This window comes from Streptomyces sp. NPDC050161, assembly GCF_044460025.1.
GTDB lineage: Bacteria > Actinomycetota > Actinomycetes > Streptomycetales > Streptomycetaceae > Streptomyces.
Genome location: NZ_JBITJM010000008.1, coordinates 115,343 through 173,013, shown reverse-complemented (window position 1 = coordinate 173,013; position 57,671 = coordinate 115,343). Strand labels below are relative to the sequence as shown.

Annotated in this window: 32 protein-coding genes (2 of these 32 running past the window's edge); 8 read left to right on the top strand and 24 right to left on the bottom strand. The window is 72.3% G+C overall.

The window, feature by feature from the left end; genetic code table 11:
- Both ACIBK8_RS16400 and ACIBK8_RS16395 read left to right on the top strand, forming a co-directional pair.
- A protein-coding gene (locus ACIBK8_RS16400) for a protein-glutamine glutaminase family protein (RefSeq protein ID WP_399042493.1) crosses the window boundary here: on the top strand, window positions 1–25,150 show its 3' portion. It extends 7,256 nt beyond the left edge of the window; only the last 25,150 of its 32,406 coding nucleotides appear in the window; its start codon lies off the left edge, out of view; the stop codon is at window positions 25,148–25,150.
- Between the two features lie 257 nt (window positions 25,151–25,407).
- Window positions 25,408–25,857, top strand: coding sequence for a YbaB/EbfC family nucleoid-associated protein (locus ACIBK8_RS16395; RefSeq protein WP_399042492.1), 450 nt, complete (start codon window positions 25,408–25,410; stop codon window positions 25,855–25,857).
- Between the two features lie 85 nt (window positions 25,858–25,942).
- Here ACIBK8_RS16395 and ACIBK8_RS16390 read toward each other — a convergent pair whose 3' ends face one another.
- A complete protein-coding gene (locus ACIBK8_RS16390; RefSeq protein WP_399042491.1) occupies window positions 25,943–27,163 on the bottom strand; it encodes a glycosyltransferase in 1,221 nt (406 codons plus the stop codon).
- Between the two features lie 29 nt (window positions 27,164–27,192).
- A complete protein-coding gene (locus ACIBK8_RS16385) occupies window positions 27,193–27,861 on the bottom strand; it encodes an HAD family hydrolase (protein WP_399042490.1) in 669 nt (222 codons plus the stop codon).
- 606 nt (window positions 27,862–28,467) lie between these two features.
- Here ACIBK8_RS16385 and dcd point away from each other — a divergent pair.
- A complete protein-coding gene (gene dcd, locus ACIBK8_RS16380; protein WP_399042489.1) occupies window positions 28,468–28,995 on the top strand; it encodes a dCTP deaminase in 528 nt (175 codons plus the stop codon).
- A gap of 235 nt (window positions 28,996–29,230) precedes the next feature.
- On the opposite strand, the gene pcaD is transcribed toward dcd, so the two are convergent.
- The 8 genes from pcaD to ACIBK8_RS16340 all read right to left on the bottom strand — a co-directional run bounded on the left by pcaD (window position 29,231) and on the right by ACIBK8_RS16340 (window position 36,159).
- On the bottom strand, window positions 29,231–30,385 hold the full coding sequence (gene pcaD / locus ACIBK8_RS16375; RefSeq protein ID WP_399042487.1) for a 3-oxoadipate enol-lactonase: 1,155 nt from the start codon (window positions 30,383–30,385) through the stop codon (window positions 29,231–29,233).
- The gene (pcaB, locus tag ACIBK8_RS16370) at window positions 30,382–31,728 is read right to left on the bottom strand and encodes a 3-carboxy-cis,cis-muconate cycloisomerase (RefSeq protein WP_399042486.1); all 1,347 of its coding nucleotides are present in this window, start codon (window positions 31,726–31,728) and stop codon (window positions 30,382–30,384) included. Before pcaB ends, pcaD begins: the two co-directional genes overlap by 4 nt.
- The gene (gene pcaG / locus ACIBK8_RS16365; RefSeq protein ID WP_399042485.1) at window positions 31,725–32,288 is read right to left on the bottom strand and encodes a protocatechuate 3,4-dioxygenase subunit alpha; all 564 of its coding nucleotides are present in this window, start codon (window positions 32,286–32,288) and stop codon (window positions 31,725–31,727) included. The genes pcaB and pcaG overlap by 4 nt, the downstream gene beginning before the upstream one ends.
- A gap of 5 nt (window positions 32,289–32,293) precedes the next feature.
- Window positions 32,294–33,064: a protocatechuate 3,4-dioxygenase subunit beta gene (gene pcaH, locus ACIBK8_RS16360; RefSeq protein WP_399042484.1), complete on the bottom strand. Its 771-nt coding sequence runs from the start codon at window positions 33,062–33,064 to the stop codon at window positions 32,294–32,296.
- A gap of 80 nt (window positions 33,065–33,144) precedes the next feature.
- Entirely contained in the window at window positions 33,145–33,798 is a 654-nt protein-coding gene (locus tag ACIBK8_RS16355) for a 3-oxoacid CoA-transferase subunit B (RefSeq protein ID WP_399042483.1), read from the bottom strand.
- Window positions 33,798–34,580, bottom strand: a complete 783-nt coding sequence (locus ACIBK8_RS16350; protein WP_399042482.1) for a CoA transferase subunit A — start codon at window positions 34,578–34,580, stop codon at window positions 33,798–33,800. Before ACIBK8_RS16350 ends, ACIBK8_RS16355 begins: the two co-directional genes overlap by 1 nt.
- Window positions 34,581–34,901: 321 nt before the next feature.
- Window positions 34,902–35,102, bottom strand: coding sequence for an SCO3870 family protein (locus tag ACIBK8_RS16345; RefSeq protein ID WP_393687279.1), 201 nt, complete (start codon window positions 35,100–35,102; stop codon window positions 34,902–34,904).
- 256 nt (window positions 35,103–35,358) lie between these two features.
- Window positions 35,359–36,159 carry a VOC family protein gene (locus ACIBK8_RS16340; protein WP_399042481.1) on the bottom strand — a complete coding sequence of 267 codons (801 nt, stop codon included), beginning with the start codon at window positions 36,157–36,159 and terminating at the stop codon, window positions 35,359–35,361.
- Between the two features lie 292 nt (window positions 36,160–36,451).
- On the opposite strand from ACIBK8_RS16340, the gene ACIBK8_RS16335 reads away from it, so the two are divergent.
- Complete coding sequence (locus ACIBK8_RS16335) at window positions 36,452–36,901, top strand: hypothetical protein (protein WP_399042480.1); 450 nt, start codon at window positions 36,452–36,454, stop codon at window positions 36,899–36,901.
- 449 nt (window positions 36,902–37,350) lie between these two features.
- Here the strand turns inward: ACIBK8_RS16335 and ACIBK8_RS16330 are convergent, their stop codons facing one another.
- Window positions 37,351–38,115, bottom strand: a complete 765-nt coding sequence (locus ACIBK8_RS16330; RefSeq protein WP_393687275.1) for an HAD family hydrolase — start codon at window positions 38,113–38,115, stop codon at window positions 37,351–37,353.
- 451 nt (window positions 38,116–38,566) lie between these two features.
- Here ACIBK8_RS16330 and ACIBK8_RS16325 point away from each other — a divergent pair, with 451 nt between their 5' ends.
- Window positions 38,567–39,178, top strand: coding sequence for a TetR family transcriptional regulator (locus ACIBK8_RS16325; protein ID WP_393687274.1), 612 nt, complete (start codon window positions 38,567–38,569; stop codon window positions 39,176–39,178).
- Between the two features lie 85 nt (window positions 39,179–39,263).
- A complete protein-coding gene (locus tag ACIBK8_RS16320; RefSeq protein WP_399042479.1) occupies window positions 39,264–39,881 on the top strand; it encodes a ScbR family autoregulator-binding transcription factor in 618 nt (205 codons plus the stop codon).
- Window positions 39,882–39,958: 77 nt separating this feature from the next.
- Here ACIBK8_RS16320 and ACIBK8_RS16315 read toward each other — a convergent pair whose 3' ends face one another.
- Together ACIBK8_RS16315 and ACIBK8_RS16310 are read right to left on the bottom strand one after the other, a co-directional pair.
- Window positions 39,959–41,464, bottom strand: a complete 1,506-nt coding sequence (locus ACIBK8_RS16315) for an amino acid permease (RefSeq protein WP_399042478.1) — start codon at window positions 41,462–41,464, stop codon at window positions 39,959–39,961.
- A gap of 187 nt (window positions 41,465–41,651) precedes the next feature.
- Complete coding sequence (locus ACIBK8_RS16310) at window positions 41,652–42,878, bottom strand: MFS transporter (protein WP_399042477.1); 1,227 nt, start codon at window positions 42,876–42,878, stop codon at window positions 41,652–41,654.
- 64 nt (window positions 42,879–42,942) lie between these two features.
- Between ACIBK8_RS16310 and ACIBK8_RS16305 the strand changes: the two genes are divergently transcribed.
- On the top strand, window positions 42,943–43,332 hold the full coding sequence (locus ACIBK8_RS16305) for a MerR family transcriptional regulator (RefSeq protein WP_399042475.1): 390 nt from the start codon (window positions 42,943–42,945) through the stop codon (window positions 43,330–43,332).
- Here ACIBK8_RS16305 and argF read toward each other — a convergent pair.
- From argF to ACIBK8_RS16260, 9 genes are all read right to left on the bottom strand, one after another.
- Window positions 43,329–44,336 carry an ornithine carbamoyltransferase gene (gene argF, locus ACIBK8_RS16300; RefSeq protein WP_399042473.1) on the bottom strand — a complete coding sequence of 336 codons (1,008 nt, stop codon included), beginning with the start codon at window positions 44,334–44,336 and terminating at the stop codon, window positions 43,329–43,331. The two genes, ACIBK8_RS16305 and argF, sit on opposite strands and share 4 nt — an antisense overlap.
- Before the next feature lie 138 nt (window positions 44,337–44,474).
- Window positions 44,475–45,710, bottom strand: a complete 1,236-nt coding sequence (locus ACIBK8_RS16295) for an arginine deiminase (protein WP_393687268.1) — start codon at window positions 45,708–45,710, stop codon at window positions 44,475–44,477.
- Window positions 45,711–45,833: 123 nt separating this feature from the next.
- A complete protein-coding gene (locus ACIBK8_RS16290; RefSeq protein WP_399042472.1) occupies window positions 45,834–48,512 on the bottom strand; it encodes a polynucleotide kinase-phosphatase in 2,679 nt (892 codons plus the stop codon).
- Window positions 48,509–50,026, bottom strand: coding sequence for a 3' terminal RNA ribose 2'-O-methyltransferase Hen1 (locus tag ACIBK8_RS16285; protein WP_399042471.1), 1,518 nt, complete (start codon window positions 50,024–50,026; stop codon window positions 48,509–48,511). Before ACIBK8_RS16285 ends, ACIBK8_RS16290 begins: the two co-directional genes overlap by 4 nt.
- A gap of 225 nt (window positions 50,027–50,251) precedes the next feature.
- A complete protein-coding gene (locus ACIBK8_RS16280; RefSeq protein ID WP_399042469.1) occupies window positions 50,252–51,175 on the bottom strand; it encodes an LLM class F420-dependent oxidoreductase in 924 nt (307 codons plus the stop codon).
- A gap of 989 nt (window positions 51,176–52,164) precedes the next feature.
- A complete protein-coding gene (locus tag ACIBK8_RS16275; RefSeq protein ID WP_399042468.1) occupies window positions 52,165–52,620 on the bottom strand; it encodes a DUF6099 family protein in 456 nt (151 codons plus the stop codon).
- Window positions 52,621–53,088: 468 nt separating this feature from the next.
- The gene (locus ACIBK8_RS16270; protein WP_399042467.1) at window positions 53,089–53,457 is read right to left on the bottom strand and encodes a nucleotide pyrophosphohydrolase; all 369 of its coding nucleotides are present in this window, start codon (window positions 53,455–53,457) and stop codon (window positions 53,089–53,091) included.
- Between the two features lie 14 nt (window positions 53,458–53,471).
- Window positions 53,472–54,866 carry a biotin transporter BioY gene (locus tag ACIBK8_RS16265; RefSeq protein WP_399042466.1) on the bottom strand — a complete coding sequence of 465 codons (1,395 nt, stop codon included), beginning with the start codon at window positions 54,864–54,866 and terminating at the stop codon, window positions 53,472–53,474.
- A gap of 65 nt (window positions 54,867–54,931) precedes the next feature.
- A complete protein-coding gene (locus ACIBK8_RS16260; RefSeq protein ID WP_393687263.1) occupies window positions 54,932–55,321 on the bottom strand; it encodes a cell division protein SepF in 390 nt (129 codons plus the stop codon).
- A gap of 222 nt (window positions 55,322–55,543) precedes the next feature.
- Between ACIBK8_RS16260 and ACIBK8_RS16255 the strand changes: the two genes are divergently transcribed.
- A complete protein-coding gene (locus ACIBK8_RS16255; protein WP_399042465.1) occupies window positions 55,544–56,698 on the top strand; it encodes a magnesium and cobalt transport protein CorA in 1,155 nt (384 codons plus the stop codon).
- An 81-nt stretch (window positions 56,699–56,779) separates the two neighbouring features.
- Here the strand turns inward: ACIBK8_RS16255 and ACIBK8_RS16250 are convergent, their stop codons facing one another.
- Both ACIBK8_RS16250 and ACIBK8_RS16245 read right to left on the bottom strand, forming a co-directional pair.
- Entirely contained in the window at window positions 56,780–57,406 is a 627-nt protein-coding gene (locus tag ACIBK8_RS16250) for a class I SAM-dependent methyltransferase (RefSeq protein ID WP_399042464.1), read from the bottom strand.
- Between the two features lie 70 nt (window positions 57,407–57,476).
- Window positions 57,477–57,671: the 3' portion of an SDR family NAD(P)-dependent oxidoreductase gene (locus ACIBK8_RS16245; protein ID WP_399042601.1), read on the bottom strand. 603 nt of this gene lie beyond the right edge of the window; only the last 195 of its 798 coding nucleotides appear in the window; its start codon lies off the right edge, out of view — the gene reads right to left on this strand; it ends in the stop codon at window positions 57,477–57,479.

The window sequence follows — 57,671 nt, the reverse complement described above, 5'->3', positions numbered from 1 at the left end:
CGCCTTCGACCGGGGCCGTGCCGCCTTCGACCGCGCCGTGCACTCCTGGAGCCTGTCGCTGCGCGACTCCGGCGCCGCGTCGCCGGCCTTCACACCCGACGCGCAGCTCGTCGCGCAGGTCGCGGCGGAGCAGCGGGAACTGTTCGAGCAGCAGCTCGACGTCCACGTCCGTGCGACGTTCGCGTCGCCCGCCGACGCCCGGGGCACCCGTCTGTCCGCCAACGTACGCACGGGCCTGGCGCAGTTGCAGAAGCTGCTCGCCGCGCTCCCCGACGCCCTGGACCTGCGCGCGTTCCACGTGTCGGAACGCGGGCGCGCGGCCCGGGAGTTCGACGCCGTCGGCGCGGACCTCGCGGCCCACCTGACGGATGAGCAGCAGGCGCTGCTGGAGGAGTCAGGGGCGCAGGACCACACCCTCTCGCAGGCGGGCCGTGACACCGTCCGCGACCGGCAGCTCGCCGCGCTCGACACGGCGCTCGCCGGGCACACGGGGCCCGGCGCTCTCGCTGCGGCGCGCGGGGACGACCCCGAGGCGCTGGCGCGGTGGCACCAGGAGTACGCCGCCGTGCTGGCGGAGCTGCCGTCGCGGCTGGTCGTCCAGACCGTCCGCGAGGCCGCCATGGTGCGCTCGCTCAAGGACGTCGATGACGCCGCCGCGGCGCTGGGCGGGGCGTCGGGTTCCGCTCAGGAATTCCTGCGGTACTTCCCGGCTCTGGCGCCTGACCTGGCGCTGGCCTCGGCCGTGGCGTCGGTCCAGCACGCCACCGCCGCGGCGGTGAACGCCGCGTTCGACCGGGCCGTCGCCGACGCCCCGGCCGGGAAGCTGCTCGCCGGGTGGGACGCCACGTACGCCGAACTGACCGGCGAGGAGCGGATCAGGACGCAGCTGACGGCCACCGCCGCCAAGCTGTCCGCGCTGGCCGATGCCGACCGGGTCGTCGCGCAGCAGCTCGCGGAACGGCAGGCCGCGGGCTCCGGACGCCCCCTGACGGACGAGGCGGCCGGCCGGGTCGCGGCCGGCTTCCGCGAGCGCGTGGCGGCCGGCTTCGACGCGTCCTTCGGCGGGTCACGCTCCGGCACGGACGAGCTGTTCGGTGGTGTCGTGGAGTGGCAGCACCGGTTCGCGCGCCTGGAGAACGCGCTCCCCGGCCACCTCCACTTCGAGGCGGAGGCAGCGGTCGCGCTGGCGGCGGGCGACACGGCGTACGCCGCTCTCGCCGACACCCACGCGGTCGACGACACCGTCCGCGCACGCTTCGGGGCACAGTTCCGCGCCGACCACTTCGCCGTGTACCGCCAGGTATGGGCGCCGCACGACCTCGCTCCGTCCTGGCTGCACGACCACGACGCGGCGGCCCCGCACGCGGACCACGCGGAGCCCGTCACGACGTACCGGGACGCCCCGCCGAAGACGGAGCAGGAGGCCGAGGCGCTGCGGACCGACGCGCCGGACACCAGGCTGCGGGGCTCGTGGTTGATCCCGCTCGGCGCCGAGCCGGTCGCGCAGGGCACGCCGTCCCCCGGCGCGGTGGACACCGCGCTGGCGCACGCGGAGGACCACGTCACCGCGGCGTTCCTGGCCGCCGACGGGTACGAGCAGGCGCAGTCGGACGTCCAGGCGCGGCTGCGGGAGTACGACGCACTCGTCCGGGCCGACCGGCGGGCCCGGCGCGGGACGGACGTCCTGGACGAGGCGGGCCTGGAGAAGCTGGGCCGGGCGCTCATCGAGGCACGCGCGCAGCTCGACGCGGCGGCTGCGGTCCTGCGGGAGGCCCGGGTGTGGCGGGAGCGGACGCAGCAGGCCGCGTTCGACCGGATCGCCGCGGTGCCGGGGATGATCCCGGTCGGCGTCCCGGCGGCGCAGGCCGTGGACCCGATCTACGCCGAGATCTTCGGCACCGACGACGACACCACCGCCCAGCCCCAGCCACCGGTCTCCCAGCCGCCCCACACCGTCGATCCCATCTACGCCGAGCTCTTCGGCACCGAGGACACCACTCCCCACCACGACGAGCAGTTCGTCCGTGACCTCGACCGGACGCTGGCCCTGCCGATCATCGACTTCGGCCAACTGGCCGGGCTGCTGAACGGGCATGTCCGCCCGGTCGGCAGCTTCGCCCTCGACGACTTCGACCGCGAGTACCACCGGCAGACGCAGACCACGCTCCCCACCGCCGTCGCCCGTGCCATGGCGGGCAACAGGCTGGACCCGACGGACGCCATGTGGGTCCTGGAGCACTTCTACGGCCCTCAGGCGCCGCAGACCGCCTGGGACATCGATCTGCGGTACGTCGCGGAGGGGGTGCCGTTCGAGCGGCTGCCGCAGGTGCAGGCGTTCGCGCTGCGGCTCTACTTCCAGGTGGCCCACGGCCGCCACGACCAGGCCAGGACCGAGGTCGGCGGCCTCGGCCGCGACCTGCGCAAGATCTGGGCCGTCGAGGACGCGTTCCAGCAGCTCATCGGTACGAGCCTGCGGGCCTCCCTCGCATCCCCCGCCCAGGCACCGGGACACCAGGGGCTGATCGCCCACGCGCTCGGCGACGTCACCCGCTCGACGCCCGTCTCCGCGCAGGAAGTCCAGTCCTGGTACGAGCAGTTGACGGTGCTTGAGTACCAGCACCCCGAGTACGGCCGGCTGCCGTTGCCGAACCAGCATCCGGAGGACGGGTGCTTCCTGCGGGCTCACATGATCGCGATGAAGCTCCAGCAGTGGAACGCGCCGGTCCGTAAGGTCATCGTCTCCCGCACCGGCCCCCAGCTGACCACGTACTCACGCAACGGCGAGGGCGCCGCCAACCTGCTGACCACCGTGCCCATTCAGTGGGACTACCACATCGCCGCGGCCGTCACCGTCCGGACGCCGGCCGGCGCGGACGACCTCATGGTGCTCGACCCCGCCCTGGAGCTCGGGCCGTTGTCCGTCGCGCAGTGGCTGGAAGCGATCGGCGTGCGCCCCCAGGACCCGCGGGTGCAGTTCGACGGGACGCTCGCCGATGTCTCCCGGCAGATCGGCGAGAGCATCGTGTCGCACCCCGACAAGTGGGAGGCGATCGGGAGCGTGTACTTCCCCTCCGGGGACAACACGGTGGTGATCCGCACCGATCCGTTCGTCTACAGCTTCCCCAACCCCGGGTTCGAGCAGTTCACCTCCCTGCGCGAGGCGGACGCACACCACCGGGCGATCGGTCTGCCCCTCCTCAGCGAGCAGACGGGGCTGCACCTGACCCGCTCGCGGCTGCGCGCGGCCAGGGAGGGTGTGGAGAGCCGCCTGGGGCAGGTCGACGCCGCGGCGCGGCAGTGGGCCGCCCACACCTACGACAGCCTGGCGCAGGAGGGACTGCTGACGCACGACAGTCCGCTGTCCTTGGCGCTGCGCGGGATGCTGCCTGCCGGGCACCCGGCCGGTGTGCAGCAGCAGTCCGCCGTCGACGTCTTCGCGAACCCGCTCGGCGGCGGTCAGCTGCCGCAGGGCGTCGCCGCGCAGCCGCAGCCGTTCTTCGACCCCCTCGACCCCTTCGCGCACGACCCCGAGTTCGCACAGCTGCTGGCCGCGCAGACCGTTCAGCTGCCGGATGACATGGTCCTGGACTTCCCGCCGCCGGACGCGCAGGGCGGCGTGCTGTCCCTGCCGGTCCCTGACGACCTGCCGCGGACGGTCGGGGCGTGGCTGCGGAACACCGGCGCGGGCGACCGCGAGGCGGAGCTGACCCGCCGGTTCGGCACGACCATCGGTGCCGGGGAGAGCAGCGCCGGGTACCACTTCAGCCACTCGATGCTCGACAAGATCGAGCAGGTGCTCGACGCCCTGCCCCGGCGGGACGTGGAGGACAACCCGCTGCTGGAGGCGATCACCCACGACGAGACGGGCACGGCCGTCAGCTCGTACCGGCCGGGCGACCGGTCCCTGCACATCGCCCGCCCGTTCCGTATGCCCTTCTGGATGTACACGTGGCTCGGCCGTGACGGCGCCGCGCTCCAGTGGGTGATGGACCTGGTGGCGCTGAACGGCTACTCGGGCCTGAAGGTCGCCGACGTTCTCGGGATCACGGAGCCGCGCCGCCATGTGATGGCCGGTGTCTCCGATGTCCTGGCGCACGGCAACCTCGCCGAGTGGACGCTGCGGCACGAGGTGGGACACTCCGTCGACGCGCGGGCACAGTGGTCCCAGGACCACGCCCACAAGCCGGAGTTCGGCGGCTGGCGGGCCCATGACCTCGACCGGGAGGTCGTCGAGGTCGCGGAGGCTTTCCTCGCGGGCGCGGGCATCACCGCCGAAAGTCACGTCCCGGCCGCCCCGGGCGCCGACACGTTCGAGACGCTGGTCACGAAGGTGACGTTCCGCATCAAGCGCGTGCCGCGGCTCCGGGGGCCCGACCCCCAGAAGATCGAGCTGATCCCCTCCCAGCTCGCCGGCGGCGACGAGGATCTGTCCGAGAAGCTGACGACGATGGTCAGCCACCTTCGGGCCGCCCTGGCGCAGCCGTGGACGCGCGACGACGGCGGCGCCGGGCAGCTGGCGCACAACGGGCGCATCTACCAGGTCGGCAAGGACACCGGTGGCTGGATCAGCTACGCCGCCGCGGCCCGCGCCCACGCCGTCTCCAACTACCAGTTCTCCACACCGGCCGAATGGTTCGCGGAGGCGTACGCGGCCTATCACGACCCGCGGCAGGTCAACCCGCCCCGGGACCGGCTGCACCCGGACGTACGGGAGTGGTTCCGGGACCGGTCCGAGCTGCGGGACCTGGAACTCCAGCAGGAGAACGCCGGTTACGAGGACCTGGAGCTGACGACGTCGGACGGGGTGACCGTCAAGGCCGCCGACATCGACAACCTGCTGATCGTCGCCCCCGGCTCCCTGCGGCCGGCCGGCCGGTCCTTCCACACCGCGGGCGACGTGCGGGAGCGGCTGCTCACCCACACCGATCTCGACCTCACCAAGCGGCACTTCGCGCACTACGACCCGAACCGTCAGGTGAGCACCCAGGACGGTGCGCCCGTACGGCACACGGTGTCAGGGGCCGACCTCGACACCGTGCCCTGGCAGCCGGGAGACCAGCTGTACCTGGCCCTGCTGCACGGCGAGAAGGGCTGGCTGACCGTTCCGGTGAACGGCAGACCGGTCCGGATGTCGGGAACGTCCTTCGGCCGGGCGCTCGGGCGGCGGGCCAGCGTCATCGAGCTGAGGGAGCGTGCCGGGAATCGCGCCTGGATCGTCCTGGGGGCCTGCGAGGCAGCCGCCACGGACCCGGACGGCCACTCGATCGCGCAGCAGATCGCGGACGCGACCGGCATGAACGTCGTGGCGCCCACCACCAAACTGGCCGCCACGCCGCACGTGAAGGAATTCAGCTTCCTCCTCTACCACGACGCCCAGGGCAACCGCGGTGCGTGGCGGACGTTCTCCCCGCAGATCGCGGCGGCCACCTCGTCGGTGCAGGCGGGCGGCAGCGGCGTGCGGCCGGCGGCCGGGGCCGAGGTGCCGCCCGGCACGATCGACGTACCGCGGCCGGTGCCGCAGTCCGATGAGCAACTGCCGCAGGACGAGCAGGAACTGACGGAGATTCAGTCCGCTGAGCCGTTCAGCCCGGCCGCGCTCCAGCACGAACTCGACGCACGGGTCGCGGAGGGCAACTGGGGTGCCCTGCAGTCCCTCACGTTCCAGCGGATGCCCAAGACCCTGACGGTCGGCGGCACCGACGGCACGCTGGCCACCGTCCCACGCCACCTGCATTTCGTGTGGCTGGGCGGCCGGATGGCGGACGGCGCCCTGGACAACCTGCGCTCCTGGGTGCGCAACGCCGAAGGCTCCGGCTGGGCGGTGAACCTCTGGCTCGACGACAGTGCCCGCACGGCCAACGAGCCGCTGCTCACCGGCGGCCTCGCCGGCGTCACCGTCCAGCACATCGACGACGCGAACCTCTACGACCGGCTCCCGGAAGAGGTCCGCGACAAGGCCCGTGACCTCGTCGGCTTCGCCCTGTCCCGCGGTGCCTTCGCCGCCGCGAGTGACGTCGTCCGGTACGGCGTGCTGTGGCAGCGCGGCGGCGTGTACCTGGACGTCGACCTCGCACCGGGCGCGTTCACGCTGCCCACGGACGACCTCAGGCTCGCCGTGGACGGCCCCAACCTCCCGCTGCTGGCACCGCTGCTCCGTGACAACGCCTCGTTCCAGCGGATCCGCGACGCCCTGCGGGACGAGAACATCGGCATCGGGACCACCCCCGAGCAGCAGCTGGAGAGCGTCGCGCGCTACCGGTACGCCCGGGGCGACCACGGCAACAACCTCATCGTCACGCCGCCGGAGTCCGCCTTCCTGCGCGCGCTGCTGACCGGACTGCCCGTCGTCGAGATCCCCGCCCTGACGTCGCGCAAGGACCACGCGGCCTGGGGAATGACGCACTACGGCGCCCTGACCAAATACCAGCACTTCATCGACGCCAGCTCCGCGATGACAGGACCCGAGTACGTCGTCAACGTCGCCCGCGCGTACGCGAGGACGGCCCAGCGGCCACCGGGCGAGGCATCGGTACCGCTCGACACCGCGCTGCGGGACCAGTGGCTGCCGCTCCGGTGGATCACCGACGCCAGCGACGTCAGCGCCGCCGGGACCACCCCGGCGGCCACCCCGCGTCCCCTGCTGTCCCCCGCGCAGCAGACGGACCTGGCGTACCGCCTCCGGCCGCGCGGCGAACTGCGCACCGTGGGACGGCTGGTGGGCCGGGCCGCACCGCCGATGGAGCTGGCGGAATACCTGCGGGCCGGCGACGTGGTGGACGTCCACGACGCGCTCTATCCGGTGGCGGAGTTCGGGACCGGCCGGGACACGGCCGTGCTCGTGACCCTGCGCCGGCTGGCCGAACTGGCCGAGCGGGAACACCTCAGCGGCCCCGGCCGACCGACACCCTCGTCGCTCGACGGGCTCGTCCGGCACGCCTTCGGCACCGCACCGGGTACCCACGAGAGCCGCAGGCTGCTCGTCACGGCCGCGCAGGACGCCAAGCGGCGGGGGCAGGCCCTCACTCCTGAGGGGCTGCGCAAGGCCGCCGCCCGCCACACGGTCACCATCGACGTCGGCGTGCCGCTGGCCCAGTCGGCGGCCGACAGCCACGCGCCGGGCGGGCGGACGGCCGACGCGGACCAGCCGTCGGACCTCCTGGACCAGTGGAACACGCTGCGGTACGCCATGGCCTCCGTGGTCCGCAGCGACGTCCCGCTGTCGGCGGCCCTGGAGATCACCTCGCTGCTCCTGGAGGCCGGTCCCGGCGCGGCTTCCCTCCTGCTCTTCCACACCCCGCGCCCCTCGCTGCGCGCCGTCAACCTCGACGGCCGGGTGCTGTGGTCCGAGTCCGGTCACTCCATGTGGCGCCAGGACCCGGCTTTGCTGCTCCCCGTCGAGCAGGGGACGATCGTCTCCGTCGACGTGGCCGCCGACGGCAGGCTGCTCACGGCGCCGCACGAGCTGCACACCCTGGGCGAGGGCGCGGACACCTTCCCCGAACTGCTGCCCGACCTCGACGCACTCCGCGCACGCTTCGCCTCGGCCGAACAGACCGACGACATCCTGGAGGACACCCGGCGCCTCCTCCCCGAAACACCCGAGGAGGAGGACGAGGAGGACGAGGAGACCGACGAGGTCTACGAGGTCTACGAGACCTACGAGTTGACCCGGAACACCCCGCAGTCCCCCGAGACCGAGACCGAGACCGACCGGGTCCGCACGGTCCAGCACCTCCACACGGTCCAGGAGATCCACGAAACGACCTACACGCCCGTCCGGACCACGCAGCGGCGTTCCCCGGCGCCCGTGCCGCCGGTCGGGTTCGGCGCGGTGCACGTCCCCGGCCGGGCGCCGCAGTTCCCGCTCGGGGTGTTCGGCTCCGTGGTCTCCTTCGGCGGGGTCCGCTTCGACGGCGCCGATCTGCCCGGCGCCCGGCAGGCCCGCGACCTCGGCGACCTGGTCACCGCGCTGCTGCCGACCGCCGAGCGCATCGACGCCGGTCTCCGCGGACGCCTTGAGTCCTCGGTACGCGCCCAACTCGGCGCGCACCTCGACCGGTTGGGCGCGCACAACCTCGCACGCCGCCTGGTCGACGGCGGCCTGACGCTCACCGTCCCCCGCGGCTCCGGGCACGCCGCGCACACCGTCCACATCCGGCTGACCGACATCCACCGCCACCGGGCCACCCACACCGAGGCGCCGTACCGGCCGTACGGCGAGGTGAACATCGGCCCGCAGGAGGCGACGACCGACCGCTCGACGGGCAGCGCGGAGAGCGCCGGCGCCTCCCGTGGCGTCAACGCCGCCTTCAAGGTGCCGTTGACGGCCGGCGGCGCCACGGTCACCCCCAAGGCGGGCATCGGCCTGTCGTCGTCCCGCTCGTACGACCAGAGCCGGAGCACCAACGCGTACACCAACCCGTCGCTGGGATACAGCGGCGAGCTGGAGCACTTCTCCTTCGCCGGCACCCGGTTGGCGGTCACCACGTCAGGACCCGGCGTGGGCGCGCAGGGCAGGACCCGCTCGACGGCAGGTGACCTTCTCGTCGCCTTCCCCGCCGAGCTGGTGGAGCCGGCCGCGAACCTGACCCGCGCGCCGTGGCAGGTCCAGCTGCCCGACACCGCGGGCGACGCGCTGCGCCGCAGGTTCACGCAGGAGGCCCTGCGGTTCTTCTCCGTCGCGCAGCAGATCGGCGGCCTCGGGCACCTCCGCGACCAGCTGGTCCTTGACCACCCGGCGGACGCCGGGCCGGGCACCGCGCTGCACGAGTTCCTGCACCACCGGCTCGGTGAGCTGAGTGTGCTCAACGACCTCGCCCGGATCCTGAACGGCGGCATGTCGCTGCCGCCGGTGCCGCTGAGCGGCGGCGGTACGCTGCACGGCGGCCTGTCGGGCCAGGTCACCGGTGTCGAGCGGATCGGGGACGCGAGCGACCTGCCCGCCGTGCTCAACCTCCGCTGGCTGGAGCTGCAGGGCGCGTCCACCAGCACCGGCGGCGGCTTCTCCGTCAACGCCGGTGCGACCACCGCCCTGGGCTCCGTCCTGCCGTCCTTCCAGTTCCCGGTGAAGCTCGACCTCGGCACGTCGACGTCGTTCGGCTCCGCGGGCGACACCGGGGGCGGTCGCTGGCACAGCGTCCGCTTCAACGGACGGAGCGTGCCGTTCCTGATGACCGTCCGCCTGGAGGCCGGTGCGCGGCCCCTCGGCGACACCATCGGCCGGGAGCACACCGCGAACGTCTCGGTCGTCGTGCGGGTGCCCGAGGAGCTGGCCGACGCGTTCCAGGACGCGCTGCGCCACATCGTGGACGAGGTGCGCATCGGCCGCGTGCCCGGCGGCCCCCTGCCGCTGACGTACGCGCCGCAGGACGGCGCCCCGGAGGCGGTGATCCCGGCCGACCTGGCGCAGCCGACCGGAAGTTCGGGCCTGTACGGGCCGGTCGGGCTGTCCGGTCTGACCTCGCGCGGCCACGCCACCGACGTCAGGGAACAGCTGCGGGAGCAGTTCCTGCACGCCAGGGCGTCCACCCGCGCTCCGGCGTGGACGGCGGCCGAGCTGGCGTCCCTGGACACGTTCCTCGACACGCACTTCCACACGCAGTCGCTGGGTGCCCGCTTCACGGAGCTGTTCGGCGAGCGGGACGCCGCATCGGCCGCCGACGAGCAGGGGCTGCACCGGACCTTCGTACGGCCGCTGGCCGACGGGGGGACGGAGACGGTCCGCTTCCGGGTGCGCGCCGAGCGGGTGCCCGTGCGGCAGGGCGCGGGCATCGCGCCACAGTCCGCCGTGTACCTGGAGAAGGCCGGGTTCGACCTGTGGCCCAGTGCCATGCGGGACTTCACCAACTCCGAGTCGCACGGCTCCAGCGCGGCCCTGACCGTGGGGGTGGCGACGGGCTGGGGTGACCACGCCGGCCACGAGAGCGGCCTGAAGCTGTTCTCCCGCGGCCACACCGCCAAGAACGGCCTCACCTCCTACGCGTACCTCCTGTCAGGGCTCAACTACTCCGGTGCGGCACACCAGTTGACCTACCGGGTCCGCCTGCACACATCCGTCACGGTGCGGCGGGTACCGGCGCCGGGACCGGTCGGCACGGTGCACCGGATCGCCCGCGCGCTGACGCAGACGGCGCCCGGCGCGGCGGCCAACGAGACCACCACCCGCCCGCGGGTGATCGAGGCCGAGGCGCGCTGGCTGGTGCCGGTCCCCGCACCGGCCGCGGCGGCACAGACGCCGCACACCGACGCGCTGACGACGTCCGGCGGCCCGGTCACCCTCACCCAGCACGACCGGGTGCTCGGCGTGGCCGGTACCGCCGCGGTCCGCCGGCGCGCCCTGGAGCTGCTGACGGCGTACGGCGTCCCGGACCACCAGGCGCGTACCCACCTCGAAACGGCGCTCACCCACGACCAGTTGGTGGCGGCGCTGCACACCGGTGCCGGTTCGGCCGCCACGCAGGTGGTCCTGGACGGCCTCCTCAGCAACCGCAGGGTCCGGCTGATCTTCCGGGCGGAGATCACCGACGTGGTGGAATCCGAGGAGACGATCGCGCTGTCCACCATGGACCTCGCCGAGTACTCGGCGGGCTTCTCCGGCGTCGACAGCGTCACCACCCACCACCTCAACCACACCCACTCCGCCACCTTCAGCGGCGGCTCGGGTGAGCTGACGGGCGGGGCGGGGTACGAGCGGTCGTACTCCCCGGGCAAGGGCCGCAGCGTCGCGGAGATCACCAACGTCTCCCCCGGCAGGTTCGTCCTGCGCGACGCGCTCCCGCACCGTTCCCGGGTGGGCCGGGTGGTGTGGCATCTGACGGTCCAGGCCAAGAACGTCAACCAGCTCGGCGACTGGTCGCCCGCCGAGCGCACGGTGCAGGTGAACGTCCCGCAGGGCCTCACCTTCCTGAGCCCGCAGTGGCCCGAACTCGCCCCCGCGCAGGCGGCGGAGGTCCCCGCCACGCTCCCGGTCGCCACGCTGCCCCACACGTCGGTCAGCGAGCGCTTCCTGCCGCCGTCCGACGCGGCGGCAGCGGCGGCCGGGCACAACCCGGAGAGCCCGGCCACCCTCACCGAAATGATCATGACCGAGGTCGGGAACCTCCTCGGCACCCACGCCAGGGGCGCCCTGGACTCCCAGTGGACGGCGCACACCCCCGGCACGGCCCTGCCGGGCACCCTGGACACCGTCCTCACCCCGCGCACCCTGCACGCGATGGCCGATGCGATGACCGGCGCCGGCATGGTGCTGCACACCACCGTGCCCGGCCCCGGCCACACCACCCATCTCCAGCTGGTGTTCCGCCTCGACCGCGACCCGGAAGGCCACGGCGCGCGGTTCACCCGGCGGCTCACACCGGGCACCGTCAGCCGGTACACCCAGTGGAACACCCGCAAGGAGTCCGGGGTCAGCCGCTCCACGGCGACGGGCGACGCGTTCACCGGCCTGTTCTCCGGCGGCTCGGCGGGGTACAGCCGCTCGACGAGCAGCTCGCAGAGCCTCAGCGAGAGCGTGCTGACCCGCCGTCACGACGGGTACACCCTCTCGGGCACGCTGGCCACCTTCCGGCTGGACGGAGTGCTGGAGATCAGCCTCCGCCAATCCGTGGTGCCGTCCCGGGGCGTCAACACCGTCAGCCTCGACCTGGCCCGGCAGGCCACCCGCGTCTTCCAGGCCATGAGCCGGGGCACCACTCCCAGGCGGCGGATCCCGCTGCGCGAAGAGATCACCGTCCCGCTGTCCGAACTCCAGGGCCGCAGGCCCGCGCAGCGGACCCGCCCGCTCACCGTGGAACGGCTGTCCGCGGCGCGCGCGAACCCCGCGCTCGAAGACGCCGGACGGTTCTCGATCGCCGCGTCCGAACTGGCCCGCAAGGCCGTGAGCGTGGTCTTCAACCCGGCTGCGGTACGGCAGCTGTTCGAGCAGGTGGTCACGGCGCTGAAGGGCTACGGCGCCGAGCCCGGCGATCTGGTCCGCGACGGCCAGTTCTCGCAGGACGGCTTCCACCGCTACTTCGACCCGCACGTCCTCACCCGCCATGTGCTGCTCCACGGGCTCGGCACCGCACCGGCCGCCGTCGGCCCGGTCCTGCGGAGCCTCGGCGGCCCCCTCACCGACACCACAGGCGTGCTCGGCGTCGCCGTGCTCCCCGCCGCTGAGGCCCGGTCGCTCGGCTGGCGCCCCGGCACGTCGGAGCGCAGCGACTACGGCTCCCAGAACAACGGGATGACGCTCGGCACGGGCCAGGGGCAGGGCGTATCGGCGGGCTGGGGCCGCAAGGCCCCGGTCGGCACCGTGAACGGCGGGGTGTCGTTCGACCGTTCCGCCGGCCAGTCCCTCAGCAGCTCGGGCTGGGCGATGAGCCGGGTCGACGGCGCGGCACAGACCACGCTCTGGCACGCCCACGACTTCACGGACGCCTACGTCAAGGTGGAGGTCAGGGGCGCCAACGCGCGCGGCGGGGCCCGCTACGGCGGCGCGACGCTGAGCACCGTCTTCCGCGTGGCGGACCTGCTGGCCGTCCGGTACTCGCCGGAGGCCGCCCTGCTGGGCCTCGGCGGCGCACCGGCCACCGCCATCCACACACCGTCCGGCCGCTTCGTCCCGCCGAGGACGGCGGAGGGGCGCCACGACCCGCTGCTCACCGACCTGGCACGCGCCCAGCGGATCCCGGCCACGGATGGCGTCCTCCTGTGGCGCGTCCTGGCCGGCGCCGATGGCACCGTCATCGCCTACGGCGACGAGCTGACGCACGAGCGGTTCGAAGCGCGCTATGTCCGCGCCGAACTCGCCGGGAACCCGACCACCGCGGCGTACACCCTGACCTGGGGCCGGCCCGACGCGGACGGCTATGTGCACCTCACCGCACAGGCCCCGGCGGCCGTCGAGGTGACGGCCGTCACCGAGCACGGGCAGCAACTCGGCCAAGGGGAGAGCTCTGCCTCGATCCCGAAGCCCCCGGAGACGCAGGAGACCGGGGAGGACCAGGAGACCCGGGAGGACCGGGAGGACCGGGAGGACCGGGAGAACCGGGAGGACCGGGAGAACCAGGAGGACCGGGAACAGCGGTCGCACGTCAACGGCGCGGGCGCGACCGGCGAAACCACGGTCCTGCGCCTGGTCGGTAACGACGACGGCACCGCCTCCACGACCGACGTCCTCGACGGGCCCAAGGAGACCGAAGAGACCGAAGAGACCGAAGAGACCACTGAGGTCCAGGAGACCGAGGAGGCCATCGAGGTCCAGGAGATCGAGGAGACCATCGACGTCCTCACCTCGGTGTCCGCCCCGCACCCGCGGGTGCCGAACGGCTTCGCCGAGACGGCGCGTTCCTTCCCGCTGGGCACGTTCGGGACCGTGGTCTCGCTCGGCGGCGTCCGCTTCGACGGCCTGGAGCTGCCGGAGGTCCCGGCGCACACGGACGCCGGACGGGGCGACCGCACCGGCGCCTCCCGGCACACCGAGGAAGCGGCGCCCGGGACCATCGACCCGGACAGCGGCATCGCCGACGTCATCGCCGGTCTTGTGCCGGAGAACCTCCGGGACGCCACCCGCGCGGAGGTCGGCCGCCTGCTGACCGCGCTGAGCCCCGGCGTCTTCGCGCGGCGACTGCTCGACGGCGGGCTGACACTGCGCGAGGCCGGCACGTCCCGGGCGTCCACCGTCCGGATCCAGCTCACCGGCGTCGACCGGGACCGGGCGACGGCGCTCGCACCGCAGTACCGGCCGCACGGCGAACGGAACATCGGCCTCCAGGAAGCCGGTTCCAGCCGCGGCACCTCCGCCGCCACCGGCCTGACCGCCACGCGCGGCCTCAGCGCCGGTGACGCGGGCTCGCTCGGCTCCCTCGCAGGGGGCGCCCTCGCCCTCGGCCCCAAGGCCAGCGTCGGCGCGACGTCGACCCGCAGTGCGGGCAGCAGCCGGACCGACCTGGTGTACGCCAACCCGTCACTGGGCCTCGACGGCCGGCTGACGCACTTCTCGTTCCCCGACGTCCGGCTCACCGTCACCACCACACCGCGGCACGGCACGGCGGCGCCCCGCACGGCGCGCGGCGACCTCGTCGTGGCCTTCCCGAGCGAACTGGTCACCCTGGCGGCGAACACCCCCGCCGTCCCCTGGAGCACCGCGCCGCTGCCCGCCGGGGTGCCGGATTCCGCGTACGCCCTGCTCACCGAGCAGGCCCTGCGCTTCCCGATGGTGCCCCAGCAGGTCGGTGACCTCGGAGTGCTCCACCGCCGGCTTTTCGACGCCCACTTGGACGCCCGCGCCGGCTCCGCCCTGCACGAGTATCTGCACAGCCGCCTGGGCGAGCTGAACGTCATGACGGACTTCACCCGGATCCTCGGCGGGGAGACGCAGCTGCCGCCGGTCCGCACGGGCGACGGCGCGGTCCTGCTCTTCTCGCTCCGGGGCCTGATCGTCGCGGCCCGGCAGGCGGGCGACCCCACGGCCGTCCCCACGAACCACAACACCCGCAGGCTCGGCCTGCACGGCGCCAACACCGGTGTCGGCAGCGGACGTTCGCTGAGCGTCGGAATGTCCCTGGCGCCCGGCGCCGACCTGGCGCCGTTCTCGGGGAAGGCGTCGCCGCTCACCGTCAGCGCGAGCACCGCCACGGGCTCAGGCTCCGCCTACGAGATCGGCGGCGGCCGGTGGCAGACGCTGCGCTTCGCCGACACCAGCGTGCCGTTCCTGCTCACCGTCCGCCTCGACGTCAGCTCCCGCCGCCTCGGCCACCCCGCCCCCGCGCCGCACAGCGGGCACGTCTCCGTCGTGGTCCGGGTGCCCGCCGCACACGCCGACGCCTTCCGCACGGCGCTCGCATGGGCGGTCCGCGAGGCGACGGAGCGTCAGGACAACCCCGCGCACACCCCGGCGGCCGACCCGTTCGCGCGGCAGCACGACACCGTCGCGCAGGAGGAGCCGGCCGCCGTTCCCGCGCCGCCGCGGGAACTGTCGACGCCGACCGGGCCCACCGGCCTGTTCGCCCCCGCCGGGCTCTCCGGCGCCGCGGCCGTGCGCGCCGAGCTGGTCCAGGCGCTGAACCAGGCCGAGCGGCAGACGGGTATCGGCGCCTGGAGCCCCGTCGAGCTGGTGGCCAGGTCCGGTTTCCTGGATGCCCACTTCCACCCCGAGTCGCTGAGCTACCAGATGGCGGAGCTGTTCTCGCCGGTCGGCGTCTCGCACACGATGACCCGGCAACTCCCGGACAACGTACGGGAGGTGATCGTCTTCACGGTGCACGCCGAGCGGGCGCCCGTGGCGCGGTCCACCGGGCGGGTCACGCCGGTGGCCGCCCGGGTGCTGCCGCACACCGGGTTCGACCACTGGCCGGCCGCCATGCGCGACACCGCCAACTCCGATACGTACAGCGCCACCTTCGGGCTGAGCAGCAGCGTCTCCGCGGGCCTCGGCACCACCGCAGCCATCGGGTACACACCGGGCTTCTCGATGGCGCGCACCGGCGGCCGGCAGCACACGAACGCGTACTACACGTACCAGGTCCACGGCTACGCGCGACCCGCGTCCGCGGAGAACGAGAACGTGCTCTACACCTACCGGGTGCGGCTGCGACCGTCCGTCACCGTCCACCGCCTCGCGCCGCAGGGCGTGATCGGCAAGGCCGAGAAGGCGCTGCTCGACACCTGGACCGCGTGGCACGGCGCGCAGCCCCCGGTGACGGCGGTGCGGCACACCTCCCCGGGCCGGCAACTGGACGGTGAGGCACGGTGGCTGGCGCCCGTCTGGCCGCAGGAGGAGCAGGGGCAGGCACCCGCGCCGGTGCCGAACGCCGACGGCGCGCTCACCCAGCGGGACCGGGTGATCGACGTGCAGGGGATCACGCAGGTACGGGAGCGCGTGGTCGAGGTGCTGACGGAGCTGGGCGTCCCGGAGGCGGTCGCCGTACTCCAGGCGCAGGCGATGGTCACCTTCGACCAGCTCATCGCGGCGCTGCACAGCGCGTCCGACGCGGCGCCCGGACAGCTCGCCCTCGACGGGACGTTCACCGACCGGCGGATCCGTCTGGTCCTCCAGGCGCGGATCGACGAGGTCGGGCTCAGCCGCCCCGGCACCCTCCCGCTCAACACGATGGACCTCAACGAGTACTCGGCCGGATTCACCGGCAACCGGTCCGTCACCACCGGCAACTTCTTCCGCAACCACAGCAACTCCGTTGGCCTCAGCGGCGGTTCGGGCATCGAGCAGGGCGGCGGATCCCTCACCCACGCGGCGTCGGACAGCCGAGGTCGCAGCGTCTCGCGGATCCTGAACGTCAATCCGGGCAGCTTCAGCGTCCGCACCGACGTGCCGCACTCCCTGCACACCGGGCGCATCACCTGGACGGTCACCGCGCTCGGCGAGGACGTCAACCAGCTGGGCACCTGGACGCGGAAGAAGCCCGCGCCGCGGTCCGCCGTGATCGAGGACGGCGTCCGCTTCCTGCGCCCGCAGCCCGTGGCCGCCACCACCCTGACCGGCGCCCCCGCGGTCACCGTTCCGCAGCAACTGCCGGTGCACGCACTGCCGTTGACCACCGTCACCGAGCGGCTGCTGCCGGCCGACGGCACCGACGGCACGCTGTCCCGGCAGATCATGCGGGCCGTCAACACCCTGCTGGGCCGTGACGCGCGCGGCAGCGGCGACGCCCTGTGGCGTCTTGAGGTTCCCGGCACCGCCCTGACCGGCACGCTGGACATGCTGCTCGCGCCCGGCTCCCTGGTGGCCATGACCGACGCCCTGCGGGGAGCCGGTGTGGTCCTGCACGCGCTGTCGTCCGGCGGGCCCGGGTTCCGCTCGCACACCCGGATCGTGCTCCGCCTGAACCGCGGACACCGCCCGGAACACCCCGGCACCCGCACGGCCGCCGAGCACACCGGCGAGATCACCGACGGCGTCCTCAGCAAGTACACCCAGTCCAACTTCCGTACGGAGGAAGGGCGGACGAAGAAGAAGGGCACCGGCACCACATTCGGCGCCACCGCATCCACGGCGTCGCCGTCCTTCACCCGCTCCCGTTCGCAGGCACAGTCCGCGGCGGACAGCTCGATGGCCCGCCGCCACGACGGCTTCACCCTCAGCGGACCGCTGGCCGGCTTCGCCGTGCGGGGCACGCTGGAGATCTCCGTCCAGCAGACCGTGCGGATCTCGCCGGCCGGGGCGGTCCTCAGCCTCGGTCTGGGCCGGCCGGTGGCCAGGGCGCTCCAGCCCGAGCGCCGCACCCCGGCGCCCGTGCACGTTCCGCTGACCGAAGAGGTGCTGGTCGCGGTCTCGGAGCTGGCGGGCGGCGCCGACGAGGCGTCGGCCGCGCAGCAGGACGGCAGGACCGAGGCCGCGGAACTCCGCGTGGCGAGGCGCGTGCCCGGCATGCCCGCGCTCCGGACCGATCACGGCATCGACGCCGATGACCTGGCCAGGAAGGCGGCGCTTGTCCAGCTCAGCCCGGAGGCCGTCCGCGCGCTGTTCGATGCGCTGCACGACGATCTGCTGCGGTTCGGCGGCGCGATGAACGACCTCGCCGGACGCGGCCGGCTCGCGCAGGACACCCTGCGCAAGCTGATCGACCCTCACGTCCTGGCCCGGCACCTGATCCAGCACGGCCTCACCGATGCCCTCGGCGAGCTGCAAACCGACCTCCTGACGGTGGATCAGGTCGTGGCGGACACGCACGGCACGGTGCACCTCGCGATCGTCCCGGCCGGGCCAGGCCCCTTCCTGGCCGCCCGGCCCGGCACCGGCGAACGCAGCGACTACGGCTCACAGAACACCAGCTTCTCCACCACCGACGGCCGCAGCAACACCACGGACACCGCCGCCGCCCACGCCCACCCCCTGGCCGGCTCCGCGACGGGCTCGGCGAGCGGCGGACTCTCCGCCGGCCAGTCCACGAGCCTGACCCACGGCACCAGCGGCTGGGCCATGAACCGTGTCGATGGCACGGCGACGGACACCTTCTGGAACGTGCACGGCCTCACCGACGCGTACGTCCGGGTCGTGGTCCGCACCCGAAGCGTCACGAGCGGCATCAGCTGGAGCAGCGACGTCTTCGACGCCACCTTCCTCGTCCGCGACCTGCTGGCCGTGAGCCTGTCCCCCGAGGGAACGCTGCTCGACCTCGGCAACGCCGGTGCGCGGGCGATCCGTACGCCGTCCGGCTGGTACGTGCCGCCGCGCCCCGCGCGCGACCGGCGCGATCCGCTCCTCCTCGACCTGCGGCGCGCACAGCAGGTCGCAGCGCCGGAGAGCGGGCTGATCTGGCAGGTCACAGCGGGCCCCGATGGCACCGTCACGGCCTTCGGCGAACACCTGACCCGCGCGGAGTTCACGGACCGCTACATCCGCCCGGAGCTGGACCGCAGCCCGGCCACCCGCGGACACCGGCTCACCTGGGCCCCGGCCGCCGACGGCCTCGTGCGGATCACGGCGGCCCCGGAGACGGCGGAAGGACGGGAGGAACGGGAGGAACAGGAAGAGCGGGAAGAGCGGGACACCTCCACGCGGGAGCGGCAGCAGCAGGCCGCCGCTGCGGAGCGGGACGCCCGGCGCCTCGCGTGGGCCGCGCTCCGGGTGGACGGGGAGCAGACGGCCACCCTGGAGCGGTCCGGTCTTGAGCCCCGGCGCATCAACGCCGACGGCGACTGCTTCTTCCACGCCGTGGTCGGGACGCTCCGCGCCCACGGGCAGGACCCCCACCTGCTCGGCATCGAATCGCCTGACGACATACGGGCCCTGCGCGCCACCCTGGTGCCCAGGCTCCGCACGCTGCTCAACGGCACGGACCCGGATTTCTGGTACCAGGTCCTGCCGCCGCTGGCCGAAGCCTTCCGGATCGGGGAAGGGGACTCCCCGCAGTACCTCGCCCACGCGGGTCAGGTCCGGCGGATCCGGGCGCACGTCGCGGAGCGGTCGGAGCCGGTGGCACGGCTGCTGGCGGAGCCTCTCGACATCGCCGCCTGGCGCGAGGTGCTGAACGCCACCGGGATCGCCGAGCAGATCGTCGCGGACGTCGCGACGCCGGGCCGCTACAACGGCATCGGCGGCGACCTCGTCCCGTTGCTGTTCTCCCAGGTGTACCCGGGAATCCGGCTGTCGGTGCTGAACCTGCGCAGCACCACGTGGCAGACGCTCACCGACCACGGCCACCCGGTCCGCCTGGTACGGGTCCTGACCGCGGCCGGGCAGGAGCACTACCACGCCACCGCCCCGGCCGCCGCGACGACCACCTCGACGACCACCACCGACGGGGCGGCCCCGAAGACCGCCCACGCGCCGCGCCACGTTCCCGAGAAGACGGACGCGACGACGGAGACGGACGCGCGGACGGAGACCACGTCCGCTCCGCGGCTGCCGGTCCCGCCCGCCCGGCTGGCCGACGGCCGGATCGGCGCGAGCGACCACGTACACGTCCTCGGGGACCACGAGGAAGCCCTCGTCGACCAGTTGATGCCCGCCCTGCGCCGGACGCTCGGCAGCGAGGCGGCCGAGGCGGCGCGCCTGCAGTTCCTCGACCACCTGGGCACGGAGGAGATCAAGCCGTGGCTGTCCGGCCTGAGCCGTGGCGGCACGCGCTGGGTGCCGGTCGATGTGCCGGGCTGGGCCGGTGAGGTCGAGGTCGGTGCGCTGCTGCGCGACGCGGTGACGGCCGAGGTCCTGCCCAAGGTCGAGTTCGAGAGCGGCGCGGAGTCCGCCGCGGGCACCGGACACATGGCGGAGCGGACCCGCCACCTCACCTACGGTGCCGCGCTGCGCGTGACGTTCCCCTACGGGCGGGCCGACCTTTCGGCGACCGCACAGCACCAGAAGTCCGGCGGCGGCGGCACCGAGCAACTGGACCGGATGACCGCGCGGGCCAAGACCGCGTCCGAGGCGCTGCGGATACGGGCCGTCGCCGATTTCACGCTCGACTTCTCCGGCGTGATCGCCACCACAGGCAAGGGCGGCCGGGCGCTGCCCCTCCAGGATCCGCGGCCGGGTGTCTCCTCGTCCGGCCCGCACCGGCTCACCGTCTCCCTGCCCGCGGAGCTGCTGATCCCCGCCTGGGAGTCGGCCGACCACACCGGCGGCCCCGACGTCCACCGGCTGCCCCCCGCCCGCGTACGGGAACTGCTCGCCGTCGGCTCCACCGACGTCGTCCTGGACGTCTACGCCACCGACCTCGAAGGAAAGCGGCTCCGGGGTGTGGCGGACCTGCTCACGCAGCGGCTCGCCGGTGGCCGGTCGGTCGACGACCTCGGCCGCGCGGAGTTCGGCGACGCCTGGCCGCAGGTACGCAGGCAGCTGCTCGCCCGGATCGACTTCGGGCTGCTGCACGAGCAGTTCACCGCGACGATGAACGGAGAGCCGCTGGAGATCGACCTGCCGGACGGCCTGGGCTCGGTGCTGTTCTCCACCGAGGTCGCGTCGATGCGGCACGTGCACGACACCGCGGTGACGGAGTTCACCGTCGGTACCGACGTGACCCGCACGGTCAACCAGGTGGCATCGGCGGGCTTCAGCACCTCGTACACGGGCGGCGGCCAGATCGCGCCGTTCGGCGTGCTGCCGCTCAAGGGCGCGGCCCAGCGCCGGGAGCAGTACGGCAGCGACGGCGTCACCATCGAGTCGCGCTCCGCCCGTACCGGCACGGCCGTCAAGAACAAGGCGCCGGGTTCGGTCTTCGACGGTGTGGCCCTCGTACGCGTCGCCTTCGTCCGTCCTGACAGCGAGCGGACGGCGCTGCCCACGGCCTGTACCACCGTCGGGTTCCGTTCGCTGTCCGAGACCGCGGAGACCGAACGGGCCGACGAGGCCACGGTCTTCACGGCGCCCTGGGTGCGGGAGCTGACGGAAGCCGCCGGGAGGGGGCAGGAGGCGCCGGCCCCTGAGCGGCTGCCTCGGCGCCTTGCGCCGCCGGAATTCTCCGGTGCCGAGACCCGCTACCGGCCGCCGTTCTCGGTGTGGAACGTCACGCCTGGCCGCGGCGGCCTGCCGGACGCGTCCGTCGTCCTCGACGTGTTCCCCGGCGGCGGCTTCGACCTCTTCCCCGAGCACACCCGCCCCGGCGAGAGCCCCGGCACGCAGGCGACGTGGATCCGTCAGCGGATCGACGCCATCGGCGCCTCGGTCTTCACGAAGGAGGAGTGGCAGCGCCTCGGCGCGCACTACCGCAGCAGCTTCCGCCGCGAGCACTTCGCGGCGGGGATCGGCGGCCTGACCCGCGGCGGCAGGCTGACCAGCGCGCCGCTGGGCAGCGCCGCCGGCAAGGAACTCACCACGTTCTCGGCACGGGCCACCCTCCAGTCGCTGCGGTACCTGAGGACGATCGACACCGCCGACCTGAACGTCATCGGCGAGACCGGCAGCGGCAACGCGCTGCGCAACCTGGTCTGGCGCGAGGGCGGTTGGCAGGCGCTCGGCGGCGTCGACGCCACCCTGCCGAAGGACGGCTACCTCCAGCCGACGGGCGGCCTCGGCAGGAGCACCCGCACCCGCACCGGCACCCGCGCCGCCGAACAGGCCAAGAGCCTCGCCAACGCCAGGTACCGGGAGCCGATGGTGGTGTTCGCCGCCGAGGCGACCATCGGTTTCGACGTCACCGACGAGAACGGGCGGCGGATCCCGACACCGGCCACGGCGCAGACCGCCGTCCTCCCCTTCGTCGTGGCGATCCCCAAGTCGCTGTGCACGCCGCACACCGACGGCGCCCACGTCTTCACCCGTCAACGGCAGCACGCGGCGGGCGAACTCCGGGCCCGGAAGACCGCCCGGGAGACCGCGCCGCAGACCCCGGCGGTACGGCCGCCGCTCCGCATCACCGGACAGCGCCGCCTCACGCCGGACGACCACGTGCTGAGTCTCGGCAACGGCCGGTGGCCGCTGACGGCGCTCCGCGACGAGCTGGCGGCGCTCTTCGGGGCGCACTGGCCGGCGGCCGAGTCCCAGCTGGCGGTCTTCCTTGACCCGCAGGCACTGCGGCCCCGCATCCCTCAACTCAGCCGGAATCCGGAGGCGTTGGGTACGGTCACGGTCCAGGCCGGCGGCATCGTCGCCGAGGTCTCGCTGAACCGGCTCACGGTCCACGGCATGCGGCACCTGCGGACCGTGCCCGGGTTCGAGTCGGAGACCGGCACCGAGCGGACCGGCACCACCGGTGCGATGCGGGACCGGCGCGAGCGCACCCAGCTCATCGGTGACGTGGCCGGCAAACTCCCGGCCGTGGCCACACTGCGGTACACCCACACCCGCAACTCCGACACCACCACGGGGCACGCCGTGGACACCGGCGGCGCCTCGGTGGCCAAGGGCAAGACCGTCGAGTCGTACGAACTGTTCGACGGGACGCTCTCGTTCCGCTTCGACCTCACGGTGACGCGGCCCGAGCCGTCCGTACCGGAACAGCTGCCGCCCGGACTCCTGACGGCCGGTCCCGTGGCACCCGGCACCCGGTCCACGACGACGCTGACGGCAGGCGCCGACGTCTCCGCGGTCTTCGCCTTCCCGTCCCGCGAGGCCCTCACCGGCGACGGGCACTCCCCCGTCCCCCACAGCGAGGTGCCCGAACGGATCCTCCGTACCCGCCGCCTCGGGGACAGCGACATCGTCCGGCACGTCACGCTGCCGGACTCCGCGACGGACATGTACACACTGCTCGGCGCCCTGGACGACCGGGGCCGGCGGGTCTTCGGCTCGTCGCGGCGCTGGCAGCGCGCCAAGGCGGACCTGGCAGCCGCGCTGCCCACCGACCGGATCACACAGAACCTGCGCGACATGTCGGCGGACCAGCCGCTGATCATCGACGTCCGCGGCGGCATCGTGCTCGTCACCGCCGCCGTGGAGGAGATGGCGCCCGGCGTACGGGCCGGTGTCACGGAGTTCACCGTCGGCGCCGAGCGGACCTTCGGCGAGGGCGGCACGGACGGGGTGTCCGCGCTCGCCGGCGGTTCGTCCACGGGCCACAACCTGGCGTTCACCGGCAGCGGCCGGATCGCGCCCGGCGTCAACCTGGTGGGCGGCGTCAACGTCACCACGGTGACCGGCGACGACACGGTGTCGATCACCGGGACCACCGGCAAGACCGCCAGGACCACCAAGAGCAAGGTCGCTTCGGCGCTGCACCACGGCCGGATCCTGCTCCGCTTCGACATGCAGGCGACGGACAACGGCACCCACCACGCGGTGCTCCGCGCGCTGTACCGCAGCGGGGCCCGCACGGTGCAGGAGGCGCTCGGCAACCTCCAGACCAGGCGTGACCGGCTGTCGGCGGGCCGAGCGGCAACCACCGGCGCCGCGACGCGGCCTGCGGGGGTCGCGGGCGTCCTGCGGCAGTGGCGCGAGAACGAGCGGTCCCGGCTGCTGAGGGCCGCCGAGGAGTGGCGCACCCGGCTGACGCCCCTTCAGGCGTCGCTGACCCGGAAGGGCGCAGGCCGCTCGATCGGCACCGTGCCCGTCGGCTTCGCCGTACTGGTGGAGGACGTCGCACCGGACACGGACCGGCGGCCCGCGCCGACGCGGCCCACCGACGCATGGGTGATCCGCAGCCTCGACTCCATCGGCGGACTGCACCAGATGCTGTCGGCGGGCGCCGTCGAGCACCTCGGCACGGCGCGGTGGAACACCAGGCCGGGGAGCAGCAGCCGGACCTGGAAACAGCAGGCGGAGTACGCCTTCAACCGCGAAACGCTCAAGGCGTGGCTGGTGCACATGGCGACCGTGCGGGTACCGGAGAACGGCTACCTGCCGCCCGGCACCTCGCTCGGCTTCGACCTGTGGACGGAACCCGGCGGGCAACTGCGGGTCACGGCCACCGTCGACCTGCCGGACGAGCTGGAACCGGTCCGGGTCGACAACGCGGCCGAGGCGACACGGACCGGCGAGGCCGGGCACCGCTACGGCGCCGCCCAGCACGACACCGAGCAGCGTTCCGGCCGGGTGCAGTTGGGTGTCGAGGGCGGCGTGACGGGCACGTCCAAGGCGCGGGGCACCGTCTCCGTAGGCGGCGGCAGCCAGTCACGTGACGGCGGCACCCTGATCGAGAGCGGCCGCGTGGTCACCGGCACCAAGACACCCAGGCCGCACGAGATCCGCACCGGCCAGGTACGGGTGACGTTCCGGTACTACCGCGGCCAGGAACTCCTGGGCAGGGTCCAGGGCATGACACCGGTGACGGTCGGCATCCCGGTGCAGCCGTCCACCGAACCGGTCACCGAACCGGTCACCGAGCCGTCCGTCGAACGCTCCACCGGACCGGCGCGGCCGAAGGACACGTCGACGACGGACGACGCGTCGGCGCAGCGAGAGACACAACGGGAGACGCAACAGGAGACACATCGGGAGACACAACGAGAGACGCAGCGGGATGCGCCCGCCTCACAGGACCAGCCGCGGACCGTCACGGTGCAGCAGCCGTCGGCGCTCACCACGCCGCCCGTGGACACGTTCCTGAAGAGCCTGCCGACGGCCACCACGGCGGCACCGTCGCAGGTGGCCCCGGCGCAGCCGTCACGACCGGCCCCCGTGCAGCAACCGTCACAGTCGGCTCCGGTGCCACAGCCGTCACGGTCGGCTTCCCTGCCCCAGGCCCCGCTGCCGCTCGCCAACCTGGGCACCGCGCCGCAGCACACGGCCACCGCCTCCCGGGCGGTCACCGAGCCGGCCGCCCCCGCTCCCCTCGTCCCGCTCGTCGTCGACCAGGAGCTGGTCAGGGGACGCCTCCAGGTGACCCGGTGGGAGCCATCCGCCGCGCCGGAGCGGTCCGGTGCGGCCATCGGCCAGATCCGCTACCGGATGGGCACCCTGGATTCCGGCAGTCTCCCTGCTCAGGACCCCGTTCTGGCGCTGGCAGGGGCGGCGGGCGGCGGGCAGCCGCCGCGGGTGCTGCACCTGAGCGGGGCGATGTTCCGGGACGACCCCGACGACGCCCGGCAGATCGTCGCGGCACTGCTGCGGCGGGCCGCGACGCTCGCCGAGGGCGGCCGTATCGACCCGGGGGCCGAGCTGGTGCTCGTGGAGACCAACGGGGCCGTACTGACGCCCGAGATGCTCGGCGTCTTCGGCTTCGAGCGGCTGGGTGACGGCGGGCTGTGGCACCTCGGGACCGACGGTTTGATCGCGGGGATGAGCAGTCGGCCCAAGCCGGACGGCCTGATCGTCGACAACTGCGAGTCGACGCGGTAGCCGACGGACCGGGGCGCTCCGGATCGAGCGCCCCGGTATCGGCCGATGGCTTCGCCACGCCCAGGGGCGAGATCCCCGAAGAGGGACATGCGCGCGCGCCGGGCCCGGCAGGAGGATGGCCGTGGACCGGTGCCGCGCCCGCTCTCGATGCCCCGCGGCCGTCGGCACGCCGCCCACCGGAGCGCCCGCGGGTCCGTCAGGTCAGTCGTGCGCCGCCCGGCCCGCGCCCACCCCACACCGCACGAGGAGCACCACCCATGTCCGACAGCCCGTCATTCGACATCAACGCCCTCACCGCGCGCATGCACGACCTTCAGGGGCGCCTGGCCGGCCTGGGCGGGATGAAGGACAGCGAGATGACCGGCCACGCGGGCGGCGGTCTGGTCACCGCGAAGGTGAACCCCGACGGGGTCCTGACCTCGCTGCGCGTGGATCCGTCGGTCATCGACCCGGACGACCCGCAGACGCTGGAGGACCTGGTCATCGCGGCCGTCAGCTCGGCGCAGTCGACCCTCCGGGAGATGCGGGCGAAGCAGGTCGGCGACTTCACCGAAAGCATGCTGGGCCTGACGGAGGGCCTGCGCGAGGAGAACAAGCAGCAGCGGAACGCCCGGACCACCGACCCCCTCGGCGCCCTCAAAACCCTCGCCGACCACGGCGTCACCCCTCCCCCCTCCTCCACCAAGGACGGCCCGGCACCGCGCTGACCGTGCCGGGCTGTTGGTTACGGAAATCGCCTCTCCGCGTGCACGGCAGCCCCCTCCCCGCCCGATGCTCCAACACCCTGTGGCGCTAAGCCCGGCCGCTGTATTTCTGCAGGTCCCCGATTTCGGAGTCGCACGGCCAGCTGCAGAAACTGATGTCCTGGAAGAACGGGGTGCCGTCGTCGGCACGGTAGGGCGAGCGGGGGTGGTTGAGGTGGACGATCGGATCCGTGTGGCGGTCCAGGGCCCCGTAGCGGTCCACCCGCCATTCGAAGTCCTGGTCCTCGCCGCCCCACCCTTCGAATCTCTCGTCCATGCCGCCTATACGGCGGAAAAGGCCGTTGCGCAGCCAGATGCAGCCGCCGGGCGGGCGGCGCATGTACACCCCGCGCATCAGTGCGTGGTTCACCGATGAGCCGTGCTCGATGCTGCGGGCGTGTATCGCCATCTCGCTGCTCTTCTCGTCCAGGAAAAGCATGTCCTGGAACGGCCAGTGCGCCTGGGTACCCGGAACGTCGAACCGTTCCAGGGCCCGTGCCACGAAATCGGTGTCCACCAGGATGTCGGCGTCGAGCACGCAGATGGCTTCCGCTTCGGCGGCGCCTTGTACCACGCCGACGTTCACGGCCCACGCCTTGTTGAACCGGTCGGCAGCGGGGGCGAAAACATAGGTGTCGCAGGCGGGGGCGACCACGCTCTTCCAGCGTGGTTCACTGTCGGCTTCCACCACGATGGTCCGGTACCGGTGGCGGGCACAGGTCTGTAAGTCGAGGGCACGCAATACCGCCAGGAGATTCCGTATCCGGGCCGACTGCGGATCGCGCCCGCGGAAAGGGATGACGACTGCCGCTTCGAAAGGTCCGGTCGCCGGCTGCCGGGTCCGCTGCATTCCCCTCAGCTCGTCCAGCGCCGCGCCCTTCGAGTGGGTCTGCCAGTCGGAGCCGACATGAACTCTGAGTCTCGACACGCGTTCCGCGGCCCAGGCAGCTTCGGCGAGCCGGGCGGGCAGGGAATTCGGCTCGACGGTCAGGGATTCTTGGACGCAGCGTTGCAAGTGGTGGTGGTACGCACCGTTTTCGGGGTGCTCCAGCAGTTGAACGGTGGCTTCGCTCAGCGGCGTGCCCTGCGGGCTCAGCAGGGCGTCGACCACCGCACGGTGCGCGGATTCGGACCAGTTCCAGTAATCCGGCGCGGTCGTCTGGGCGAACGGATCGACGGAAAGCACCACGCTGCTGGCCACGGCGGCGGCGAAATCCTCGCGGTCACGGGCGATCGGATACATCCGGCAGAAATCCTGATACGACGTCAAGGTGCGAACTCCCAGTTCTCCTCGCGTGTTCACGCGGTGCTGATCGCGCGGTCGGGTACGCGTTCCGTGGTGATCGGCCAGGGAACGTCGACCAGGTCGGCCAGAATCAGGTCCGCGGCGGCCAGGTCACCGGCCGACTGCGTGGTGGTCAGCCCGACGCAGAAGGCACCCGCGCGTTTCGCCGCGAGAATTCCGGCCGGCGCGTCCTCGAACACCACCGTCCGCCCGGGTGCCGTGCGCAGGGCCGAGCAGGCGGCCAAGTAGCCCTCCGGATCGGGTTTTCCGCGGGTGACGTCGTCAGCGGTGACGAGGACGTCCAGGAACGGCAGCGCTCCCATGGCCGCCAACTCCCCCTCCGCGTAGCCGCGGGGCCCCGAGGTCACCACCCCGAGTGCCACGCCTTGTCGGCGCAGCGCGATCAGCAGTTCCTTCGCGCCGGCCACCGGGGCGACCGCCGGCATGTCGGGCAGCGCCGTGTAGGCCATCGCCTCCGCGCACAGTTCCTCGACGGTGTGGCCGGGGAACAGGGCGAGGTGTTCGGCGACGGCTTCCTTTGCCGGGCGGCCGGCGAAAGCCCGTAATACGGCGTCGTCATGAGGAACGTCGTGGGAGCGGAAAAGGCGGGCCCAGGCTTCGCGACTGCGGGGCTCGGTATCGATCAAGGTGCCGTCTAAATCGAAAAGTACCGCCGTATGCATCGATGAGTTACCTCTTCTGGTGATGGGCTCATCCGTTGCCCCGATACCGCGCGATGGGGCGTGCTGAATGCTGTTCCCCGCGCTTTCGCCTATCTTTTTCGGGCAGCCGTCATCGCCGTGGCGGAGCGGTGTCCGGAGGGTTCGATTGCCGCGGATGCCCGGGTCCGCGGTAAAGCGACCGGCTGCGCCGCCGGACGGCCCGTCCCCCCACAGTCGCGATTCCTCCGGGCGCCGAGCGCAACTCGCCGTCCGATCATTCCTCGCCGTTCCGCAGGTCAGGCGCCGACGTGATCATTTCTGGCGCCTCACCGGTTCCTTCTTTCCCACCCGTTGCACTTTCAAAACAAGGTGATCGCCAGCAGGCCGCGGAAGAAATAGACCCATTTGTTCATTTTTGCGCCACTCGGAATTGCGGGCGGCACAGCCTCGTCGAGCCGTCGGCTCACCCTCAACTGAAGCCCCCCCTCTTCACCCTCTTCACGCGGGTCTCTTGACATCACAAAGCGATTGCGGTGATCGTGATCCGGTGGACTCAGACGTAACGGCACTGCCCGGATACGGCGACACCTGTGCACTTCCCCGTTGCGAAGCCCTTGGGGGGCAACGGTGATACTTACCGGACCCGAGATCACCCAGGCGGCCATGGACGGCCGAATACAGATTTCGCCGTTCAGCAAAGAGCAAGTCAACCCCAACAGCTACAACGTTCAGCTGGGCGACTCCCTGCTCGTCTACACGGACGAAATCGTCGACGCCTACGCGGACAACCCCACCCGCACCGTCAAAGTCCCGGAAGAGGGATTCGTTCTCCAGCCCGGCCAGTTGTACCTCGGCCACACCATGGAACTCGTCGGCTCCGACACGTACGTACCGCTGCTCTTCGGGCGTTCGTCGGTCGGCCGGCTCGGTCTTTTCGTGGAGATCACCGCGCCCATCGGAGACATCGGATTCCATGGGCAGTGGACCCTCATGCTCTCTTCGGTACGCCCGTTACGCGTCTACCCGTCGATGAAGATCGGGCAGATCATGTTCTTCGTCTCCAAGGGGGCAATCGACCTCTACGCAGGGAAGTACCAGGCGGCCATGGGCCCGCAGGTGTCACGGTATTGGCGGGACCGGGTGCCGACCGCATGATCCTCACTCGTCGGGCCATCGGCAGGGCCGTCACCGAAGGGGATATCGTCATCGCCCCTTCGGCCCCGAACGGCTTTATGTGCTGAAGCCGGGGCGGCTCTTTCTGGGGTCGCCCACGAACGAACGACATCGGAACGCTTCGCCCAACTGATCAACGGGGACAGGACAGTTGGCGGTCTCGGCATTTAGCGTTCGGGGCCACCCCGGCTCTCCTGCGCGGATAACGCGGCGCGGCTCACGTGGTCTCCTCCGCCAGCACGCGCTGGGCCACGGCAAACGCGGAGTTGGCCGCCGGTACCCCGCAGTAGACGCCGGTCTGCAACAGCACCGCGCCGATCTCCTCGGGCGTCAGGCCGTTGCGCCGCGCCGCCCGGATGTGCAGGGCAAGTTCGTCGTGGTGGCCGTCCGCCACCAGCGCCGTCATGGTGATCATGCTGCGTTCGCGGCGGGACAGCGTGTCGTCGGTCCAGATCTCGCCCCACGCGTAGCGGGAAATGAAGTCCTGGAACGGCGCGGTGAAAGGGGTCTGCCGCTGCTGCGCGCGGTCCACGTGCGCGTCCCCGAGCACTTCGCGGCGCACCGCCGTGCCGCGCCGCGCGCCGCCCGTGAAGTGGGCGCGGAGCGCGGTCAGTACGGCCTCGGGACGTTCGGCCGGAGCGAGGTGGGAGGCGCCCGGGATCTCGGTGAGCGAGGCGCCCGGTACCGCGTCGGCGATCTCCCGCAGGTGCGCGGGCGGCGTCACGGGGTCGTCGCGGCCCGCGACGAGCAGCGTGGGAACGGTGAGGGACGGCAGGTGGTCCCGGATGTCGAAAGCGGCCAGCGCGTCGCAGCACGCCGCGTAGGCGGCCGGGTCGGCGGCGCGGTGGTCGGCCACCAGGCGGGGCACCGTGAATCCCGGTGTGAACCAGCGTGATGCCGCGGTGCCTGCCGGTGCGGACAGGCCCTCGCGGCGTACCAGGGCGGCCCGCTCCTGCCACGTCGCGAGGCCGCCGAAGTGCGCGGACGAGCAGAGGACGGCGAGGCTGCGCACGCGTTCCGGGTGATGCACGGCGAGGTGCAGGCCGACGGCGCCGCCGAGCGAGACCCCGGCGTAGGCGAAGGCGCCGATGCCGAGCGCGTCGGCGAGGGCGAGCACCAGGCCGGCCAGTTCGCCGACCGTCGCTCCCGGGCCGATCAGGTCCGCGGGTGAGCCGCCGTGGCCGGGGAGGTCCCAGCGCACGACCCGGTGGGAGGCGGACAGTTCGGGCGCGACGGCGTCCCAGAGGGCGGTGGAGGTGCCGAGCGATGGGCCGAGGAGCAGCGGCGGGGCGGTGGCCGGGCCTTCGGCGCGGTGGTGCAGGAGGCCGGGGTGCCGGGCTGCGTCCCGGCCGGTGTGCGGTGTGCCGGTCAACGTCGCTCCAGGGCGCGGTCGGTGAGGGTTCCGGCGGAGCCGGTGTAGCGGGCGGGGTCGGTGAGGTCCGCGAGGTCGAGGCCGCTTGTGGTGAACTCGGGCTGTTCGGCTAGGAGTTCGGCGAGTGTCCTGCCCTCGGCGTGGGTGCGTCGCGCGAGGTCCGTGAGGAGTGCCTTGGCCCGCGCGCGTCCCAGGTGCGGGGCCAGTGCGGCGGCCGTCCGCTCGGCGACGATCAGCCCGTGGGTGCGTCCCAGGTTCGTGCGCATGGCGTCCGGGTGCACCCGCAGGCCGTCGGCCAGTTCGGCGGCGTCGCGGGCGGCGCCGCCGGTCAGGCGCAGCAGATCGCGCAGCGGCTCCCACTCGGCGTGCCAGGCTCCGGCGGGCCGCTCGTCCTCGGCGGCCATCGAGCCGTACAGACCGGCGGCGAGGCCGGGGGCGCGGCGGGCCGCCGCGGCGATGAGCGTGGCGCGGACCGGGTTGCGCTTGTGCGGCATGGCGGACGAGCCGCCGCCGGTGCCCTCGGTGACTTCGGCGATTTCGGTGCGGGACAGGACGAGGACGTCGGCCGCGGTCTTGCCGAGCGCTCCCGCGGTGAACGCGAGGGCGCCGGCCAGGTCGGCGACGGGGGTGCGGAGGGTGTGCCAGGGCAGCGCCGGTTCCGCGAGGCCCGTCTCGCGGGCGTAGGCGGCGGTGAGCCGGTCCGGCGCGCCCTGCCCGTGGCCCGCGTAGCAGGCGAAGGCCGCCAACGTGCCTGCCGCGCCGCCGAGTTGTACCGGCAGCGCGGCGCGTACCGTCCGCAGCCGGTCCCTGGCGTCGAGGACCAGCGACCGCCAGCCCGCGGCCTTGAGGCCGAAGGTCGTCGGTACCGCGTGCTGGGTCAGGGTGCGGCCTGGCATGACGGTGTCCCGGTGGCCGGCGGCCAGGCGGCGCAGCGCCCGCTCGGTGCGGTGCAGGTCGTCCAGGATCAGGTCGAGGGTGCGCGCCGCGACCAGCATGGCGGCGGTGTCCAGGATGTCCTGGCTCGTCGCGCCCCGGTGCACGTACGGGGCGAACTCCTCGGGTACCGCGGCCGTCAGGTCGCTCACCAGGGGGACGACCGGGTTGCCGCTCTCCCGGGCACGGTGCGCGAGGGAGGCGGGTGTGCAGCACGCCGTGCCCGCCGCGTCCGTGACCGCCCTGGCGGCGTCGGCCGGGGCCTGGCCGACGGCTGCCTGGGCGCGGGTGAGCGCCGCCTCGGCGTCCAGCATGGCCCGCAGGAACGCGGTGTCGGCGGTCGCGGCATCGGCGGGGGAACCGGCCCGTCCGGGGGCGAGCAGGCCCAGGTCGGCGGCCGGGCAGGTCACGGGAACTCCAGGAAGACCGTTTCGCGTTCGCCTTGCAGGCGGATGTCGAATCGGTACGTGCGGTGCGCGTCCGGCCGTGCGATCAGCGTGGGCCTGCGCTCCTTGGGCAGCGCGTCGAGCAGCGGGTCGGCGCCGTCCGCCAGGTAGGCGCGGGTGAACAGGTGGTGCAACAGTCCGCGGGCGAAGACGCACACGCTGAGGTACGGCAGTCCCGCGTTGCCCGGCGGCAGGGTGCGCACGGCGTAGTGGCCGTCGGCGTCCGTGGCCACCCTGCCGAAGCCCGTGAAGCCGGTGCCGTTGCGGCCGAGGAAGCCGCCGGTCACCGGGTCGCGGCGGAGCGATCCCGAGGCGCGCGGGAGGGAACCGTCGGGGGCCGCCTGCCACCACTCCAGGAGGGCGTCGGGCACCGGATCGCCCTCGCCGTCGCGTACGTGCCCGTGCAGGACGATCGTGTCGGGGTGGCCCTTCGGCGCGATCTGCTCGCCCTCGGGGAAGGGGAGCGCGTAGCCGTAGAACGGGCCGACGGTGTGGGACGGGGTGGGCAGAAACGTGTCGGTCATCGCGGTCAGCGGCCTTCTTCGGTCCAGGTGGCGGAGGGACCGTCCAGAACGATGTCCCACTCGTAGCCGAGCGAGAACCCGGGCCGGGACAGGCCGTGGCGGTAGGTGGCGACCAGACGGTCCCTGGCCGCCGCGTCCGGCACCGACCGCAGGATCGGGTCATGGCGGAACAGCGGGTCGTTCGGGAAGTACATCTGCGTCACCAGCCGCTGGGCGAACGCCGTTCCGAAGACGGAGAAGTGGAGGTGGGCGGGGCGCCAGGCGTTGCTGTGGTTGCGCCACGGGTAGGCGCCCGGCTTGATCGTGGTGAACGCGTACCGGCCGTCGTCGTCCGTCAGGGTGCGGCCGACGCCGGTGAAGTGGGGGTCGAGCGGCGCCGGGTGCCGGTCGCGCCGGTGCGCGTACCGCCCGGCGGCGTTGGCCTGCCATATCTCGATGAGCTGGCCGCGCACCGGGCGTCCGGCGCGGTCGAGCAGCCGCCCGGAGACGGTGATGCGCTCGCCGAGCGGCTCGCCAGAGTGCTGGACGGTGAGGTCGTTGTCCGTCTCGGTGAGGTCGGTCGGGCCGAACACAGGACCGGACAGCTCCACCGCCTCGGGGCCCGCGCCGTGCACGGCGACGAGCGGCTGCCGGGGGTGACGCAGCCGTGAGCTGCGGTAGGGGGCGTAGTCGCGCGGCGGGTGGTGACGCACGGGCGCGCCGGCCGCCAACGCCCTGTCGTAGGCGTGCTGAAGGGCGTCGATCTGAGCGTCGATGTCCGACTGGGAGAGAGTCATGGGATTCCCGGGGTACGTCCGAAGTCCTGCTGCGCCGGCCGGGGTCCGGACGGCGTCCACGGTGCGGATCTCGCGCGGGCTCACGGTGCGGTCCCGAAGCCGGCGGCGGTACGGATCCCGGCGGCGGTCTTCGCCGCGATCTCGTCGGCGGACACGCCGGGCGCGGTTTCGACCAGTTCCAGGCCGGTCGCGGTGACGTCGAGCACCCCGAGGTCGGTGACGATCCGGTCGACGCAGGCCCGGCCGGTCAGCGGCAGGGAACACGTCTCGACGATCTTCGCGGAGCCGTCCTTCGCGGTGTGCGTCATGAGCACCACGACCGTCCGCACGCCGTGCACCAGGTCCATGGCCCCGCCGATCCCGGTGATCATCTTGCCGGGCACGGCCCAGTTGGCGAGGTCACCGCGTGCGGACACCTGCATCGCGCCGAGCACCGCGACGTCGATGTGGCCGCCCCTGATCATCCCGAAGGAGAGCGCCGAGTCGAAGCAGGAGGCGCCGGGCAGCACCGTGACCGTCTCCTTGCCGGCGTTGATGAGGTCCGGATCGACCTCGTCATCGGCCGGATACGGCCCCACGCCGAGGATGCCGTTCTCCGACTCCAGCACCACCTCGACCCCGTCCGGCAGGTGTTCGGGGATCAGCGTCGGCAGGCCGATGCCGAGATTGACGTACTGCCCGTCCGTCAGCTCACGCGCGGCCCGCGCGGCCATCTGCGCACGCGTCCAGGCCATCAGCCGCGCCCCTCCGCCCGCGCCGACCGCGCGGAGACCGTGCGCCGTTCCACGCCCTTCGCCGCGGCCTGCTCCGGCGTGAGCGCGACCACCCGCTGCACGAAGACGCCGGGCAGCTGTACCTCGTCCGGGTCGATCCCGCCGGGCTCCACCAACTCCTCCACCTCGGCGACCGTCACCTTCCCCGCCATCGCCGCCAGGGGGTTGAAGTTCCGGCCGGCCTTGTTGAAGACCAGGTTCCCGTGCCGGTCGCCCCTGGCCGCGCGCACCAGCGCGAAGTCGGTACGGATTCCGCGTTCGAGTACGTACTCCCGGCCGTCGAAGACGCGCACCTCCTTGGGCGGTGACGCCACCACGACGGCGCCCTGACCGTCGTAACGCCGGGGCAGACCACCGTCAGCGACCTGGGTGCCGACTCCGGCCGGGGTGTAGAACGCCGGAATCCCGCAGCCGCCGGCCCGCAGCCGTTCGGCCAGCGTGCCCTGCGGGATCATCTCCACCTCCAACTCGCCGCCCAGGTACCGGCGGGCGAACTCCTTGTTCGCGCCGATGTAGGACCCGGTCACCCGGGATATGCGGCCGGCCGACAGCAGCACCGCAAGCCCGGAGCCGTTCGCCCCGCAGTTGTTGGACACCACGCTCAGACCCGAGACCCCCAGGCCGTACAGCGCCTCGATCAGCACCTGCGGAACGCCGCTCAGACCGAAGCCGCCCACCGCGAGCGTCGCCCCGTCCCGTACGTCGCCCACCGCCTCGGCGGCGCAGGCCACCACCTTGTCCATGCGCGCAGCCTCCGCTCTCCGGGGGGGCACATCTCTCCGCCGGTCAATCACCGCACGAGCCCTACACATTGCTCAGTGCACTGACTTTCACTTCGTGCGGCCATGCTGGCACTCGGCGGTTTCACCGTCAACGACTTCGTTGATTCCAGGGGGAATTGATCACGCGTGGCACGAGCGAGACCCGTCGGCGACGACAAGCGGGCGAGGGGCGGATACCCTCAGCGCACGCACAAAAGATCGGAAGGTGCGGAGGGGCCGGCCCCAGGACGTCGACGGGGGCCAGGAGTTGTCACCCCTGGCCCCCCTCGACGTCCCGAGAACTCAGTCCACCTTCTGCTGGCGGTAGCGGACCCAGGTCACGACCGTCAGGCACGCGGTGGTCCACATCACGACGCTGGCGGTGGCAACGGACTCGACGTACTGCTCGTAGCCGCTCGCGCGCAACTGCATCGCGAGGAAGCCGAGCACCGTCCCGAGCGCCGCAATGGCGGCGGACAGGGCGGCGAAGGGAGGCTGCCTCATTCCTTCTCCTTTGAATGTGAGCCGGCACGGTGATCATCAAGTCTAAGACGCACCACATCACCCAGCCACAGCCTGCCGCGGGCCCACCCCCTCACCGCGACGAGCTGACCACGCGACAACTCGCCGCATTTTCCCGCCGTTTCAGTGCACGCCGCCACTGCCCGCCAACTGCGTCTTGCCCCCCGGCGGACCGGTACCCCCACGGCCACGGTCACGGTCACGCCCCAGTGTGCGCACCCCGCTTCCGGTGCGCCGCTCAGGCCGCGGAAGGGGTGAGGACGACGAACTCGGCGCCGCCCGGGTCGGCGCACACCGCGAGGCGGCCGACGCCTTCGGCGTCCTCGGGGCCCATCCGCAGGGTGCCGCCGTGGGAGGTGATGGCGGCGATGGTCGCGTCGCAGTCGCCCGAGCCGAACACCGGGTGCCAGTACGCCTGTCCGTCGGACCGGGTCAGTGAGGTGGCCGGTATCTCCATGATGCCGCCGTGCATCCGCTCCTCACCGCTGTCGCGCGGCGTCAGCAGGGTGTAGGCACCGTCGCCGCCGGGCAGCGGCACGTCCTGCGTGGTCCAGCCGAACACCGTGCCGTAGAAGCGCTGCGCGGCGGCCGAGTCGGGGGTGAACAGCTCGATCCAGCCCAGGCTTCCCGGCCCGTCCGCCACCTCGAATCCGGAGTAGGCCGCGGGCTCCCAGACGGCGAATTTCCCGCCCTGCGGGTCGGTGAGCTGCGCGTGCCTGCCGTCGTTGTCGCCGACCGCCGCGGGCGCGCTGCGGACCGCGCCGCCGGCCTGCTCGGCGGCCCTGGCCGTGGAGTCCGCGTCGGTGGTGTGGAAGTAGACGGTCCAGGCCGGTCTGGCGCCGTCCTCGGCGAGCGGGCCGATCGCGCCGACGATCTTCCCGTCGAGGCGGCAGACGGTGTAGCCGCCGGGAGGCTGCTCGCCGAACGGCTCGGCGCGCCAGCCGAACACCTTGCCGTAGAAGGCCGCCGCGGCCTCGACGTCGGGGGCGCCCAGGTCGAGCCAGCAGGGCGAGCCGGGGATGAAATCGGTAGTGATCATGGCTATTCCCTTCACGGAACCCCTCTGGAATCAGCCTGACACCCACCACTGACAATCGCCCGTCGGCTCCGCGCCCACGCACCGCGCCCCGCGTGCCCGCGACGGGGCGGGCCCCGCTTCCCGTTCGGCGTCCGCGCCGCCACTTGCTAGCCTGACGCGTGCTCGTCAAGTGCCCGCGGTGCGTCATTTCACGCACCGTTCGCCACCACCGGGCCTCATCAACGGATCGCCACCATCGGGGGAAAACGGCGTGAATCGTCGTCATGTTCGTGCCATTGCCACAGCCGGGCTCGTGATCGTCACGCTGACCGGCGCCCGCCATTCGCACGGCGGGGGCTGTGGCCACCACGACTCCAGCAGCAGCACCAGCGGCGGCTACAGCAGCTCGGGAAGCACCACCAGCAGCGGCACCGGCGGCAGTTCGCCGACGGCCGCCGCGACCACCTCACCGGAGTCGGACATCTCCGTCAGCGACTGCAAGGTCGACGTCGCGGGCGGCAAGCTGAGCGCGAAGCTCCGGGTGACCAACGGCAATTCCACCAGCCCGGCGACGTACAACGGCACCGTGGAGTTCACCGACCAGACCGGATCCGCCTTCGGCTCCGCGCCGATCTCACAACTCCGGCTCGGCGCGCACGAGACGCGTTCCACACAGGTCTCTGGCACCTTCATCACCGGCGGCAGCAACCAGCCGCAGTCCGGCCGGTGCAAGCTCGGCCGCGTCTGGAAGTCGAACATCTGAGAAGCGCCCCAGGGTCTCCCCGGCGGTCCTGACGCCGCCGTGTGCGGGGCCCCGGCCCGCCCTCTCCCCTCCTCATGGAGGGCCGGCCAGGGCCCACGCGGCGGTCTCCGCCCGCAGGGTCAGCTGCGGGCGGCGGGCGCCCGGTCCTGCCGGGAATCCGCTGCCCTGCCGCTCGTTGGACGGCGCGCGGAGATGCGGGCCTGCCGCTCTCCGCGCGGCAGCGGATCCGGATCCCCCCGGAACGCCCCTCGTACACCCGCCCCCCGGCGGGCCCCCCTTCACACACCCGCCCCCTGCGGGTGCTTCCCCCGGGGCCGCCCCCCGGCAGCCCCTCTTTCCCCACGGCGACGGCACCTCAAGTACCGCCGCCAGGCAGGCGCCCCCCGGCGCCGATGCCCCGTCAGGGCCCGGAACACACGTCCGGCGGCCCCTCAGGTCCCGTTCCGCCGTCAGCGGCGCCGCCGCTGCGCCGCCACCCCGGCGGTGTGGCGGGGACGGCAGGCGGCGATGACCGACACCACGTCCTTGAAGGAGCTGCACATCCGGGTACCGGCGACCGCGGCCAACTCGCCGAAGGTACCGGCGCCGTAGGTGACGGCCACCGCCTCCATCCGCGCGGTCACCGCCATCCGCATGTCCCCCACGGTGTCGCCCACGTACGCGCTCTCCCCCGCGGCGACGCCCAGCCGGCCGGCCGCCCGCAGCACCATCTCGGGGTGCGGCTTGCCGCGCCGCACCATGTCCTGTCCGATGACCGGGCCGACCAGCTCGCGGATGCCCATGACATCCAGGAGCGCCTCGGCGCCGCGGGTGGTCTTGGACGTGGCGACGGCGAGTTCGACGCCGTGGGCACGCAGTGCCGACAGCCCGGCCGTTACACCCGGGAACAGCAACTGCGGGCCCTGGCACAGGACGTCGTAGCCGAACAGCTCGCGGTAACGGCCGATGGCGGCGAGTACCCGGCCGTCGTCCTCCGGCTTGCCGAGCAGCCTGCCGAACGCCTGCCCAGGAGGCTTGCCGACGGCCGCGGCGGCCTGCCGCGGGGTCACCGTGCAGCCCTGTTCCGCCGCCACCTTGACCAGAAGTTTGCTGATCGCCGGACGCGTATTGGCCAAGGTGCCGTCCAGATCGAAGACGGCCGCCTTGATGGTCTCGCTGCCGGCGCCCCGTGCGCCTCTCACAGGACGTTCGCCGACTTCCGCTGATACGCGCATGGCTGGAGACCTTTCCGGATTCCGATGGGTGCAGTGGCTGGAGAACGGTGCACACCCGGCTGGTTCGGGTGGCCCGCGGTCGACGACAGCTGACGGCAGAGGCGGTCTCTCCGTGGCGCATCGCTGTCCAAAGGCGGTGCGCGACCGTCGCGGCGGCTGCAACGGAAGGGGAACATCCCGTTTACCGCCTTCGCAGATTTAAAAACCGCCTGCGCTGTTTGTCAATGCACCCCCTCCCCAACAGGCGTTCTCCCGCACCCGACCCGCCAGTAGGCCCTTCGGTGGGTGCGCCCGCCACGTACGCGACAAGCCGAACGGGCAGGCGATCGAACAGTATGCGACGTGACGCATCGCTTACCAGCCATTCCCGACGGCCATACAGAACCGCATGGTTGGTTTTCTCTGTAGACTGCACACAGCTTGCAGCCGTACTAGAGACGGGACGGACACCGTGCCCACGCAGCATCGCGCCATCCAGAGCCGCCAGGCGCTCATCCGCTCGGCCGCAGAGACCTTTCTGGAGAAGGGAGTGCCCGCGGCCGGCATGGTCGAGATCAGCCGGCGGGCCCGGCTGAGCAAGGGCGCGCTCTACTTCCACTTCACGTCGAAGGACGACCTGACCCTCGCGGTGCGCGACTCCGCCGTCGCCACGCTGCAACAGGTCGAGGAGGGCTTCATCCGGTCACCGCTGCCGCTCGGCGCCGCGGTACGGGAGTTCGCCGCCGACCTGTTCCGCCGGGTGGGCTCCGACCCCGTGCTGCGGGCCGGGCTGCGGCTGCGCGCCGAGACGGCGCCCGGCCTCGACATCACCGCCCTGGAGCGGCGCTGGTACGCGCTCTTCCTCGACAAGGCGATGACCGGCGGAGTGGCCGGCGCTTCGCGTTCGGAAACCGAACCGCGGCGCACGGCACAGCTGTTGACCTCGGTCGTGGTGGGCCTGCTGCATCTCGGCTGCGAGGATCAGGCGTGGTGGGAGGAGGCCGCGCTGGCCGACGTATGGTCACTGCTGCCGGCCACCCCGGTCGGCGTTCCCGCCCCGGCCGGCGCACCGGCCGGCGGCTGACCGTACCGGCGGGCTGCCCGTACGGACCGTCCGGCGGGCCGCGCCGGGACGCGGACGCCCCACGAGAGCATGCGGAGGACCATCGGTGGTCACACAGGAACGCGCGGTACGCACGCGGCAGGCCGTTCTCATGGCCGCGGCAGAAGTCATCAAGGCGCGCGGGTACGCCGCCGCGACGATGGCGGAGATCATCCGGCGCGCGGGGGTCACCAAGGGGGCGCTGTATTTCCACTTCACCTCCAAGCACGCGCTGGCCCGCGCGGTGATCGAGGAACAGACCACCTCGTTCCTCCTGAAGGTCACCACGTCCCGCTTGCAGGACGCCATCGACTTCACCCACCAAGTGGCGCTGGCGCTGCGCGATGACGCGCTGTTACAGGCCGGTGCCCGCATCGCGGTCGAGACGACGTTCAGCGAGGATCCGCTGGTGCCCTATCAGGCGTGGACCGACATCCTCACGGGGATGTTCGTCGACGCCAAGGAGAACGGCGAGCTGCTGCCCGGCGTATCGCCCGATGCGGCGGCCGAGTTACTGGTCGCCGCGTACATGGGCGTGCAGATGCTCTCGCAGTCGGAGACCGACCGTGCCGATCTGCCGGACCGGGTCACCCAGCTGTGGCGGCACGCGCTGCCGGGGCTCGCCACGGCGGACGAACTGAGTCATCTCGACCCGCGGGGGCGCCCGTTGGAGATCGTCGCCTGAGGTTCACGCGCCACACACGGCGCGGTGGAGGCACGGCCCGAAGGCGCCGGGGCACGGATGCCCCGGCCCCCGCCCGCTCACGCCTGCCGCGCCGCCACCGGCTCGTCCGTGGGCGCGTCCGCCGGCTGCGCCGCGGCCGTCAGACGCGAGTGGCGCCGTCCGTAGCCCGCGTAGATCAGCGCCCCGACGATCAGGAAACCGGCGAACTGGAGCCACGTCGCGGGGCCGGTTCCGTAGATGAGGTAGAGGCAGAAGCCGATGCCGAGGACCGGGCTGAGCGGGAAGAGCGGCACCCGGAAGCGGCGCTGCAGGTCGGGGCGGGTGCGGCGGAGCACCATCACGCTGACGTTGACCACTGCCATGATCGCCAGCGTGCCGATGGTCGTCAGGTTCATCACCACGTCCAGCGGGACGACGGCCGCCGGGACGGCGAAGACGACTGCCACGATCCAGGTGTTGGCGACGGGGGTGGACGTACGGGGCGAGATCCGCTCGAAGACCCGCGGGATCAGCCCGTCCCGCGACATCGACATCAGGATCCGGGTCTGCCCGTACATGACGGCGAGGACGACGGAGGCGATGGCGACGACGGCGCCGAAGGCGATCACGCCGCCGCCGAAGGCCGATTCGGTGACGCGGTTGACGATCAGCGAGAGCGCGGCGGGCCGGTCGGCGACCTGGTCGGACGAGAGCGCGCCGATGGCGCTGACCGCGACCAGGCAGTACAGGACCGTGACCACACCGATGCAGATCATGATCGCGACGGGGATGTTGCGGCGCGGATTCTTGACCTCTTCGCCCGCCGTGGTGATCGCGTCGAATCCGATGTACGAGAAGAAGGCGACCGAGGCGCCCGAGGTGATGCCGGCGACGCCTTCCGGGGCGAAGGGGGCGAGGTTGCCGTCGCGGAACGCGGTGAGGGCGATCACGCAGAACAGGATCAGGATCCCGATCTTCAGCACGGCCATGGCGGCGGTGGCGCGGGCGCTCTCGCGGACGCCGCGGACCAGCAGCAGCGCGGCGAGCAGCAGGACGACCACGGCCGGGATGTTGACGATGCCGCCGTCACCGGGCGGGCTGGACAGGGCGGCGGGCAGCTCCCAGCCGATCAGGCTGCCCAGGAGTTCGTTGAGGTACTGGCCCCAGCCGACGGCGACCGCCGACACCGAGACGCCGTATTCGAGCAGCAGGCACCAGCCGACGAGGAAGGCGGTGCGCTCGCCGAGCGTGGCGTACGCGTAGGAGTACGAGCTGCCCGACACCGGTATCGCGCCGCCGAGTTCCGCGAAGGAGAAGGCGGTGAAGACGCAGGTGAGGGCGGCGAGCACGAAGGAGACGATGACGGCGGGGCCGGCCTCGGCGACGGTGTCGGAGAGGCCGACGAAGATGCCGGTGCCGACGATGGCGCCGATGCCGAAACAGACGAGCTGGAAGAGGCCCATGCTGCGCTTGAGGCCGTGCCCCGCGAGGTCGGCGCCGGATTCGGCGACCAGCACGTCGGGCGATTTGATCCGCAGCCCGGACGGGCCGGCGAGAGGTGCGCGCGGCGCCTCGGTGCGGTGGCGGGAGAGGGGCGGGCGCATGGGGTGGATCTCTTCTCTGGTGGTGCGGGGGCGTGCGACGGGGTGGGCCGCACGCAGTGCGGGGTCCGGACCGGTGGGCCCGAACCCCGTGAGCGGGTCGATGGTAACCGCATTGGCTGCATGATCGCCCATTTGTGCGTATGAGTATGCGGTGCGGGCTCCGGGGCCGCCGGTCACGGAGCCGCGGTCACGGCGTCCGGTGCGCGCGGCGGGAGGGGAAGCCGTGGCCGCGGGCGGCGAGCACCACGAGCAGCACCGGGACCAGGAGCACCAGCACGCTCCAGGGGAAGGAGGCGGCGCCGAGCGCGCCGAGGAGGATGCCGCCGACGACCCCGCCGCCGGCCATCGCCACGTTCCACAGTGTGACGAGCATCGCCTGGGCCGCGTCCGCCGACTCCCCCGCCGCGTCGCCCGCGGCCGTCTGCAGCAGGGTGGGGGCGCCGCCCCAGCCCAGGCCCCACAGCACCACCGCGAGGTACACCGCGGCGGGACTGCCGGATGCCACCGCCAGCAGTCCTGCCGCCGCCGCGAACAGCAGCGTGGCGGCCACGGCCAGGGTCCGCAGCCGGCGGTGGATGTGCGCGCCGGTGAACCAGATGCTCACCAGCGAGGCGGCGCCGAAGACCAGCAGGACGCGGTCGGTGGCGTCGCCCATGCCGAGCCGCTGGAGGAAGGTGGCGATGAAGGTGTAGAGGACCGTGTGGGCCAGGACGAAGACCAGGGTGACGAACAGGACGGGCGCGACGCCGGGGATGCGCGCGGTCCGCAGGACCGGGATCCGGCCGCCGCGCGGCTGCCCGGGGAAGTCCGGGACCGTGGCGGCGATCCAGCCGAGCAGGACGACGGTGAGCGCGGTCATGACGAGGAAGGCCGCCTGCCAGCCGAACGCCGTACTGAGGAAGGTTCCTGCGGGCACGCCGAGCGACAGGGCGAGCGGGATGCCCGCCATGGCGATGGCGAGGGCCTTGCCCTGGAGGTGGACGGGCGCCATCCGCCGGGCGTATCCGGCCAGCAGCGCCCAGGCCAGGCCCGCCGCGACCCCGGCGGCGAACCGTGCGGTCATGGTCAGGAGGTAGTCGGACGAGAGGGCGGTGACCGTGTTGGCGGCGCCGAATCCCGCCATCGCGGCGAGCAGCAGGTGCTTGCGCCGCCGCCCGGCGGTGGCCGCGGTGAGCGGGATGGCGGTGAGGGCGGTCCCCAGGGCGTAGAGGGTCACGGTCTGGCCCGCGGCGGACTCGCTGACGTGCAGTCCTGCGCTCATCGCCGGGAGCAGCCCGGCGGGCAGCGTCTCGGTCAGGCTGGTGAGGAAGACCGCGGCGGACAGCGCGAGGAGCGCCAACAGCGGGAGTTTTTGGCCCTGTCGGGCTTCGGTGACGACGGGGGAAGCGGGGTTGTGCGTGAGTGCGTTCGGCATGCCCGTATGCTCGAACCCTCACATTGATGTGAAGGTCAACGCGAGGGAACGTGAGGGCGGTCACATGCGCATCGGAGAACTGGCGGAACGCACCGGCACACCCCGGCGGCTGCTGCGCTACTACGAGGAGCAGGGGCTGATCATCGCCGCCCGCACCCCGAACGGCTACCGTACGTACGACGCGGCGACCGTCGACCGCGTCGTACAGATCAGAGGCCTGCTCGACGCCGGACTGCCCACCCGGCTGATCAAGCAGATCCTCCCCTGCCTCGACAAGCCGCGGGCCATCCACTTCGCGGACGCGACACCGGAGATGCTCGCCACGCTGGAGTGCGAACTCGACCGGATGAGCAGCCGCATCCAGTGCCTGACCCGCAACCGGGACGCCATCGGCGCCTATCTGGACGCGGTGCGCGACAACCGCGGCCCGCAGACCGTCGGCGCCGCGCCCTAGCTGCCCGCCATCGTGGCGACCAGCACCGCCTTGATGGTGTGCATGCGGTTCTCCGCCTCGTCGAAGACGACGGAGTGGGCGGATTCGAAGACCTCGTCGGTGACTTCGAGCGAGGTCAGGCCGTGCCGTTCGTGGATCTCCCGGCCGACCGCGGTACCCAGGTCGTGGTAGGCGGGCAGGCAGTGCAGGAACTTCACGTCCGGCCTGCCCGTGGCGCGCAGCACGTCCATGGTCACGGCGTACGGGGCGAGCAGCGCGATCCGTTCGTCCCAGACCTCCTTGGGTTCGCCCATCGAGACCCACACGTCGGTGGTGACGAAGTCGGCGCCGCGCACCCCTTCGGCGACGTCGTCGGTGAGGGTGATCCGCGCGCCGCTCGCCTCGGCGAGCGCACGGGCGCGGGTGACGACCTCCTCGTGTGGCCACAGCTGCCGCGGTGCCGCGATCCGGACGTCCATGCCGAGGAGTGCGCCCGTGACGAGGTAGGAGTTGCCCATGTTGTTGCGGGCGTCGCCGAGGTAGGCGAAGGCGGTCTCCGTCAGCGGGCGGCCGTTGCCGTGCTCGACCATGGTCAGCACGTCGGCCAGCATCTGGGTGGGGTGCCAGTCGTCGGTGAGCCCGTTGAAGACGGGGACGCCGGCGTGCGCGGCCAGTTCCTCGACGTCCGACTGCCGGCTGCCGCGGAACTCGATGCCGTCGAACATCCGGCCCAGGACGCGGGCGGTGTCCTTGACCGACTCCTTGTGCCCGATCTGCGAGCCGGACGGGTCGAGGTAGGTGGTCGACGCACCCTGGTCGGCGGCGGCGACCTCGAAGGAGCAGCGGGTGCGGGTCGAGGTCTTCTCGAAGATCAGGGCGATGTTGCGGCCCCGCAGGCGCGCGATTTCGGTACCGGCGCGCTTCGCGGCCTTCAGTTCGGCCGCCAGGTCGATCAGCCGGCGGAACTCCTCGGCGCTGAAGTCCAGCTCCTTGAGGAAGTGGCGGCCGGTGAGGTCTATCGCCATGGGTGGGCTCCTGGTTCGCGGCGTACGGGGACTCGGATCCTGGAAGTATATACGAACAGATGTATCTCTATTCAGGCTGGTGTGCGGAGCCGTTCCGACGGCATCCTCCCGGGCCGCTCCGCCGGCGCCGCGGCCGGGTCACCCCGCGCCCGGCACGGCGTCCCGCACCACCGGACAGCTCATGCAGCGCGGCCCGCCCCTGCCCCGCCCCAGCTCGCTGCCCGGGATCGTGATGACCTCGATCCCCCGCTTGCGCAGGAACGTGTTGGTGGTGACGTTCCGCTCGTACGCCACCACCACCCCGGGCTCCACCGCCAGCACGTTGCAGCCGTCGTCCCACTGCTCCCGCTCCGCCGCGTGCACGTCCTGGGTGGCGGTCAGCACGCGGATGTCGTCCAGGCCCAGCGCAGCCGCTATGGCGCGGTGCATGTGCTCCGGCGGGTGGTCGGTGACCTTGAGGTCCTGCGTGCCCGAGCCCGGTTCGATGGTGTACGAGCGCAGCATGCCGAGACCGGCGTACTGCGTGAAGGTGTCGCCGTCGATCATCGTCATGACCGTGTCCAGGTGCATGAAGGCACGGCGCTTGGGCATGTCGAGCGCCACGATGGTGCGCGCCGACCCGGCGGCGAACAGCCCGCGCGCCAGCATCTCGACGGCCTGCGGGGTGGTCCGTTCGCTCATCCCGATCAGCACCGCGCCGTTGCCGAGCACCAGCACGTCGCCGCCCTCGATCGTCGACGGGTAGTCCGCCTGCCCCTCCGACCAGACGTGGAACTCCTCGTCCTGGAACAGCGGATGGTGCCGGTAGATCGCCTCGTAGTGCACCGTCTCGCGCTGTCTGGCCGGCCAGCGCATGGCGTTGATCGACACCCCGTCGTAGACCCAGGCGGACGTGTCCCGCGTGAAGAGGTGGTTCGGCAGCGGTCCCAGCAGGAAGTCGTCCAGATCCATCACGTGGAAGCGGACCGACGTGGGCTCGGGGTACCGCTCCAGGAACTCCCGCTTGGTCATCCCGCCGACCAGCGCCTCGACCAGCTCGGGCACCGGCAGCTCGTCGAACGCCGCCCGCAGGTGCCCGGTGGCCAGCGGCCCGTACTCCTTCTCGTCGAAGACCCGGTCCAGGACGAGCGCCCGCGCCGCCGGGATCTCCAGGCTCTCCGCGAGCAGGTCCCCGAAGAGGTGGACGTCCACCCCACGGTCCCTGAGCACGTCGGCGAACCCGTCGTGCTCCGCCCGCGCCCTGCGGACCCACAGCACGTCGTCGAAGAGCAGCGCGTCCTTGTTCGTCGGCGTCAGCCGCTTCAGCTCCAGATCGGGGCGGTGCAGGATGACGCGGCGCAGCCGCCCGGCCTCGGAATCGACATGGAATCCCATCTCCCCATCTTGGCCTTTTCCGCCCAGCGGCGAACGCCGTCCGACGATGTCGGCCACCCCTGGGCGGGAAAGCGCACCCGGACGCCCGGTGGGCGGCGCGCGCCGCCCACCGGGCGTCCGGCCCTACAACCGCGGATCCACCGGCTCCGATTCCAGCGCGAGCACGGCGAACACCGCTTCGTGCACCCGCCACAGCGGCTCGCCGTCCGCCAGCCGGTCCAGCGCCTCCAGGCCGAGCGCGTACTCGCGCAGCGCCAGGGAGCGCTTGTGGCCCAGGTGACGGGCGCGCAGCCGGCTCAGGTTCTCCGGGCGGGTGTACTCGGGACCGTAGACGATCCGCAGGTACTCGCGACCACGGCACTTGACGCCCGGCTGCACGAGGCGGCCGTCGGCGCCCCGCAGCCGCGCCTGCACGGGCTTGACGACCATGCCCTCGCCGCCGTCCGCGGTGAGCCCGAGCCACCAGTCGGTACCCGCCGCGACGGACGCCGCGTCCTCGGTGTCGACGAGAAGCCTGCGGGTGGCGGTGAGCAGCCCGGAGCCGCCCTCAGGGGCTGCGTCCGCCGCGACGAGGCGGTCGAGCCACGCGAGCTGTGCGGTGTGCGGGACGTCCGTGAGGCTGCGGCCCCGGACGGCGAGGATCTGGAACGGGGCCAGCCGGATGCCGGACGGGCCCTGGGCCACGGCACCTGACGGGTCCTGGGCGCCGGGCCCGGCCGTGCCGTCCACCCGCCAGCAGTACCGGCGGTAGGCCGCGGTGAAGGCCGCCGCGTCCGCCGCCCTGCCCTGCTGACGCGCCAGCAGGGCCGTCACGTCGACCCCACGGCCGGCCGCCGCCTCCAGGGCGCCGAGCGCGCCGGGGAACACCCCCGCCGATGCCGCGCCCACCGCCGCGTACTGCTTGCGCAGCAGCCCGGTGGCCTTGAGGGACCACGGCATCAGCTCGGCGTCCAGCAGCAGCCAGTCGGTGTCGAGCTCCGCCCACAGACCGGCCTTCTCCACGGCGTCGCGGAGCCTGCCGACGAGGGCGTCCGTGGTGCGCGGGTCGTCGAAGAACGGCCGTCCGGTGCGGGTGTAGAGCGCCCCGGACGGGCCCTCGGGCACACCGAACCGCTCGCGCGCGACATTGCCGTCCCGGCAGACGAGGACCACCGCGCGCGAGCCCATGTGCTTCTCCTCGCACACCACTTCGCGTACGCCGTCGGCGCGGTAGGCGGCGAACGCCTCGGCCGGGTGCTCCAGGTAGCCGTCCTCCTTCGACGTGGCGCAGGGCGCCATGGTCGGCGGGAGGTAGGGCAGCAGCCGCGGGTCGACGGCGAAGCGGCTCATCACCTCCAGCGCCGCCGCGGCGTTCTCCTCCTTGACCGCGAGCCTGCCCATGTGGCGGGTCTCCACGACGCGTCGGCCCGCCACGTCCCCGAGGTCGAGCGGACGGCCGTCCGCACCGCCCGGCGCCTCGCTGGCCAGCGGCTTCACCGGCTCGTACCAGACGCGCTCGGCAGCCACATCGACCAGTTCGCGCTCCGGCCAGCGCAGGGCCGTCATCGCGCCGCCGAAGACGCAACCGGTGTCCAGGCAGAGGGTGTTGTTGAGCCAGTCGGCGCGCGGGGTGGGCGTGTGGCCGTAGACGACGGCCGCCCGGCCGCGGTACTCCTCCGCCCACGGGTAGCGCACCGGCAGCCCGAACTCGTCGGTCTCCCCGGTCGTGTCGCCGTACAGCGCGAACGACCGCACCCGGCCCGAGGTCCGGCCGTGGTACTTCTCCGGCAGCCCCGCGTGGCAGACCACGAGGTCGCCGCCGTCCAGGACGTAGTGGCTGACCAGCCCCTGGATGAACGCCGCGACCTCGGACCTGAAGGCGTCGTCCTCCTTGTCGAGCTGCTCGATGGTCTCGGCGAGGCCGTGCGTGGGCCTGACGGTACGGCCCTTGAGGTAACGGCCGAGCTTGTTCTCGTGGTTCCCGGGCACGCACAGCGCGTGGCCCGCCGCCACCATGCCCATCACCAGCCGCAGCACACCGGGGCTGTCGGGGCCGCGGTCGACGAGGTCGCCGACGAAGACGGCGGTACGGCCCTCGGGGTGGACGGCGTCCACGGCGCGGCCCGAGGCGTCGCGGGCGAAGGCGTAGCCGAGCGCGGTCAGCAGGCTCTCCAACTCGGCGCGGCAGCCGTGGATGTCGCCGATGATGTCGAAGGGGCCGGTGAGGTGCCGCAGGTCGTTGAAGCGCCGCTCGGTGACGACCTGGGCGGCCTCGGCCTCCTCCGGGCCGCGCAGCACGTGCACCTTGCGGAACCCCTCGCGCTCCAAGTGCCGCAGGGAGCGCCGCAGTTCACGCTGGTGCCGCTGGATGACGCGGCGGGGCAGACCCGCCCGGTCGGACCTGGCGGCGTTGCGTTCGGCGCAGAGCGCTTCGGGCATGTCCAGCACGACGGCGACCGGCAGCACGTCGTGCTCACGGGCGAGCTCGACCAGCTGTGTACGGGCGGCGGACTGCACGTTGGTGGCGTCCACGACCGTGAGACGGCCGGCCGCCAGCCGCTTGCCCGCGATGTAGTGCAGCACGTCGAACGCGTCGCCGCTGGCTGCCTGATCGTTCTCGTCGTCGCTGACAAGACCACGGCAGACGTCGGACGAAAGGACCTCGGTGGGCCGGAAGTTGCGCGCGGCGAAGGTCGATTTGCCCGACCCGGTGGCGCCGATCAGCACCACCAGCGAAAGGTCAGGGACGGGCAACTCCCGCCGCGGGCCGGGTGCGGCACTGCCGTCGTCGTGCCGCCGCCGGGTACGGTCCGTGTCGCTCATGCCGCGCCCTCCGCTGTCCTCACGTAGTGGTTCCGGCCGCTCGTGCCGTGCCGGCCGGCTGTGCCGGTGCGTCCCTCTCCCGCGTCCGCGCGGGTGAAGCACGCGAGCTGGGTCGGCGGCCCCACCTCGGGGTCGTCGGGGCCCACCGGGTGGAAGGCGACGGCGTAGCCGTGCCGCTCGGCGACCTGGGACGCCCAGCGCCCGAACTCCTCCCGGGTCCACTCGAAACGGTGATCCGGGTGGCGCACCTGACCGGCGGGCAGCGTCTCCCAGCGCACGTTGTACTCCGCGTTCGGCGTCGTCACCACGACCGTACGGGGCCGTGCGGCGCCGAACACCGCGTAGGCGAGCGCCGGAAGACGCTCCGGGTCGACATGCTCGACGACCTCGCTCAGCACCGCCGCGTCGTACCCCTTGAGCCGCGCGTCGGTGTACGCGAGCGACCCCTGCACGAGCCGTACCCGCGCCGACTGCCGCTCGGACATCCGGTCCAGGTGCAGCCTGCGCCCGGCCTCGTGCAGCGCCCGCATCGACACGTCCATCCCGACGACCTCGGTGAAGCGTCCGTCCTTGAGCAGCTCGGCGATCAACTGGCCCTGCCCGCAGCCGAGATCGAGCACCCGCGCGGCCTGCTCCTGCCGCAGCACGGCGAGGATCGCCTCCCGCCGCCTGACGGCGAGCGGCACCGGCTTCTCGTCCGTGTCGGCCGCTTCGTCCACCGCGTTGTCGATGTCCCCCGCGTCCGCGTCGTCCGCCTCCGCCAACCGCTCCAGGGCCAGCCGCTCCAGCGCCGTACGGGTCAGCGAGCGTCGCCTGGCGAGGTACCGGTCGGCGATCAGCCGCTGTTCGGGGTGGCTCTCCAGCCAGCCGCCCCCGGCCCGCAGCAACTTGTCGACCTCGTCGTCCGACACCCAGTAGTGCTTGGCGTCGTCCAGCACCGGCAACAGCACATACAGATGCCGCAGCGCCTCGGCAAGTGTCAGCTCGCCTTCGATGACCAGACGGACGTAGCGCGATTCGCCCCACTCCGGGAACGTCTCGTCCAGCGGCAGCGGTTCGGCCGTGACCGACCACCCCAGCGGCCGGAACAGGGCACTCACCAGCTCCGCGCCGCCATGGGCCGGGAGCACCGGCACCTCGATGCGCAGCGGCATCGCCCGGCCCGGCAGCTCGGGGCGCGCCGCGCACTCCCCCTTCATGGCGGTGCCGAAGACGCTGCGCAGCGCCACGGCCAGCAGCGAGGACGCCGCGTACGGCCGGTCGTTGACGTACTGGCCGAGCGCCGAATCCGGCGGACCGCCACGGCTCTTGCCCCGGCGCACCAAGGAGACCGCGTCGACCTCCAACAGGAGTGCGGCGGTGCAGCGTTGGGCATCCGCCTCGGGGTAGACCACGTGCGCGGTGCCGTACGCCGTCGAGAACTGCTGCGCCTTGTCGGGGTGTTTGTGCAGGAGGTACCCGAGGTCGGTCGCGGGGCGGTCGGTGCTGCCGGTGGTACTTATCGTCAGGAACACCCGTCCGAGTATCGCCGCAACCGGACGGCTGTCCCAACGGTTTTCTCCCCCGCCGCCCCTCCCCACGGCCTTCCGGCGTCACCCGGCGCGAGGGCCGGGTGACGGGCCGGGACGGAGGCCGGGCCGCAGGCCGGGCAGGAGCCGGGCGGCAGGCCGGGGCAGGCGCCGGGCGGCAGGCCGGGGCAGGGGCCGGGCCGCAGGCCGGAGCGGGGCGGGGCCGGGGCGTCAGTTCAGCTGCGACTGCACCTGTGCGGAGATCAGCTCCAGGTGGTCCAGGTCATCGAGGTCGAGCACCTGGAGGTAGACCCGCGAGGCGCCGATCGCGGCATAGCGGCCGATCTTGTCGACGACCTCGGCGGGCGAACCTGCGAGGCCGTTGGCCTTCAGCTCGTCCACCTCGCGCCCGATGACCGCGGCCCGGCGCGCGACCTCCGCGTCGTTCTTGCCGACGCAGGCGACCAGGGCGCTGGAGTACACCAGGTCGTCCCCCTTGCGCCCGGCGACCTCGGCAGCCGTGCGCACCCGCCCGAACTGCCGCTCGCTGTCCTCCAGCGAGGCGAAGGGGATGTTGAACTCGTCGGCGTAGAGCGCGGCCAGCCTCGGCGTACGCGTCGCGCCGTGGCCGCCGATCAGCACCGGCAGCTTGTCCTGGGCTGGCTTGGGCAGCGCGGGCGACTTCTCCAGCTGGTAGTGGGTGCCGTCGTAGGAGAACTCCTGGCCGACCTCGGTGGCCCACATGCCGGTGACGATCGCCAGCTGCTCTTCCAGCCGGGCGAACTTCTCCTTCGGGAACGGAATGCCGTACGCCTTGTGCTCCTCCTCGAACCAGCCGGCCCCGAGGCCCAGCTCGACGCGTCCGCCGGACATCTGGTCGACCTGGGCCACCTGGATGGCCAGCACACCGGGCAGACGGAACGTACCGGCCGTCATGAGGGTGCCCAGACGGATCCGCCGGGTCTCGCGGGCCAGACCCGCCAGCGTGATCCAGGCGTCCGTCGGACCGGGCAGGCCATCGGCGTTACCCATCGACAGATAGTGGTCGGACCGGAAGAAGGCATCGAAGCCGAGGTCTTCGGTGGCCTTGGCGACGGTAAGAAGCGTGTCGTAGGAAGCCCCCTGCTGAGGCTCCGTGAAGATGCGTAGATCCATGCCTCCATCCTGCCCGCTCCACGCCCACAACACCGCTACGGCGTGTCGCCACCGGCGGGCCGGACGGGCACATCCGGGGCCGTAACTGGCACCTCGGCTGCCGTAGCGGGCGTCTCGGGCGCGAGACACAGCCGTACGGGCTCGGCCATCCGCTATCCGTCATCCGTCCCGACTCGCCATCCTGGATGCGGGAATTCGCCGGAACAGAATTCCGCCGGGACGCGTGTCCATCCGCAGGAACCTCCGTCCGCACGAATTTCCGCCCGCACGGAGTTCCGGGCAAAACTACCTCGCCCCGTCCACCCCCTCCTGGACCAAATACCCTTCAAAACCAGGGCAGTTGATGGGGGGGATGGGTCGCCGAACCTGCCCGCAATCCGTAATTCACGGAAAGCTTCAGGGAAGGAATGGGAGGGAATGGGAGGGGGCATCTCGCTCCCATTGCCCCCTCCCGTTCCCATCAACCCGGAGGGGGATGTGTCGCATCCGTCGAAGCTCATCACGGTTGGCGGGGGGCAGTCACTGCCTCACGTCTTCCGACGCGCGGGGGGGGCAACATGACGTCGGGCGCCGCGCGGGGCACTGGCAGTGGCAGCGGTAGCCGTAGCCGTAGCGGTAGCGCCGATGGACCGGCGGACGGCCGTGCCGGCGACGGCAGCCACGGGGCCGGGCGTCGTCAACAGCGCGCCGAACGCCGCGGGCGCCAGACCCGCGAAGGGGCGCCAAGTTGACGGTTTCGAAGCCGATGGCGACGTCGGGACGATGCCGCATTCGAATGCGGGGGCGAGGCCCGCAACCGCGGCGGAGACACCCCGACACCGAACGGAGGCAATGGCAGACGGCAGACGGCAGACGGCAGACGGCAGACAACGAACGGTGGCGACGTGGGGCGCCGGAGCGCTGCCGAGCTGTCCGATCCGGCTCAGGCGGCCCACTCAGGCGGTTCGCTCAGGCGGTCCACTCAAGCGGTTCACTCGGATAAGGTCCGCTCAGGCAAGGTTCCGGTCCCGCACCTCCAGTTTCTCCAATATGCCGGTGACGCGGTCGCTCGACTCGTCCGCCGTGTCCATCGCTTCCACGCAGGTCCAGTACATCCCCTCCTCGTCCGCCGAACACACGACGTTCACCAGCGCCTCGCACACCTCTCGCAGCAGTCCCCGCAGACCGGTCAAGGCGCCCCGGACGTCACGCACTTCGGTCAGCTGAGCCGCCCGCAGCCCGCCCGTTCTCGGTGCCGGGCGCAGCAGTCCCCCGCTGGACCGCCCGCCCGCATCGCCCAACCCGCGTGCCCTGGACCGCACTTCGTACGGCCCGAATATCGCGAGATGACTTCCGACCGCCTCGGCCAGGGCTTGCGCCTGCCAAGCCTCGACGATCACTTCGTGCACCGTGCTCGCCTCTGCCAGACCGCGCCGACTGGCCGCGATGATCCGCATCGCGTCCATGCGCGTTCCTCCCTTCGTCGTCACCCAGCATCACCCCACACTCTTTCCACTACCCAGAGTGAGGGTGAACAGCCGAAAACGCCAGGGGAATTCGCAAATCTGTGGACAACCAAGGCGATGTGGAAAGATCCGTGACTCCGGAGAGTGACATACACCCTGCGGTGGCCGCTTGCCTCACTCGCGTCACACGGCCCACTCGCATCTCGTCGGCCATCCGCCGACCACACCAGCCACCGGCGTCCCGCCCGCACAGCCCTCCATACCGTTCCCTACAGGCGACTCGCGACGCGCGGCCGGCTCGTCGCGGCGGACGGGCGACCGGAGCCGAAATCAGCCGAAGAGCCAGGTCGCGGCCGAGTAGGACGTACCGAGGAGGAGCAAGAACGAGCCATGGGCCGGGGCCGAGGACGGGGGCCGAAGGCGGGGGAGAGCGCCGAGAACTCGCCCCGCCCCGACCCGCTCCCTCCCCTACTCTCCCTCTCCCTCGCTTCCCCGCGGCCGGTCCGGGCGGGCGGAGCGGACCGCAGGGAAGCGCGACTCATTGCGTTCGATCTTGGCGGCGAGCGCCGCGAGGGCGTCGATGCCCAGGGCCTCGCAGAACTGCAGCAGATACGCCAGCACGTCGGCGACCTCGTCCTCGACCCGCCCGGCGGACGTCGGCTCGGCCATCACCTTCGCCGATTCGTCCGGCGTCAACCACTGGAAGATCTCGACGAGTTCGGCCGCCTCCACACTGAGGGCCGCCGCCAGGTTCTTGGGGTTGTGGTACTGCTGCCAGTCCCGGGCAGCCGCGAACTCGGCCAGCCTCCGCTGCAGGGCATGAAGATCGTCACTCATGCCCCCATCCTCACTCATGCCCCCAGGTGAAGCACCCGGACACCGGGCTGCCCCTCGGCGACCGCCGGATTCCGCACCGTACCGAGCAGCCGGACATGGCCGCGCCGCGCCATCCGGACGGCCAGCGCCACCAGTTCGCCCGCCTGCCGGTCGTCCATGCACCGGTCCATGCCGTCCGCGACAACGGTCATCTGCTGGAACGCCGACGGGATCTCCCCGACCGGATCCATGTCCAGCACCCCGGGGCCGGTGAGCAGCACCAGGGCGAGGCCGAGATAGCGCAGCTCCCCGTCGCCGAGCTGCTCGACGGGCATCATGCCCCACGTGCCGCGGTCGAGTACGGCCTGAAGACCGGGCGAGGCGCAGGGCGCGGGGACGAGCGCCCGCCCGTGCCCCGGTGCCCCCGTGGTGTCCTCACCGCTCCGCGCCGCGCCGCCCCGTGCCGGTCCGGCCGTACCGTCCGCCGCGACCGCCGCTGCCTCCCCCGCCCGTTCCCCGCCGGACTGCCGCGGCACCGCGTGCAGCCCGTCGACCGGTCCCGCGCAGGCGGCCCGTACGGCGGCGACCAGGACGGCGTGCCGCTGGGTGCACTCCCTGCTCGTCCGTTCCAGCACCGCGGGGAGGTTGTCGCAGGACGGCCGTAACCGGCCCTCGCCGCCCCGGCAGCTCACGGCGTCGGCCCACGCCCGGCCGCGTCCGCCCTGAGGTACCTCCGGGCCCGCCGCTGCCTCCGTACCCGACCGTTGCCGGGGAACCGTAGGGACCTCCGCCACCGAGCCCGCCCCGCGCATCGACTCCGGCCGCGGATCGCAGCGGAACACCGAACGGAGCGCGACGACGACCTGTTCGGCGGCGGCGAGCACCATCCGCTGACCGGCCGTCTTGCCCGCGACGCGCAGCGGCAACAGTGCGGTGCCGAGGCGGTCGTCGGGCAGCGGCGCGCGGGTCACGGGCGTCGCGCCCGCCGTGTACCAGGCGGCCTGCACGGCGTGCCGCGCCGGGTCCGTCAGCGCGGTGGTGAGCAGCGTCTCGCCGCCGCCCGTCAACCGTTCGCCGACGATGCGCAGTTCGGGTTCCGCCTGGATGGCGAGGTCGAGGCAGACCGGGCCGGCCGGCCCGTCGACCGTGCAGCCGATGCGGAAGCCGCGGCGGCCCTGCCCGTCGGGGCGCGCACCGGCCGGAACGCACGCCGTGGCGCCGCCGGGCACCGCCTCCACCGCCTGTCCCAGCCGCTCTCCTGCGCCCAGCCTGGCGAGGATTTCGTACGCTTGGAGCGCGCTGGACTTGCCGCTGCCGCTCGGCCCCGCGAGCAAGGTCAGCGGTCCCATGGGCAGGGTGACGCAGCGGTGGTTCTTGAAGGCGGACAGCCGTAACTCGGCGACCGCGGGACGTGCACTGTCGATTGGCATACCGGGGACGCTATGCAGCGGCCCCAACGGCGCGGCCCACAGAACCGTTCCGCCCGGGGGGCTTCCTACGATCGGGGGATGCCGCCCGCTGCCGGTTCCGCGACTTCGGTGCCGAGGGGTGCGAGCAGGAAGACATTGGTGTCGACGCGGTGCATGCCGCTGCCCAGTCCGAAGACGACTCCGCTGGAGAAGTCCAGGATGCGCTTGGCCACATCGGTGTCGGCGCTGCTGAGGTCCAGCAGGACCGGGATCTGCGCCATCAGGTACTCGGCGACCTCGCGCGCGTCGGCGAAGATCTGGACACGGATGACGACGAAGCGTCGCGCTTCCTGTGCCGGGCCCTCGTCGGGGAGGGCGCGGTGGTCGGGCCAGGACGGCCACTCACTGCTGCTGCGAAGTGGGACGACCTCGGCGAGCCCTTCCCACTGCTCATCGGTGGCATCGGGGCCGTTCACCGAATCACCTCACTCGGGGGAGCACTGCCTGTCTGCGGTGTCTGCATCGAACAATTCTAGGGATAAAACATACAAACTTTGCCGGACGCGGCACACACCGCGTCACATCACTGTCCCATCCTGCACCATGGGCCCTGACCAGTCCCGACAGCCTCGGCGGATATCCTGCGTCGAGCTGGTGTGTGCCCATTCATCCCCCGCGAGAAGGAGGTCCGTTTCCTCATGAGTTCCGAGACTCCGGGCCGACGCCACCGCGGCCTGCGCGGCCTGCGCAAACCCGCGAAAAAACGAGCTCAGGAGCCGCCGCCCGCCGAGGTCGACGAGCCCGCGGGCGCGCCCGAACCACCGCCGGAAACCAGCAGCGTGATCAGCGCCGCCCTTTATCGCGACGGTCACCGCATCAGCACCCACGACACGCTCTCCGACACCTTCCGGCAGCTGCGCGCCACCTCTGATTCGCTCGCCTGGATCGGGCTGCAGCGCCCTTCCCGTGACGAACTCCTCACCCTCGCCTCGGAATTCGACCTCCATCAGCTCGCCGTCGAAGACGCCCTGGAAGCCCATCAGCGGCCGAAACTGGAGCGGTACGGCGGCACCCTGTTCGTCGTGCTGCGCGCCGCGCGCTATCTGGACGACCCGGAGGAGGTCGACTTCGGCGAGCTGCATCTGTTCGTCGGCCCGGATTTCGTCATCACCGTGCGGCACGGCGGCGCCCCCGACCTGTCGGCCGTACGCCGCCGCATGGAAGGCGCCCCGGAACTCCTCCAGCACGGCCCCGAAGCGGTCCTGTACGCGATCCTCGACGCCGTCGTGGACGGCTATGCGCCGGTCGTCGCCGGTATCCAGAACGACATCGACGAAATCGAGACCGAGGTCTTCGGCGGCGACCCCCGGGTCTCCCGCCGCATCTATGAACTCTCCCGCGAATTGGTGGAGTTCCAGCGCGCGACCCGGCCGCTGAACGGCATGCTGGAGGGCCTGACCGCCGGTTTCGAGAAATACGGCATCGACGAGGAACTGCGCCGCTATCTGCGTGACGTGGCCGATCACGTCCTGCACATCACCGAGCGCGTGGACGGTTTCCGGCAGGCGCTCCAGGAGATCCTCACCGTCAACGCGACCCTGGTGAACCAGCAGCAGAACGCCGAAATGCGGGCCCTGGCCGAAGCCGGCTTCGAACAGAACGAGGAAATCAAAAAGATCTCCTCCTGGGCGGCGATCCTCTTCGCACCCACGCTCGTCGGCACCATCTACGGCATGAACTTCGAGGAGATGCCGGAGCTGCACTGGGGGTTCGGCTATCCCTTCGCCATCGGGCTGATGGCGGTGGTCTGCGTCAGCCTGTACTTCATCTTCAAGCGGCGGGACTGGCTCTGAGGAGCCGGGCGGGAACCGCGGCGGACGTGTCGGACACGAGCCGCGGGCGGTCGGTCGTGGCACCGGGCCGTGGCGGTCCGGTCAGCGGGGGCGGCGTGCCCAGAACAGTGCGTGCCCGCCGTCTCCCTCCGGGACGAACTCCTGCTGCTCGACCGTCAGGCCGGCGGCGGTGATCCAGGCACGGTTGGTGTCGGCGTCCGCGTGGCTCCACCACATGGCGACGCCGCTGCCCAGCCAGTCCTCGTCGGTGCCGGTCATCTCGTGCTGTCCTGTGCTGCACAGAAACCATCCGCCGGGGCGAAGCCAGGAAGCGATCTTCTTCAGCAGTGCGCGCTGTTCCGGCTGCGGGATGTGGATCAGCGCGTAGAGGGACACGACGGCGTCGAAGGACGCGAGGGGGAAGTCCACGGAGGTGGCGTCGGCCCTGAGGAAGCGGGCCTGCGGCACGCGTTCCCGGGCCCGGCGGATCTGCGTCCCGCTGATGTCGACGCCGGTGACGTGGTGCCCTGCCGCCGCCAGCTCCCGCGCGAGGGGTACTCCGCTGCCGCAGCCCAGGTCCAGCACCCGGCTGCCGTCCGCGAGCCTGGTGCGCAGCGTTCCGATCCAGGTGCGGTACTTCGACTCCGCTTCGTACGCCTCGTCGTAGCGCGCCGAGAGCGCGTCGTATCCGCGCCGCACCAGGTCCTTCGGGTCCTCCGCCGCCGTCACGGTCGAGGACGCTAGCGCCCTCGGCGCCGGCCGGGCGAACCGTTTTCCGGTGCCCGCTTCGTCCCGGGCCTCATCCGGGAAGCATGGCGCGCCGCCCGGGGGCCGCGGATGACTGCATGCTCATGCCGCCGTCGACGACGAGGAGTTGGCCGGTGAGGTAGCGGGATTCGTCGGAGGCGAGGAAGACCATGGTGTGGCCGATGTCATCGGGAGAGCCGAGGTACGGGAGGGCGTTGCCCTTCTTCAGCGCTTCGACGACGTCGGC

What these genes read in the sequence shown, in the direction of transcription:
- ACIBK8_RS16395 (WP_399042492.1), top strand. Translation starts at nt 25,408, where the DNA reads ATGTCCGACAGCCCGTCATTCGACATCAACGCCCTCACCGCGCGCATG.
- ACIBK8_RS16385 (WP_399042490.1), bottom strand. Translation starts at nt 27,861, where the DNA reads ATGCATACGGCGGTACTTTTCGATTTAGACGGCACCTTGATCGATACC.
- pcaG (WP_399042485.1), bottom strand. Translation starts at nt 32,288, where the DNA reads ATGACCGACACGTTTCTGCCCACCCCGTCCCACACCGTCGGCCCGTTC.
- pcaH (WP_399042484.1), bottom strand. Translation starts at nt 33,064, where the DNA reads ATGACTCTCTCCCAGTCGGACATCGACGCTCAGATCGACGCCCTTCAG.
- ACIBK8_RS16355 (WP_399042483.1), bottom strand. Translation starts at nt 33,798, where the DNA reads ATGGCCTGGACGCGTGCGCAGATGGCCGCGCGGGCCGCGCGTGAGCTG.
- ACIBK8_RS16350 (WP_399042482.1), bottom strand. Translation starts at nt 34,580, where the DNA reads ATGGACAAGGTGGTGGCCTGCGCCGCCGAGGCGGTGGGCGACGTACGG.
- ACIBK8_RS16345 (WP_393687279.1), bottom strand. Translation starts at nt 35,102, where the DNA reads ATGAGGCAGCCTCCCTTCGCCGCCCTGTCCGCCGCCATTGCGGCGCTC.
- ACIBK8_RS16340 (WP_399042481.1), bottom strand. Translation starts at nt 36,159, where the DNA reads ATGATCACTACCGATTTCATCCCCGGCTCGCCCTGCTGGCTCGACCTG.
- ACIBK8_RS16330 (WP_393687275.1), bottom strand. Translation starts at nt 38,115, where the DNA reads ATGCGCGTATCAGCGGAAGTCGGCGAACGTCCTGTGAGAGGCGCACGG.
- ACIBK8_RS16315 (WP_399042478.1), bottom strand. Translation starts at nt 41,464, where the DNA reads ATGCGCCCGCCCCTCTCCCGCCACCGCACCGAGGCGCCGCGCGCACCT.
- ACIBK8_RS16310 (WP_399042477.1), bottom strand. Translation starts at nt 42,878, where the DNA reads ATGCCGAACGCACTCACGCACAACCCCGCTTCCCCCGTCGTCACCGAA.
- ACIBK8_RS16305 (WP_399042475.1), top strand. Translation starts at nt 42,943, where the DNA reads ATGCGCATCGGAGAACTGGCGGAACGCACCGGCACACCCCGGCGGCTG.
- argF (WP_399042473.1), bottom strand. Translation starts at nt 44,336, where the DNA reads ATGGCGATAGACCTCACCGGCCGCCACTTCCTCAAGGAGCTGGACTTC.
- ACIBK8_RS16295 (WP_393687268.1), bottom strand. Translation starts at nt 45,710, where the DNA reads ATGGGATTCCATGTCGATTCCGAGGCCGGGCGGCTGCGCCGCGTCATC.
- ACIBK8_RS16290 (WP_399042472.1), bottom strand. Translation starts at nt 48,512, where the DNA reads ATGAGCGACACGGACCGTACCCGGCGGCGGCACGACGACGGCAGTGCC.
- ACIBK8_RS16280 (WP_399042469.1), bottom strand. Translation starts at nt 51,175, where the DNA reads ATGGATCTACGCATCTTCACGGAGCCTCAGCAGGGGGCTTCCTACGAC.
- ACIBK8_RS16275 (WP_399042468.1), bottom strand. Translation starts at nt 52,620, where the DNA reads ATGGACGCGATGCGGATCATCGCGGCCAGTCGGCGCGGTCTGGCAGAG.
- ACIBK8_RS16270 (WP_399042467.1), bottom strand. Translation starts at nt 53,457, where the DNA reads ATGAGTGACGATCTTCATGCCCTGCAGCGGAGGCTGGCCGAGTTCGCG.
- ACIBK8_RS16265 (WP_399042466.1), bottom strand. Translation starts at nt 54,866, where the DNA reads ATGCCAATCGACAGTGCACGTCCCGCGGTCGCCGAGTTACGGCTGTCC.
- ACIBK8_RS16255 (WP_399042465.1), top strand. Translation starts at nt 55,544, where the DNA reads ATGAGTTCCGAGACTCCGGGCCGACGCCACCGCGGCCTGCGCGGCCTG.